Source organism: Alkanindiges illinoisensis DSM 15370 (genome assembly GCF_000619845.1).
Classification (GTDB): Bacteria; Pseudomonadota; Gammaproteobacteria; order Pseudomonadales; family Moraxellaceae; genus Alkanindiges; species Alkanindiges illinoisensis.
Window position 1 is genome coordinate 57,672 of sequence record NZ_KK211037.1, and the last position, 57,281, is coordinate 114,952.

Sequence of the window (57,281 nt, forward strand, 5' to 3'; positions counted from 1 at the left end):
TCTACATGCCACTGAATATCCGACTATACGGGCATGCCAACAACAAGAAAATTGGCTGGGGCGAAAATCTGCCCAAAGATGTGGCGCGCCAATGGGCGGACTGGTGCAGCAAGCCGGGTTATGTGGCTAATGCATTGGGCAAAAGTATTGACCAGCATTATCATGCCGACATTCGCTGTCCGGTAACGGCTATTCATGCTAGTGATGATGAAATTGCCACGCCGACCAATGTGGCAGACCTGTTGCGCCTGTATCCCAATGCCGTGCAGCGCACCATTTGCCTTGAGCCAGCCACAGAAGGCTTTCAGCAGATTGGCCACATGGATTTATTTAGAAGTTCGCACCAGCGCTTATGGCCTGTGGTGCTGGATGTAATTACTCATTCGCGTTCCGAATCTCAACAGCATGCTGACAGTCTTTAGAAGAAGCGTATGCAAAAACGGATAGCTGATCTGTTTCGAGAACGATAGCATTGAGTTCAGCACTAAATGCATTTTGTGACACTGAGCATTTAAACTGTTTTAAGTGAAAATCTCTAACTGGCTGGCAGCTTGCTTCAGCTGTACCCTCTGTAAAACCAGTGAGCGTTTTCAGGTCTAATCGTTCACAACTATTATTTAAAGTGCTGAGTGTATTGGAATGAACTGGTTCAGCTATTTCAGATTTCACTTTATTATCATCAGACAATTCGGCTTTCGCATCAGAACCAGTTTTGGTACAGCCACTCAATAGCAAACTGACCAGTATAACTGCCAGCACGATTAATTGTGTCATGAACGATCTCAGATTATTATTTTAGGTCGCGATTTAATTATTCCTCTAGCCGGGCAATCATTGCTTCGACATTTGCGCGCCAGTTGGGATATTCCACATTATTTTCCTGCCACAGTTCGTTCAGTTCTGACTGGTTAGACAGAACAATTTTAAGGCCTGCCAGTACTGCGGTCTTAAACTGATTCAAATCATTCCTGCTTTGCTGTTCCAGCCATTGTTCAAAGGCTTCGTCATTGTGGTCATACACTGTGCCATTGAGCAGGTAATCCAGTATCACCCCGGCAATAATGATTTGATGCGCGCGATCATATTCCAGATATTCTTCATCGTCCTCCGTGAGAATAACTTGTTGCAAAAAATCTACTGCCGTGCTGTCAATCGCTTCTTCCATGGCATCCAGTGCCGTGTCATCCTCAAAAATTCCAGTGCCCCATGCGCCCATATCATTCTCCTCTTATGAAATTTAAGTCCATAAAACCATAATAAATCATGTAATTGCATGAATTAACCCTATCTGGTTTTAATGTCTTCTACGTTAACCTGTGTTGCGCAGGCCTGCGGCAATGCCAGCAATGGTGACCATCAAGGCATGGTCATAGGTACTGTCGTCTTGCTCGCGGCGGCGCTGCATCAGTTCGGCCTGCAACAAATGCAGCGGCAAAATATATGGCGTGCGCACATTGATTGAGCGTTTGAGCATGGATTCATGCTGCAACAGGGCAGGCTGGTTAATGACTTCCAGCAGGGTTTGGGTGGCGCTGTCCAGCCTGCGCCGCAATTCCTTGCCTAGATCAATCAACTGCGCATCATGGGTTAAGCGCGATTCATAATAGGCCGCAATGGCCGGGTCTGCCTTGGCCAGCACCATTTCCAGCATGTCCAGCAGGGTCTGAAAATAGGGCCAGTGCTGCATCATGTCGTCAATAGTGGTGCGCTGGCCTTCTGCCAATGCCGTGCGCAAGGCTCGTCCAGTGCCAAGCCAGGCTGGCAGCATCAGGCGCACCTGGGTCCAGGCAAATACCCATGGAATGGCCCGTAGCGATTCGATGCCACCACTGACCTTGCGGCGTGCCGGACGTGAACCCAGCGGCAGCATTTGCAGTTCCAGCTCAGGCGTTACAGTGCGTAGGTATTGAATAAATACCGGATTTTCGCGCACGGTTTGCCGATAGGTGCCAACTGCCACTTCAGTCATGCTGTCCATCAGGGTGCGCCACTCCGGCTTGGGGGCTGGCGGCGGCAACAGGGTGGCTTCCAGTGTGGCACTGGCATACAGCTCCAGATTGCGCAGGGCAATACCTTGCATGCCAAACTTGAAGCGGATCATTTCGCCTTGTTCGGTCACGCGGATTTTGCCTTTCACCGAGCCCGGTGGTTGTGAGAGCAGGGCCTGATAGGTGGGCGCACCCCCACGGCTAATCGACCCGCCACGACCATGAAACAGGGTGAGCTGGATACCATGCTGCTCAGCCACCTGCGTGAGTTGTTCCTGCGCACGGTACTGTGCCCAGTTGGCAGCCAGAAACCCGGCATCCTTGGCCGAGTCGGAATAGCCAATCATGATCTCCTGTTTAGCCTGACCGTTACTGTCAGTAATGGCCTGCTTATACCAGTCAATTTCCAGCAATTGCTGTAAGCTGCTGGCGGCATTGTTCAGGTCTTTTAAGGTTTCAAACAACGGCACCACGCGCAAGGGCCTTGGCATTTCAGCTTCTTTTTGCAGCAGCATTACTGCCAGTACATCACTGGGATATTCCGCCATTGAAATTACGTAAGCCCCCAGTGAGTGATGCGGCTGACGGGCCAGCATGTCAAAGGTGGCCAGTACTTCCTGTACGTTATCCGACCAGCCACTATGCGATTGATCCACATGCAAACCATGCGGCAACAGCGGGCGCGGATTATTCAGTTCCTGCAACAAAAACTGCTGGCGTTTCGCTTCATCCCAGTCCAGATACGAGCCGAGTTTTAAATATTCGGTAATGGCATTGAGCGCTTCACGATGGCGGCCGGATTCCTGCCGCACATCCAGCTTAAGCAATTCAATGCCAAAGCAGGCCACCCGGCGGATCAAATCCAGCAGCTCGCCATTGGCGACATCCTGCATGTTGCAATCCACCAGCGACTGGTAGCACAGCAGCAGCGGCTGCATCAGTTCATCGGTATTATGGTAAACCGCGCTGCGATCAATGGCTGAGCTATTGCTGGACGGATCAGAAAAACTACTGTTTGTACCCTGATCTACACGCTGATCTGCACCGCGAATCTGGGCATGCAGCCAGTTGCGGGTATGTTCCAGCCGGGTGCGAACTGTGCGCAAAATATCACGGTAGGGTTCACGGGAACGTTCACCCACCACCTCACGTAAGGCTGCATTGCAGTCTTCCATTGATAAATCCCAGCGCAGGGCATCGACATCGCGCCAGTACAAATCAGCGGCCTGCCAACGTGCCAGTAGCAGGACTTCCTGCGTCACCTGATGGGTCACATTGGGGTTGCCATCGCGGTCACCACCCATCCATGAAGCAAACCGCACTGGGGCATGAGTGAGCGGCAAATGCCTGCCCGTGTGTTGCAATACCACTGCATCCAGTTCACGCATAAACTGCGGAATGCTAAACCACAGGGTTTGTTCAATCGCAGTAAAGCCCCATTTGGCTTCATCCACGGGGGTGGGTTTGTGACTGCGGATTTCATCAGTGTGCCACGCTGCAATAATCTGGCGCTTAAGCCGATCTAGCACCGCCTGTTTTTCCTGCACGGTTAACTGTTGCTGATCCAGAATTTGCAGGCATTCGGCAATCTCATCATATTTTTGAATCAGGGTACGGCGGCTGATTTCAGTGGGATGCGCGGTCAGCACCAGTTCAATATCCAGTTCCAGCACGGTTTGCCATAGCTGGTCGGGCGTACAATTGGCCGCCAGCAAACGTGGAATCAGCTCTTGTAGTGACCCGGCCTGCGGTGGTGTGCCTTCACGGCTTTGCCAGTCACGGCGGCGGCGCACCCGGTGATACTGCTCGGCAATGTTGGCAAAGTTTAAAAACTGGGTAAATGCCCGCGCCACTGGCAACAGTTCCTGTTCAGTTAAATTGGACAGCACGGCATCAAGCTGGTTTTTGGCTTGTTCATCACCATCGCGGGTTTGCTTGGCCAGATGCCGGATTTGTTCGACTTTTTCAAATAATGCCTGCCCAACCTGCTGCTTGAGGGTATCACCCAGCAAATTACCCAGCAGGCGCACATCATCACGCAGGGGCGCGTGCGGATCGGTTTGCTCACCAGATTGTGGGTTGGCGCTGATTTGACTAGCGTGGAAATCAGCAGGGTCATTGGCGTTAAACATAAGCACTCCGGCAATCAGAACTTTCAAACCACTTTGACGCATCTGGTTTGAATATATGCCAGTTTTAGGCCAGCTTAAGTTTTTAATTGCAAATTATTTTTACCAGCACGGCCACCTGTCACTATCCGGCATGATCAGTAGCCAGTTTTCCAACAGGCTTGTTTTTTAAAGCCCATAAGCCAAATTTAATTTTTAGAGTAATTACTCTAGATTTTAAGCATGAATTGGATTATTTTAAATTAGAGCAATTACTCTAATTAATGGATGACACATCGTGAATAACAACAAAGAAACTACCATGCACAATGCTGCGCCACTGGGCAGCTACTTATGGACAAGATCCAGCAATGGTCGCTTAAGCTTAAAGGAAAAACAGGCATTAATTCGTCGTGCCTTGCTCCCCAGCATGACGCATTTTTTAACAACAATGCTGCATCTGGATCAGCCCAAAGTTGACCTGACCCTACAAAACATTGAGGTGCCAGATAACCGTTTTATCAGGGAAGCCATCCGTGAGCTGGAAGGTTGTGCCACGCCCGCACTTATTGGTCATTCATGGCGTACTTATTATTGGGGTGCGGCGCTGGGCCAGATTGAACAGCTTGGCTTTGATCCTGAAAGCCTGCTGATTGGCTGCCTATTCCATGACTTGGGCCTGACTGATGCGCATGCCGGGCAAAACTGTGGTTGTTTTACTCTCGCCAGTGCGCAAGCTGCAAAAACATGGAGCCAGAACGTCAATTATCCGGCAGAAAAAGCTGATGCAGTGGCAGACATGATTTGCCTGCACATGAATGCACATCTGGATGAACATGACAGTGTAGAAAGCCGCTTACTGCAACAGGGTGCCGCTTGTGATGTGATTGGTGCGCGGTTTTATCAATTGAACAAAACGTATCGGCAAGATGTATTGAGCCACTATCCCCGGCAGGGCTTTAACCAGCAATTTAGCCAACTGATTGCACAGGAAGCAGCACGCAATCCGCATTCCCGTGCAGCATTGCTCAAGCAATTGGGCTTACCAGTGATGATCCGGCTTAATCCATTTAATGAATAAACGCTTAACAACTACAATAAGTGATGGCTAGCAACGATAAGCCCGCACAAAAAAGGCAATATTGTCCTGTGCCAGTCGTTGCTGCTGCTGTTCACTAGGTGCAGCTTCAATATCAAACAGCACACGCATGTGACGATGCCCACAAAACAGGCTTAAAAAATGCTCGGCGGCTTGCAGACTGTTGGCAATGCTTAGCTTGCGCTGCGCATGGGCCTGTTCCAGCAAGCGGGTCATGTGGCTGAGCACCCGCGTTGGCCCGGCGGCAAAAAACTTGTGCACCAGCTTGGGGTTATGCTGGGTCATGCTACACATCAGGCGATGCAGTTCCAGCCCTTCCTTGCTGTAAATAATGGACTGGAAACGCAGGGCAATGCGCTTGAGTGCTATTTCAATCGCCATGTCGGGTTTTAAATCAAAATCCAGTGCGGGCAACTGGTTTTCACAGTGATTTTCCACCGCAGCAATAAACAGGGTTTCCTTGTCATTAAAGTGGTTATACACCGTGAGCTTGGATACTCCGGCTGCCAAGGCAATGCTATCCATGCTGCTGCCTTCATAGCCCAGTTCCAGAAACAGGCATTTGGCAGCATCCAGAATGGATTGCCGTTTGGCCATATCCTTTGGCCGGCCCGGCGTGGCCGTGTGACGTAAATCGCTCATGCGCAACAGCTTGTCTAACCTGACGTAGATTGAATCAATTGTACCTGATTTATGCCCTAAAATTACTGTACTGATTGGTTTACTTTATTTTATAAACTCATTAGTATAAAAATTAGCAAAATTGACAAAAGAATACGAAAACATGAGTGACCACATCAAATTTGGGGCGATGAATCACACTGGGGAACGGCCGGTGCGCCGTTTGGGAGCACATCTGCTGATCATGTTGGCAATGGCTTTGGCTGCCGGGCTTAGTGCTTGCCAGAAAGCCGATCCACCACCAGCACCCTTACGTGCCGTGATGGTGGCGCAACCGTTGAGCAGCAATAGTAGCCAAAGCAGCTATTCCGGTGAAGTCCGGGCGCGGCAGGAAGCAGACTTGTCATTCCGTGTGGCTGGCAAGGTCACCCAGCGGCTGGTGGAAGTGGGTGACCGGGTGCGCAGCGGGCAGGCACTGGCCGTGCTCGACCCGACTGATGCCAACCTGCAACTGGGTGCGGCACGCGCGCAACTGGACAGCGCGTTATCTGTTGAGCGTACGGCCAAGGGCGAACTGGAACGCTATCGCCAGTTGCTGCCTGCCAATGCCATTAGCCGCTCGCAGTTTGACCAGATTGAAAACCAGTATAAAACCGCGCGCAGCAATGTGCAGCAGGCGCAGGCCAATTTAAATGTGGTGAGCAATCAGGCCAGTTATTCCACTTTATATGCCAATAAAAGCGGTGTGGTGGTGAGCCGCAGCATTGAAACTGGACAGGTGGTAAGTGCCGGGCAACCCGTCTACCGTCTGGCGCTGGATGGCGAACGTGAAGTACTGATTGGCGTGCCGGAACAAATGATTGAGCAGTTTAAGCCACGCCAGCCGGTGCAGGTGTCGTTATGGTCAAATCCACAGCAATTGCTCTCCGCCTATGTGCGTGAAATTTCCCCCGCTGCCGATGCCTCGCGTACCTTTGCGGTACGGGTGGCGTTTGCCAACGCAGGCGCACCCGTCAAAATTGGCCAGAGCGCACGCGTTTTTGTGACTACCAGCAGCAGTAGCCCGGCCTTGGCTGTACCACTGGCAGCAGTCACGGCCGAGCAGCAGCAAAGCTATGTGTTGGTGGTCAATCCCGCCAATTCGACCCTGATGAAAAAACCAGTACGCATTGATGCTTATGGCCGTGACAGTGTGCCGGTGCTGGCTGGTTTAAGCCCACAGGATTGGTTGGTAATTGGCGGCGTGCATTTGTTACAGCCGGGCCAGAAAGTTCGTGCCGTGAATCGCGACAACCAACCTGTGTTTCAACAAAATGCTCAGTCAATGCCTCAGACTGCATCATCAATTACGGCCAAAAAGGACTAGATCATGCGTTTTAATCTGTCCGAATGGGCCTTAAACAACCGGGCCTTAGTGCTGTTTTTTATGATCCTGCTGGCCCTAATTGGTTTTGCGTCGTACAGCAAGCTGGGGCAAAGTGAAGACCCGCCCTTTACCTTTAAGGTAATGGTGATCCAAACCTACTGGCCGGGTGCCACAGCCGAGCAAGTGTCCTTGCAGGTCACTGACCGCATTGAAAAAAAGCTGATGGAAACCGGTGAATACGACAAGATTATTGCCTATTCACGCCCCGGCGAGTCCATGATTACCTTTATGGCGCGTGATTCCATGCGCTCCAGGGACATTCCTGACCTGTGGTATAACGTGCGCAAAAAGGTGGGTGACATCAAGCAAACCCTGCCGGTGGGCGTGCAGGGGCCATTCTTTAACGATGAATTTGGCGATACCTTTGGCAATATTTATGTGCTCACCGGTAAGGATTTTGACTATGCCGTGCTTAAGGAATATGCCGACCGCGTGCAATTGCAACTGCAACGCGTTAAGGATGTCGGCAAGGTTGACCTGATTGGTTTGCAGGATGAAAAAATCTGGATTGAGCTGTCCAACACCAAGGCCGTCAGTCTGGGCTTGCCCTTAAGTGCGGTGCAGCAGGCACTGGAAGCCCAAAACGCAATTGTGCCCGCCGGGTATTTTGAAACGCCAACTGATCGAATTCAACTGCGGGTAAGTGGCCAGTTCAAGTCGCTCGATGACATTAAAAACATGCCAATTTATGTGGCAGGTCGCACTATTCGTCTGATTGACGTGGCCGATGTGTACCGCGGTTTTAGCGAACCGGCACAGCCACGCATGCGCTTTATGGGCGACAATGGTATTGGTATTGCAGTGGCCATGAAAAAGGGTGGCGATATTCTGGCACTGGGCCAAAATCTGGAAACTGAGTTTGCCCGCTTGCAGGACACCTTGCCGGCTGGCATGACCTTAAGCAAGGTATCCGACCAGCCTGCCGCGGTAAAGGAAAGCGTGGGCGAATTTGTGCGGGTGCTGGCCGAAGCAGTGATTATCGTTCTGATTGTCAGCTTTTTTTCCCTGGGATTTCGCACCGGACTGGTGGTGGCATTTTCCATTCCGCTGGTACTGGCCATGACCTTTGCCGTCATGAATTATTTTGATGTGGGCCTGCACAAGATCTCCCTGGGCGCGCTGGTACTGGCGCTGGGCCTGCTGGTAGATGATGCCATTATTGCAGTGGAAATGATGGCGATTAAAATGGAGCAGGGCTTTAGCCGTCTTAAGGCTGCCGGGTTTATGTGGCAAAGCACGGCGTTTCCCATGCTGACCGGAACGCTGATTACTGCGGCGGGTTTCCTGCCCATTGCAACGGCACAGTCTGGCACCGGAGAATATACCCGTTCGATTTTTGAAGTGGTAACCATTGCCTTGCTGGTCTCGTGGGTGGCTGCCGTGATGTTTGTGCCCTATTTAGGTGACAAGCTGCTGCCTGATTTGAGTCAAATGCAGCATCAGGCGCCGTGGTATCAGCGCTTATGGTTAAGGTTTAAACACAAAAAGCAGTCTTCTGTGTCTACCTCAATCCCAGCAGACCAAGTGATTAATCAATCGGCCACTGCGATAGAGCACGACCCGCATGACCCCTACGCTACCCGTTTTTACCAGCAGTTCCGCCGTCTGGTGCAATGGTGCGTGCGTTACCGTAAAACCGTCATTGGCATTACCGTAGCGGCCTTTATCGGCTCAATCATGCTGTTTGGGCTGGTGCAGCAGCAGTTTTTCCCGCCCTCCAACCGGCTGGAAATCATGGTGGATTTAAAGCTGGCCGAAGGGGCGTCTTTAAAAGCTACAGAAGCACAGGTGGCGCGTCTTGAAAAAATGCTCAAAAGCCATCCGGGTATTGAAAATTATGTGGCGTATGTCGGCACCGGTTCACCACGCTTTTATTTGCCGCTAGACCAGCAGTTGCCACAGGCCAGCTTTGCCCAGTTTGTGGTGCTGGCCAAAACCATTGAAGACCGCGATGCCTTGCGCCAGTGGCTGATCAAAACCTTAAATGAACAGTTCCCTGAAGTGCGCAATCGGGTGTCTTTGCTGGAAAATGGCCCACCTGTCGGCTATCCGGTACAGTTCCGCGTGTCCGGTGAAGACATGCAGCAGGTACGCCAGATTGCACGTCAGGTGGCGGCCAAAATTGGTGAAAATCCTAATGTTACTAATGTGCATCTGGACTGGCAGGAACCCAGCAAGATCATTTATTTGGACATTGATCAGGATCGCGCGCGGGCACTGGGCGTGGATAGCAGTACGCTGGCGCAGTTTTTACAAAGTTCCATTAGCGGCATGGACATTAGCCAATACCGCGAAAAACGCGAGCTAATTCAAATCCGCATCCGTGGTGCCGAAAGTGAGCGGGCGCAAGTGGAATCACTGGCCAGTCTGGCTGTGCCTAGTAGCAATGGCGGCAGCGTGCCACTGGCGCAAATTGCTAACCTGCGCTATGGCTTTGAGGAAGGCATTATCTGGCATCGCAACCGTTTGCCCACCGTGACCGTGCGTGCGGATATTCGCACCAATGAACAACCCGTGACACTGGTCAACCAGATTTCACCCACGCTGAATAGCATTCGCCAAAACTTGCCCAGTGGCTACCTGTTGGATGTTGGTGGAACGGTTGAAGACTCTGCACGTGGCCAGGCTTCAGTGAATGCTGGCATGCCATTATTTTTGGTGGTGGTGATGACCTTGCTGATGCTGCAATTGCGCAGTATGTCGCGCACGCTGATTGTGATGCTTACTGCGCCGCTGGGCCTGATTGGCGTGGTGCTGTTTTTGCTGTTACTGAACAAGCCGTTTGGCTTCGTGGCCATGCTGGGCACCATTGCACTGTCCGGCATGATCATGCGCAACTCGCTTATCCTGATTGATCAGATTGAGCAGGACATCAGCAGTGGTCTGAGTCCGTGGAAGGCCATTACCGAAGCAACCGTGCGCCGTTTTCGGCCCATTGTGCTCACGGCACTGGCAGCGGTGCTGGCCATGATTCCACTATCACGCAGCATTTTTTTTGGGCCAATGGCAGTGGCCATTATGGGCGGATTAATTGTCGCCACCGCATTAACCCTGTTGTTTTTACCTGCACTTTATGCCGCGTGGTTTAAGGTCAAACCGCCTCAAGTCAGCTGATCTGGCCACAGGATGAAGATCAGGCAATGGCCATAAACCAGTTGAAATAGAGGGCAAGCTTATGGCAAAACACCTGATCATACAGCACAGTGTAGGAAAAAACTGATGACAGACTCATTGAACCGGTTTGTGGAAGCGCAGGATGCCAGCTATGAAACGGCCCTGCGTGAAATCCAAAATGGGCGCAAGCAATCGCACTGGATGTGGTTTATCTTTCCGCAATTACGCGGCCTTGGCCACAGCCCCACGTCGGTTCACTTTGGCATTCGTGACCGCGCCGAGGCACAGGACTATCTTAACCACCCTGTACTCGGCCCCCGCTTGCAACAAATCACTAACGTCGTGCTTGATTCAGACCAGTCGGTACTTTCCCTGTTTGGCAGTATTGATGCATTAAAGTTTTCATCCTGTATGACCTTGTTTGCCGCCATCACAGATGAAAACTCAGTATTTGCCAAGGCACTGTCACGCATCACCCCCACCGATCAAAAAACCTTGAAAATGCTTAACCTTACAGACTAATTAAAGACAAGCCAAAGCACCGCAGGTTTATTTTTAAATGCCACCTGATGCAATAAGTAGTTTTGTTATACTCAGCTGCTGACATGGCCTACACATGGCTATCAGGGAAAAGTACGAAATAGCCAGTAGATAATTTTGCCCAGTTTACTATCTGGATTTTACGTTTTTTGTAATAATCAGATGTTGGGCTAAAAATACCGGGGTGGAAAAGGAACAGCATGGCAGCGCGACCAGCATTTTCACAGCAGCAGTGGGTAGGGATCAATTATGGCCTGATGTTACTGTCGCTACTTTTAGGGGTTGGCGTACTGATTGCGCTATGGAGCAGTCATCACTTTTTAAACCAGAGTCAGGATGTCTGGTTGCGCTCCCATCATTTGTGGATCATGCGCAGTTGTGTGGGCCTACTGGGTTTATTGCTCATCAATAGCCTGTTTTTTATTCCCTTGTTTTGGCTGCCCGTGACGCAGGGCATTGGCTATTATTGTTGGCTGGCTGGGGTAGGGTTTGCTGCCTTAATCTGGCTATGGTTTTTGTATCGTAGCGTTAAAGGATTACAGGCATTTATAAAAGCTAAATCGGTGTATTGATGGTGGAGCAAAGATGGGATTGAAATTTCAGTAAAATATTTGGATTTAGTTTGTACCACTGAATATTATAACTCCAATAAACTAATTCTTAAGAGTTTTTAGGGAAGTGTAATGAGTATAGAAAAATTTCAATTTCCATCACGAGGTTTTCACATAGTTGCGACGAAAGTTGGTGAAGCAGATTACTTTCTTGAAAAATTAAAAGAGGTACAAGGTCATTACGATGAATTTTCTTATATTTTGAGCGCTTTTGTTTCAGCCTCAAGAAGTATCACTTTTGCACTTCAATCTGTTATGACTAAATATCCTGAATTTGATGAGTGGTATATCACTCATCAAGAAAAACTCAAAGCCAATGGCCTTGCAAAGTATTTTGTAAGCCTTCGTAATTATATGCAAAAGGTTGGTCAAGTCCCAGTGGGTCATACTGGAACAATAAGAAATGGTAAGATTGAATATTTTTCCTTTTTTATAGATATAGATGACTTAAAAAATGCCCCAAATGGAGAGGTGATCAATCTAGCTGAAGATTATTTTGTTGAAGTTTTGAGAGTTGTCGAAAGTTGCTATAGGGATTTTTGGGTATATACTGATCCACGTGCGATCTTTACTGAGGACGGCCTAAAATTGCTTGGCTGGGTTATAGAGGATATTGAGGAGGCCGTTGGCCTCCCTAGAGGATATACTGATATTCCTTATGATAATGAAGACAAGAATTTACAAAGATTACGGCTTTTGGCTCGTGAGTTTCAAGGTGACGAGATGATGGAGCAGTACTTTATGAAATATGAATTACAGTTGAATCTTAATAAAAATTATAATTCCTAATTTAAATATACTTATATGTTTGTTGGTAAATATGATGACAAGCTATCTAAAATTTGGGAGTAGTTAAGAAACCAGTGAGTCAGGCCAAAGCTAATTTCAACTCCAGCCTGACTCAATACCATCAAAAAACTATAATGATGTTGTTTACCTTGGCGACACGCGCCACACCACATCACCCACATCATCGGCTACTAGGATCGCGCCCGCCTTGTCTACCGTAACGCCAACCGGACGACCCAGCGCATCACCGTTTTCATTGACAAAGCCACTAAGCACATCTTGCGGTTTACCCGCTGGTTGACCATTTTGAAATGGCACAAAAATCACCTTGTAGCCACTGCGCGGTTTGCGATTCCACGAGCCATGCTGGCCAATCAATACGCCATTTTTATATTGAGGCATTAAATCAGCCTTATAAAAGCTTAAGCCCAAGGATGCGGTATGGTTGCCCAGTGCATAATCCGGTTTAAGGGCCTTGGCAACCAGATCCGGATTTTGCGGTTTTACCCGGGCATCCACATGCTGGCCATAGTAGCTATAGGGCCAGCCATAAAACGCCCCATCCTTAACCGAGGTCATATAGTCCGGTACCAGATCGCTGCCAATTTCGTCACGTTCATTCACTGCAGTCCAGAGTGCCCCGGTTTGCGGTTGCCAGTCCATGCCATTGGGATTGCGCAATCCGGTGGCAAAAGGACGTACCTTGCCACTGGCAATATCAAATTCCGGAATGCGCGCGCGATCCTGTTCCTTGTCCAGCCCGTTTTCAGCGGCATTGCTGTTGGAACCCACCGTAATGTAGAGCTTGCTGCCATCGGCACTGGCAATCACATTTTTGGTCCAGTGATGGTTAATTGGCCCGGCCGGTAAATTCAGTACTTTGGTGCCCGCGGTCTGAATACTGGTTGCACCCGGGGTATAATCAAAGCGCATCAGGCTATCAGTATTGGCGATATAGAGTGCGTTACCGACCAGTGTCATGCCAAAGGGCGAGTTCAGGTTTTTCAAAAATACGGTGTGCTGGTCGGCAACTCCATCGCCATTGGTATCACGCAGCAGGCTAATCTGGTTGGCACTGGGATGGGATGAACCCGCGCGTTTCATCACCAGTGTCATGATTTTGCCTTTAATGCCCTTGCTGTCTTCCGGCTTGGGCGGTGCATCGGTTTCAGCCACCAGCACGTCACCATTAGGCAGTACATACAGCCAGCGCGGATGAATCAGGCCACCCGCAAATTTTTGTACTTTTAATCCACTGGCTGCAACGGGCATGGTATTGGCAGGCCAACCCTTGGCTGGTGCAATATGTACTGTGGGGAGCAGGCTTTTCTGCGGCGCGGGCAGTACCGGATTAGCGCCATAGCTGGCATCAATCGGTAGGTTGGCTTTGTGGCCGCAGCCGGTCAGGCACAGTAGCCCTGCACTGGCCAGTATGGAAAATTTCACGGAAATAGACATTGGGTGAACTCCAGTCAGCATCGGTTAAAAGGCCTAAGCGGCATGGTTTAAAACCTGTCAGCTTAAAAAACGGGTTTAGCCTGTCCAGGGCAGCAACATCCGTGGCCTGATGGTTTATTATGGATTTACTGTAGGCCAATGGACAAAAATCACTGTCATTGTCCTGTTGAAACAAGTTGCTGATTGGTTACAGCAAGCGCTTCATTTCACATTGGTTTTTATTTATGGGGTGGCAATTTTTTAGCCGGGAACGCATTCGCCGCATTTTTTGTGAAAAATAGTGCTTGCAAAAACACCACATTGCCCCAAGATTAGCCGCAATTGTTTAATTGATTTTGGTTAGGAGTTATGCCAGCCATGGCAAAGAGAGACTACTACGAGGTTTTAGGGTTATCCAAAGGTGCAGGCGAGGACGAAATTAAAAAGGCCTATCGCAAGCTGGCCATGAAATATCATCCGGACCGTAATCCTGATAACAAGGAAGCTGAGGAAAAATTCAAGGAAGCTTCAGAAGCCTATGAAGTCTTGTCCGATAGCGACAAGCGTTCTGCCTATGACCGCATGGGACACAGTGCCTTTGAAGGCATGGGTGGCTTTGGCGGTGGCGGCGGCTTTAACGCGCAGGATATCTTTAGCCAGTTTGGTGATATTTTTGGCGATATGTTTGGTGGCCGTGCGGGCGGTGGCCAACGTCAGCGCCGTGGGGCAGACCTGCGTTATGTGCTGGAATTGACCCTGGAAGAAGCAGTTAAGGGCGTGAAAAAAACCATCAGCTTTACGGCACCAGCGGCCTGTGAAGCCTGTAATGGCAAAGGTTCCAAAAATCCGGAAGATGTCACTACCTGCCAGACCTGTCATGGTTCGGGTCAGGTGCGCATGCAGCAGGGTTTCTTTTCAGTTCAGCAAACCTGTCATACCTGTCAGGGCCGTGGCAAGATTGTCAAAAATCCGTGTAATGTCTGCCATGGCGCGGGTGTGGCTGAACGCAAGCGCACACTGGAAGTCAGTATTCCAGCCGGGGTGGATAACGGTGACCGCGTTCGCCTGACCGGTGAAGGCGAAGCGGGTGGTGCTGGTGTTCAGCCTGGCGATTTGTATGTAGAAGTGGTGGTGCGCGAGCATGCCGTATTCCAGCGTGATGGTGCCGATTTGTACATGGATGTGCCCATTAGCTTTACCGATGCAGCACTGGGCAAGGAAGTGGAAATTCCAACGCTTGATGGTCGTGTGAGCCTGAAAATTCCTGAAGGCACCCAGACTGGCAAGCTGTTCCGTCTGCGCGGCAAGGGTGTAAAACCGGTACGTACCAGTATGGTGGGTGATTTACTGTGCCGTGTGGTGGTGGAAACTCCGGTGAATCTAACCAGCCGCCAGAAAGAACTGTTACAGGAACTGCAAGCCACACTGGATGGTGATGACAAGCAATCGCCCAAGAAAAAGTCATTTTTTGAGCGCCTGTTTGACTGACCAAGCCATGAAGCGATAGTCCTTATCGCGATTATTGTGACGTGTATAAATGCGAAAAGCCCATCTTACTAGATGGGCTTTTTGATATGTGGTCGGTTCAGGCAACAAATAACCTGAGCATGACTAATCTGGGGGCAGATTGAATCGTCAGACAATAAAAATTATGATAGGCCAAATAAAATTGATTTTATAAGAATATGTCACCACACATTCGCCTGAACATGATTGTCAAAAATGAAGCTGCGGTGATCCTGCGCTGTCTTGCTTCGGTCAAGCCGTGGATTAATTCCTGGGTTATTGTCGATACGGGTTCCAGTGATGGCACACAGGACATGATTCGGCAGTATATGCAGGATCTGCCGGGACAATTGTTTGAACGTTCCTGGAAAAATTTTGGCCATAACCGCAGCGAAGCCCTAGAACTGGCGCTCACTGATGAGTTGCCCCCTGCGGATTATTTATTGTTTATTGATGCAGACGAAACCCTGCTGGTGGCTGAGCAGTTTCGCTATCCTGAACTGGACGGCACAGCTTACTATTTTGAATGCCTGTACGATCACATATGCTATCAGCGCAATGCGCTGGTTTCTACGCGGCTGCCTTGGCGCTGGAAAGGAGTATTGCACGAATATCTGGATTCGCCCATGCCGCATCAGTGGCAAACGCTGGAAGGGCTCCGTATTTTTGTACAGCACGACAGCGCCCGTGGCAAGGACGCAACCACTTACCTTAAAGATATTGCCTTGCTACAGCAGGGAATTCAGGATGAGCCGGACAATTTGCGCTACCAGTTTTATCTGGCACAAAGCTATCAGGATGCGGGGATGCTGGACGCGGCCTTGCAGGCTTATCAGCAGCGTGCCAGTGCCGCTGGCTGGGAAGAGGAACGCTGGATGGCCCAGTTTCGTGCGGCCCAGTTAACCGAGCGCTTAAACTATCCCATTGAACAAGTGTATCTGGCTTATTTGCAGGCATGGATCAGTCGGCAGCAACGTGCTGAGCCTTTGTATGAACTGGCACGTTTTTATCGTGAACGGCAATTGTATGACACTGCCTGCTATTTTGCTCAGCAAGCGGTTAATATTACCCAGCCGGATGACCTGTTATTTGTCGACCATAGCGTGTATGCATGGCGGGCACTTGATGAACTCAGTGTATCGGCCACCTACTGCGCGCCTTATAAGCAAGCAGGCCAAGTTGCCATGTCACAACTCATTCAGCAACAAAAATTTCCTCCTAGTGAAAAAGCGAGAATTGAAGCCAATAGGATGTTCTATGATTTGGACGCGCATCTGGTTTAAGTTGAATGATTAATAGAATAGAGAATGATCCCAATAAACAACCTGATTTTTAACATCAGGCTGTTTGCATGGATGAGGCAGTAGATTAAGGACGTGATGGATAGATACCATTAATACAAATAATATAATTGAGTGCCAGATAGGGATTGCTGGCATCAAACGGCTGACTGCCGCCCACAATGCCTGTTGTACCTGAATTTAACTGCGCCGCAATATTGGCTTGTATCGGTTTCATGTTGGCAAGCTGGGTGGTATCTGGCGTGTAGCTATTTAAGGTATTGATGCCATCATTAACATTGGCCCATACCGCATTCGTGGGATCAGTGGTTGTACCGTTGCCCGAGCTACCTTGCGGCTGTATGGTGGCAGTCGCGGTAACTTGCTGTGCATCCAGTGAATGCGCGTGAGCAGGCAAATTGGCAAGCGTTAAACTAATATTTCGGCTACCGCCCTGACCACCCAGGGGAAACTGATTGTTGTCAACACCCACAATGGCGCGGCCATTTAAGTTGGGCAGGGCAAAGGTGGTTTGTCCATTGCCCCCATAAGTGGTGCCTAACAGTGAAAACAACGCGGTATATTGTGAAATGGAGAGGAGTTGTCCGTTGCATGACATCCATCCCTGTGGGGCGAAGTCAAAGGCCACCACGCTGATTTCTCCAACAAATGATTCCAGAGCCATATTATTTTTCCCTAATAGATTTGATTAAAATTAGAGTGGTATTTTGATCCACAGTCGAATTAAAGCGATTCTAGACAGGGTCGGCTATACCTAAAACATCGTATTTTTTGTGCAGTAGATTGAGCTTTTTATGAATGGTTTTGCGATGACTGTACACGGTTGCAATGCTGATATTCAATTGAAAGGCAATCTGTTGACTCCCTTGTCCTTCAGTCATCAGCAGCACAATGCTTTTTTCACGTTCGGTTAAACTGGCCAAAAATTCAGGGTAGTATGAGGCGTATTTCAGCAGGCAGGCTTTATGGTGGATATTGAGCTTTTTATAAATATTTTCTTGATGGGTAGTGACAGTTCGTTCGCTGATATATAGTTTTTCGGCAATTTGTTTGATTAAAAAACCATCAGCGCGCATTTAAAAAAATTTTTCGCTCACGTCGGGTTAACGTTGCTAGTATTGTCATGGCATTGTTCTCAACCTGATCAGTCCGCAGGCTGTAAAAGCCGGCGGACTGAGGCTTAACGGATGAATTAAACCGGCTGATCCTTATTTGATGCGGGTGATGGACAGATGGGTCGTGCCGTTGGTTGAGGTAAAGGCCGCAGTTGTGTTACTCCATGACTGTGCTCTGAAACGCACGGTATTACCGTTGTCCAGATACATCATACAGTTAATCTTGGTGCTATTTCTGAGGCCTGCATTTGCGCCATTGGTATATTGATCATAGGTGCTAATACAGATCGGCGTACCGGCCTGATTAACATCCAGATAATGCGCAATGCCGATAATGGTTTCTCCGCCGGTATTGGTAACACCCATCACTTGCGTAGAAAACTGATACCAGCCTGCACCTGTACCACCTACGGTAAAGGTCGTGCCATTCCAGCTATTGCCACCAGTCAGACTGGCGCGGATGTTATTTGAGCCACTAAAAAACAAGGTATCAAAATTTGCTGTGCCACTTAAGCTGCTGATCTGCTGACTGCTGTTGTTGGCAATGTTCAACTCTACATTGGGATAAGCACTAACGGCACTGCTGATGTTAACGCCGCTGCCCCAGCTCCCATTGGATTTGGTATAGATCAAGCCGGAACCCGTCTGGATATAAAGGTCACCATTACTACCGGTAGCGTTGGATGGTGCCGTTGATCCCGAAAATACGACTGTGCCACTGTTACCAGTTGCCCCGGTGGCGCCCGTTACACCTGTTGCGCCTGTAGCTCCGGTAACGCCTTGCGCACCTGTGGCTCCGGTTGCACCAGTAACACCTTGAGAACCTGTAGCGCCAGTTGCACCCGTTGCGCCGGTAACACCTTGTGCGCCCGTAGCTCCAGTTGCCCCTGTCAGCGCAATAGAAATAGACCAGCCTGCTGCAGACTTTGGTCCATACAGTCGGGCATTGGTGGTGTCAATATAAAAATCACCCACCGCGCCAACAGCCAGTGAAGGGGCGCCACTGCCATTTAAGATAGTATTACCATTGCTGCCAGCCGCCCCAGTGGCACCTGTAACACCTTGCGCCCCTGTAGCTCCGGTAACACCTTGTGCACCCGTTGCCCCTGTGATACCGCTAGCACCTTGCGCACCGGTAGCACCCGTAATGCCTGTGGCTCCGGTAGCACCCGTTGCACCATTAGCGCCAGCTGCGCCTTGTAAAGATACCCCTATGCTTGGCCAGCCTGTAACAGTTTTTGGCCCATAAAAGACTGAATTCACAGTATCGATATAAAAATCACCAACATTGCCCTGAGTGGTGGGTGCTCCGTTACCATTGAGAATAATATTACCATTGCTGCCGGCCAACCCGGTTGCCCCAGTGGCTCCCGTTGCACCCGTAACGCCTTGAGCACCCGTTGTCCCTGTCGCCCCAGTTATGCCAGTGGCTCCAGTTGCACCTTGTGACCCTGTGGCACCTGCCGCCCCTTGAGAACCTACCAGTGAAATGCCAAGGCTTGGCCATACCCCATTGGCTTTAGGGCCATAAAAACGGCTGGTTGTGGTATCAATATAAAAATCACCATCCAGTCCCAGAGTTGCGGCTGGAGCGCCTGAGCCATTAAGTACGGCATTACCACGCATACCCTGCTGGCCTGTAGCACCCGTCGCCCCTGTGGCGCCCGGTTGACCAGTTGCTCCGGTTGCACCCACCAGAGAAGTTGATGCGCCCCAGCCGTTGATGGTCTTGGCGGCATATAGTCGTCCGTTACTTATATCAATATAGGTATCGCCAACATTACCAAGGGTTGAGGAAGGTGCGCCTGACCCGCTAATGATAGAAAACCCTATAATACCTTGCTGGCCTGTTGCCCCGGTGGCGCCCGTTACACCCGTTGCGCCTGTCACTCCGGTTGCCCCTTGCGCACCTGTAGCTCCCGTTGCACCGGTAACGCCTTGAGAACCTGTAGCGCCTTGTGCGCCCGTGGCACCAGTCGCACCGGTAATGCCTTGAGAACCCGTTGCTCCTGTAGCTCCAGTTACACCGATTGCCCCAGTCGCACCCGTAACGCCTTGTGCGCCAGTGGCTCCGGTTACGCCTTGCGCACCAGTTGCACCCGTAATACCTGTGGCTCCGGTTGCACCAGTTACACCCTGTGCACCGGTTGCGCCAGTCGTACCGTTGGCGCCAGTTGCCCCAGCCGCGCCGCTAGCGCCTTGTTGGCCTGTAGCACCCGTTGCTCCTGTAGCGCCTTGTGCACCGGTAGCACCCGTTGCCCCTGTAGCACCGTGCTGGCCTGTGGCGCCTGCCGGGCCAATCAGTGAAATACCCGTATTTGGCCAACCTGCTGCTGTTTTTGGGCCATAAAGGACTACATTACTCACATCAATATAAAAATCGCCAGGCTTTCCAGCAGTTGCCAGCGGTGCGCCAGAACCATTGATTACACTATAGCCATCGCTGCCATTCAGGCCAGCTGTTCCCACCAGTGAAACCCCTATGGCAGGCCAGGTACGATTCTTTTTAGGGCCATATAAAACATAGGCATTGGTATCAATATAAAAGCTACCGTCTATACCATTTTGTGCAGTAGGCATGCCTGCCCCGCTGCTGACTGAGTTAACGAGCGTAGTGGTTACAATCGTTTCTGTGGTTTTATCCGATCCGCCACATGCTGACAATGCCAGCATTGTGCCCAGAATGACGACACTTAGAGTGTTTTTTTGCAGTTTTTTAGAGGATGTATACATCGCGGGATGGATCATATTCATTTTTTACTTCCAGCGTTATTTTTTAAAAATTTTAGCTATTTATTTAATACGAGGGATTCATAATTGTATACAGTTCTGTATATATAGTTACATATTTTTATATTTTGCATTACTGCTGTTACATTATTTGCTACAGTTCAGGCAATCGGCACCCGATAGAATAAGCAGTTATTGCGTAACCTGCTACGTTAAGCACATTGCAGGGTAAAAGGGTCTGATAGTCAGTGGACTGGCTTGGTTTTGGATTAATTAACGCTAAATATTGAGGAGCAGGCATGGCAACTTCACCACGCATTGGGATTTTGGGCGCAGGTGGCCGCATGGGCCGCATGTTGATTCAGGCAGTGCATCAGGCAGGCTATCCGCTTGCTGCGGCAGTCGAGCGCCCCGGCAGTTCACTGATTGGCACCGATGCGGGTGAACTGGCAGGCGTAGGCAAGCTGGACGTACAGGTGGCCGCCAGTCTGCAAGATATAATTAACCAGTGTGATGTGGTGATTGATTTTTCCACGCCACAAGCCACTGAAACCCACTTGCAGATTTGCCGTGATGCAAAGGTTGCTATTGTCATTGGCACCACGGGCTTATCTGAGGCACAAAAGCAGCTGGTCAGCGACACGGCACAGCATATTCCGGTGGTGTATTCCGGCAACTACTCGGTGGGCGTGAATGTCTCGCTTAAAATGCTGGAACTGGCGGCCAAAGCCTTTGGTGAAACGGTGGATATTGAAATCATTGAAGCCCATCACCGCCATAAAGTGGATGCACCATCCGGCACCGCCTACATGATGGGTGAAACCGTGGCTAATGCGCTGGGCCGTAACCTCAAAGACGTTGCGGTTTATGGACGTGAAGGTCATACTGGGCCGCGCGAGCGCCAGACCATTGGTTTTGAAACCATTCGGGGTGGCGATATTGTGGGTGAACACACGGTGATGTTTATTGGTGAAGGCGAGCGGGTTGAGGTCAAGCATCTGGCCACCAACCGCATGAACTTTGCCAGTGGTGCAGTGCGTGCCGCGGCATGGGTGATCCAGCAGCCAGTAGCCCGTTATGACATGCAGGATGTATTGTCATTAAAAAATTAATGGTAGAACAACTAAAATCTCAGCCGTATACGCTGATCAGGCAGGATATTAAGTCATGAACAACACCGTCAACCGGTTCTCTGCGCGCAAGCTGTGTTATGCCATTGGCTTAAGCCTGCTAACCTTAAGTACCGCCCATGCTGCTGCTGATCTGTCACGCGCCAAGCTGGCGATCAATAAACAGGGCATCAAGGTGTGGACGTATCAGCTACCGGATAATCCCGCCTTTAATTACCGTGCCACCACGGTACTCAATAGCAGTGTTACCAGTGTGGCTGCAGTGATTCTGGACACCGATGATCTGGTTCAGTGGGTGCCGTATGTCAGTGCTGTGAATGTGATTGAGCGTAATGATGCCACTGGCAGCTTTATCATTCGCATGCAACTGGATTTTCCGTTTCCCTTGCAGGATCGTGATGTGGTTATTCAGGGCAAAATCAGTCAGGCCAGCGACGGCACTGTGACCATTAAAAACAGGGCAGTTAGCGATAGCCGGGTTCCGGTACGCCATAATGTGGTACGCCTAACCCACTATGAAGGCGACTGGACCCTGAAGCCACTGGGGCCTGCCAAAACAGAAGTGTCCACCACAGGTTATGGTGATCCGGGTGGCGTGATTCCGCTGACCGTAGCCAATATGTTTGTGCAGCAGCAGCCGTACCAGATGCTGGGCCGCATGAAGGACTATGTAAAAAACAGCCGTTACCAGAATGCACAGCTCAGTATGATTAAAGACCCGTACGCCAAAAAATAACAAATCATCTACCCGGTATTAAAACTCCGGGTAGAGCTTGTCTTGATTGAGAGAAATTTTCAGGCCCATAATGCGTTGTCTTATGGTGCAGGCAGGCATTCCCTTGAAAAAACTTAATCCTTACTGGTCTGGCATTATCGCCAGCGTGTTTTTCAGCTTGCCTATGCCAGTACAGGCCAATACAGCCTTCAATACCGTGGCAACAGAAACCCAAAATACCATTATTGCCAAGCCGACTGTGGTCAATGGAACAACGGCCAGCAGTACACAAATGCCGTGGCAGGTTGCCCTGTTTGCGCAAAACGCTAGTGGACAGGCTGCCTATATTTGTTCCGGTACCCTGATTAATGCGCAGTGGGTAGTCACAGCTGCGCATTGCTTTAATCCGCAGAAGCTTGAGCAGCAGCCGATTACCGATCATTACGTGGTGGCAGGGACAGTAGACCTTGATCAGATTAACAGCCCGGCCACTCAGGTAATTCGGGTAAGTCGCCAGATTATTCATCCCGGTTATGACGCCGGGGTTAATCTGGACAATGACATTGCCCTGCTCAAGCTGTCAGAACCCGTTGATTTAAAGGCCTGTGGTCTGCGTTGTGACACAATTGACTGGTTAAAGCCCGCACAGGCCAGTCAGTATACGGCGCTGGGCAGCTTGGCTCAGGTGGCAGGCTGGGGTGAGACTGTGGTAACAGCCAGTAATGGCACACAGGAAACCCTGTATCCCTCGCGCTTACAGGTGGGGCAGCTTAAGATTGTCAACTGTGGTAGCAGTCGCTACCTTTACAATAACAAGAGCTGGCCAATCAGTGCCAATATGATGTGCGCCAGCGGGGTAGACCAGCAAAATCCTGCTGATACCTGCGTGGGTGACAGTGGCTCAGGCTTGGTGGTGAATATCCGTTCAGGTCAGCCTTTGCTGACGGGTATTACCAGCTGGGGTGAAGACACGCCTTGCGGTGAGCGCACCTTGCCCGGCGTGTATACCCGGGTTGCCAATTATGCCAGCTGGATTTTAAGTTATGTTGATCCGCTAGCGTATCAGCAGCAACAGGAACAGCAGCAGGCGCAACAGTCAGCCAGTACCTCAGGTTCAGGCGGCGGTGGCAGTGTTTCGGTGGGAATGTTGCTGGGCTTGGGTAGCTTAGTGTTGATTCGGCGCAAATGGCTTGCCAGAAAATAATAGGGCTTTAAGCGGAAACACAAATTAACCCAGACAAACCCGGGACATGAAAATCTGTATAAGCTCTAGAGTGTGAATAGTGATAAAGCGTCGATATTGACAGCAATGGCCTGCCTGAATGGATTTACAACTCAGGCAGGCCATTTCGTTTACTAAAGTTATAAATAAAAGATTTAGGCAAAATCCGCTTTAAGCACTACCCGGTAGCGGGCCTTGCCATCACGCAAATGCTGGATAGCCTCATTGATTTGTGACATCGGAAATACTTCAACCGTGGGTTCAACCTGCGTGCGGGCCGCAAAGCGCAGCAACTGACGGAGCGCGAGTGGTGAACCCGTCGGCGAACCAGTCACTACCTTGGCCCCCCCAATTAACACACCAGCAGGCACGGCTAAAGGCTCAAGTACCACGCCAACGGTATGAAACTTGCCTTCAGGTGCCAGTGCCGCAAAGTAAGGCATCCAGTCCAGACTGACATTGATGGTGTTGATAATCAGGTCAAACTGGCCACGCAGGGCTTTCAGCTGGTCTTTATCACGGCTATTGATCACCTGATGCGCACCCATGTCCAGAATTTCCTGGGTTTTATCCGGGCTGGAACTAAAGGCCGTCACTTCACAGCCCCATGCCTTGGCCAGCTTGATGGCAATATGTCCCAAGCCACCAATGCCAATCACCCCAACCTTATGCACACCCTGAATATTGTGGCGCAGCAAGGGATCAAACACGGTAATGCCGCCGCATAATAGCGGGCCAGCCACTTCCGGATTTAAGTCATCCGGCACCGGAATCACCCATTGCCAGCCTGCGCGTACGGTTTCGGCAAAGCCCCCGGCATGACCTACAATGGTGGCTGTGGTGCCATTCTGGCACAGCACCTGTTTGCCGCCAATACAGCAATCGCAATGCTGGCAGCTATCGGCAGTCCAGCCAATGCCAACACGCTGGCCGACCTGCAGGCCACGGGCTTCACTGCCAAGCTGGGTGATCGTACCAATCACTTCATGCCCGGCAATCAGCGGATATTTGGCACCGCCCCATTCATTGTCAATCATGGATAAATCCGAATGGCATACCCCGCAATATTCTACCTTGACTTCAACTTCGTGGGCTTTGAGTTCGCCGGCATCGTAGTCATAAGGTTGTAGGGGCTGGCCCGGTTCGAGAGCGGCATAGCTACGGATAATACTCATGCTGTGTTCCTTGCGTGAATAAAAAATTAATGGGTAGCCAGCAAACGGCTACTGCATCCGGCGTCATGGTCATTCACCAAACCTGCAGCCTGCATAAAGGCATAGCAGGTGGTTGACCCGACAAACTTGAAACCGGCTTTTTTGAGTGCTTTTGACATTGCCAGACTGGCCGCGATTTGAACAGGGTTTTGTGTGTAATTCTGAAGAGCCTGTGGTTGTAGTTTTGCATTGACAAATGACCACAGCCATTCAACCATATCAATGCCATTCTGCTCCATTGCCAGCCACGCCTGCGCATTCGCCACAATGGCATTGAGCTTGCCGGCATGGCGGATCAGACCGGGGTTTTGCAGATACTGATTAATCTCAGCCTCACTGAGCTGTGCCACTTTTTCAGGCAAAAAATCAAAAAAGCACTGCCGATAACAGTCCCGTTTTTTAAGCACGGTAATCCATGACAAGCCCGCCTGCTGGCCTTCCAGACACAGCATTTCAAACAACTGCTGGCGGTCATGGCTGGGCTTGCCCCATTCATGGTCATGGTAGTGCTGGTAGAGCGGGTCATTGCTGCACCAGCTACAGCGCTGAATGGCTGATTCGCTGGCTTGAGTAGCTGTTGTGGTCATGGTGTTGTATTCATCCACTTATTAATCATTCAAAATCAGGTTTTCTTTTTCTTGCGTTTTTTAAACGGATACACCAATTGGTCGACAAAGCCTTCCGGTACTTTGGTGCTGGGCGTGGTGCCATAACGCTGTGGCAAATGGGAAGGCATGTGAGCAGTTTTAAAAATCACATCATAAATCGGCAAAAAGGCCGCAAAATTCTTGTCCAGTGCTTCATCTTCTGAAGAGTGATGCCAATGATGAAACTCGGGTGTAGCAATCATCCAGCGCAGGTATGGAAAGCGAAAGCGTACATTGGCATGGATAAAAATGGCATGAAAGGAAATAAAAATCAGGTAGGCATAGGTGGCTGCCGGGGAAAATCCTAAAAATAGCAAAGGAATATAACCCACAAAACGATTCATGATCAGTTCAGCCACGTGCACGCGACTGGACGCCAGCCAGTCCATTTGCAGTGAAGAGTGGTGTACGGCATGAATGCGCCAAAGCCGTGGCACCTTATGCATGCTGCGATGAATCCAGTAACTGAAAAAATCCACCACCAGCAGGATTTCAAGGAACTGCAATGCCAGTGGCTGACTGCTGACCAGTTGATGCAGGCGCGGATTGATCCACTGGTTAAACAGCACCTGTGCCGGGATAATGGTAAAAAATGCCAGCAGTTGAATCCCCAGATGGCTAAACATAAAATACTTGAGGTCAGTCACCCAGCCTTTACGTAGGATTTTTTGCTGCTGATACTTGGCAAACATGCGTTCCATGGGAATAAACACCAGTGCCAGCACCAGCAGGGTTAAAATGAAATAATCCAGCCCGGCATACACATTGCGTGCTTCATAAGGACTTCCTTCAATTTGCCCGCTGGCCAATAAGGCCGCACAGGTATTTAAGAAAATGCCGCTCAGGCCCCACAGGCGATTAGGATTGCGAAATACCGAACACAGCCCTGCGATAAAGCCCACCCCGATGCCGCTAAACAGCAAAATCTTGATGAGCAACGGGTCATAAACGGAACGTAATTCCGGCATGGTCAGCAGTTTGGGAAATAAAAAACAAAATGCAGTCAGGCAAGCCAGCAGCCCAAAACTAATGGCAATAAAAGCCGAGATTTTGCCATGGCCATAATTGAGTGGCTGGTCTTCCAGATGTTTGCGCAGCAGGTTGGTCATTATTATTCCAACTATTGGGTTTCTTGTATCGCCGTTATTCTATAAGGCTATTGGGTTGGTGCAATTTAAAGTTTAGGTAGAGATTGTGGGGTAATAACTTAATTTATAAGTGAAAACAGGCTATAAATCCAGCGAAAACCAGCCTAATCGCGGGTCAGATAAGGGTAAGGATTAATAGCACCTTCACCATTACGATAAATGCCGTAATGTAGGTGTGGCGGCGTGGTGCGGGCATTGCCGCTATTGCCCACATAACCAACCACATCACCTACCTTGATCCAGTCCCCCTGACTAAACTGGCCATAGGATTCAAGATGCGCATAATAATGGCGGCTCATGTCCGGCCCCAGCACCCAGACTACATTACCACCCAGCGTATTGATCCCAACGGACAGGATCAGGCCTTCTGTAGTACTCAGTACTGGCGTACCACGTTTGGCAAAAATATCCACACCTTCGTGACGACGACCTTGACTGCGGGCTGCCCCCCAGGTATCAACAATTTGCTGCGGCTTAACCCCTTGTACCGGTACTGGCAACTGCGCTGGCAGCGGTGTTTGCATCAGGTGCAGATATTCCATCGGCAACTGGAACAGACCCGGTTGCTGGCCTGATTCCGGACGCTGGCATCCGGCAAGGCTGGCTATCAATAGAATAATAATGAACCGGGCAGCCCTATTAGCCTGAGGCCTGGCATAACGCTGCCATACAGAAAACTGCATTAATCCGGCATCACCCAAGTCATCCAGTACTGTTCCCGGATATCCCAGAACTCAAGGCGGCTTAGATCAATCTCATCAAAATTTATCCAGTTATCCTGTCCGGATTTTTCATTAAAACCTGTGCTAATCAGCAAGGCATCTTCATTAATTTCCATAATCCAGCCTTGCAGCATTTGGCCGTTTTTAAGAATAATGCGCTGCTGGTTACCGCATTCGGCAAAATTTGCCATGTGTTCTGCCAGTTGAATGGACATGCTAAACCCTAATATGAAGTGTTTTAAAACCAGAACCTGTTTCAGGACCTGAATAAATACAAAAACGGATTAACCGCACCACGACCCTTGCCACTCAGGTAAATTCCGTAATGCAAATGCGGTGAGCCCCCGCGCGCATTGCCGGTATTGCCGACATAGCCAATCACCTGGCCCTTCTTGACCCGGTCACCAACATTCAGGCCACGCTTGTGCTTGTCGAGATGCGCATAATAATGATAGCTACCTGCCGGGCCTGCGATCCAGATCACTTTTCCACCTAAATTGTTATTGCGCATGTCCACCACAATTCCAGTGGTGGCACTCAACACCTTGGTGCCGCGCTCCGCCATGATATCAATGCCTTCATGGCGACGTCCCTGACTGCGGGCTGCGCCCCAGGTATCCTTCAACTGATAGGCTTTGATGCCTTTAACAGGGATGGGCAAACGCTCGGGCAACGGAATGGTACGCAGCTCATTAATTTGTGCTTGCGCAGCAGGTGGCAAGGGTTTTTTCTTGGGAGTAGAGGCACAGCCTGCCAGTATGATCAGTCCAGCAATCATCAACCAGCGTGATAAGGTGGTTAGAAAACTTGCCTTAGTAAAACTATAAATAGCAGGAGTAGCGGTTAAAACATGATCCTTCATTGATCACTAAATTCCATGCAGCAAATTCATGTAAAGATCATAACGTGCTGCACTACGGAATCCCACTTAAAAAGCTAGTCGGCAGGCTAAATAGTCAATCATTCCTGTTGTTCCAGTACTTTCAGCATGGCTTTTGGAATTCCCTTATCCACTGCTTGTTGTTTATCCAGCCATTGGTTCTGTCCACAAAAATCTTGTATAGCAGTACATTGATCTAATGGAACACTGAACTTTTTGACATTTAAAAACCATGTAAAATGAGTAAAAGAATGTTTAATGATTAGATTACTCTGCTGAGTTTCTTCAAGCGCAAAATACTGAGTGATTCTTGATAGTTGATTTTGGCTTTCAAGAATAGGCAGGCAATACAGACCACCCCACAAGCCTTCATTTGGACGCTGTTGCCACAACCATTGCCCTGTTTCTCTATTTTCCAGAATAATCACAAACGCCTGTTTTTCTGGTGTAGCTTTGGCCGCCTTTTTTTGCGGAAAATCCAGTACCCGGTTTTGCTGATAAGCCTTGCAATCCTCACGCACCGGGCAATACAGGCACAAGGGTTTTTTACTGGTGCAAATGGTCGCACCCAGATCCATAATCGCTTGCGTATAATCAGCATTACGCTGTTGGGGGGTAAGCTGTGTGGCCAGTTGCCAAAGCTGTGCTATAACAGGTGTAGACATACTGTCGCCTGCAATCGCCTGATGCCGACTCAGCACCCGCTTGACATTGCCATCCATAATTACGCCATATTGCTGTAAGCCCAAAGACATCAGCGCCCCTGCGGTAGAGCGGCCAATACCCGATAGCGCCATCCAGCCATCTAATGTCGTTGGAAAGCCGCCTTGAGCCACCACCTGTTGAGCCGCCTTGTGCAGGTTACGCGCCCGTGCATAATAGCCAAGTCCTGCCCAATACGGCGCAACGTCGTCCCAACTGGCCTGTGCCAGTGCTTCAACGGTGGGGAAACGCTGCATGAAGCGGTCAAAGTAATTCAGCACCGTTTTGACCTGAGTTTGTTGCAGCATGATTTCCGACACCCAGACCTTGTAGGGATGTTTGTATGGATAATCGCGAACCTGCCATGGCAAATCGTGGCGACCATGCTGGTCAAACCAGTCCAGCAGGCGTGTGGCAAAATCAGCAGATTGTTCGGTCAGAGTCGGGTTCAAGCGGGTAGTACCTGTTTTAAACTTAATTATAAAATGCAGGCTATTAATGGGGGCGAACCAGAAACCCTCAAGGACAATTACCAGATAATAAGATAGCTATTATGAATATGCTTTTAACCAATTTAAGCACGAGTCCCCAGCACTTTAAAAAGCCTTATGATACTGATTATAGAGAGCTTTTAATGGATATTTGTGATCAATTAGCAGAAACAGCACAATTTAAATTATGTGTTTGTGATGATATAGCGTGGAATGTTGATGTAAGAACTGACTTGGCCGTTTTTCTGGAGCACGTCCCAAGTGCTATTAATTCTTTAAAATTAGGTGAAAAAACGATCATCAGTCTTTATGAACAAGGGGTAGAAACGAATATTATCCTTATTCCCCATCATAAAAATTGCTATATCACCTGTGAGCCTTTAATTGAGTGGGCCAGAACGCAGTGGGTTCCAAAATTTTGTGAAATTGAAGACTTGGAACACCTCATCTTAAAATTAGAAGTTTTTTTAAAGCAGTTTTTAGCGCTTTCACCATTCTTACTGGAATATAAGGAAATTAATGAGTGGTTGCAGGCTAAGCTTTAAGTGACGCATTACTAGAGAAGATTAGAGTTTGATTTATTTAAATTTAATATAAATGGAGAAGATGATTGCATTAAAAGTGACCCTGATATTGCCCAGAGTCACGGTCTTTGCATCAATGGCTTAGATAGGTTACACCCACACTGGATTATTTAAAAATTCGCTCAAAAAATGCCAGCATGGCCTGACCGGATTTCTCGGCAGCCTGCGCGTTAAAGCCCAGATCAATGCCATTCAGACGCGCACGGTCATCAGCCACCGGATTGGTAAAGCCATGCTTGGCACCCGGATACACATCCACATGATAGCGCACTTGTGCTGCATCCATTTCCTGCCTGAACTGCTCCAGACTTTCCATGGAAACCATGCTGTCTTCTGCGCCATGTTCAATTAACAACTCGGCTTTTACCTGACCGACTTTGGCAGGTAATTTAGGGCTTAAGTTGCCATGAAAGCTCACCACGCCCTTTAAGTCATAACCTTCGCGTGCCATGTCCAGGGCAATCTTGCCGCCAAAGCAAAAGCCAATGGCTGCCATGCGGCTTTCATCCACTTCAGCTTGTGCCGCCAGAAAATCAAGGCCTGCCTTGGCGCGTTGCATCAGCAAGTCCTGATTGGCCAGCAGGTCACTCATCCATTCATTGGCCTGACTGGCCTGATCGGTCACCTTGCCATCGCCGTACACATCAATAGCCAGTGCCGCGTAACCCTGTGCTGCCAGTTCCTCAGCACGTTGCTTGGGATATGCGGTCAGTCCCCACCATTCCGGGCAAACAATAATGCCGGGAACAGCGCCGTTGGTTTCTTTCGGTAGCGCTAGATGTCCAACCAGCGTCGTCCCTTCAGGGGATGTATAACGGATTTCACGTGATTCAATTGCAGGCTGTGCCATGGATCATTCTCCAGTAAGCTGTTTTTATTAAATAAAACGCCCAACAGTCTACCCAAAAACCTGTGCCTGCAAGTACAGTTTGCACGGCCTTTTTGAGTTGAAAATGTTACCTTTACATGATAAGTGCCGTCTGGTTAGCCTTCAGCCACTTCACCGGCATGTTGATCCAGCAGGTATTCATTTAAGTTAAAATGGCTAAGCTGCTGGCGCATTTTAAAGGTTGTCCATGGCCATACGGTGCTGTTACGGCCATTACGGTCAATAAAATAGCTGCTGCATCCACCACTGTTCCAGACGGTATTTTTTAAGGCGTCCTGCACGCGACTGTTAAAAGCAGCAATACGTTCCGGGTCTGGCTCAATACTACGAATGTCATGCTGGCGGGCCTGCCGGATCGCATCCATGATATAGGCCAGTTGCGCTTCAATAATAATAAATGCTGAGGAACTCACGGCAATATTGGGGCCAAACATCAAAAAGCCGTTAGGACAGTCAGCCACCATGGTACCCATGTAACCTTGCGGACTGCCTTGCCAGACATCAGCCATGTTTTGCCCGTGCCGGTTATAAATACGCTGGGCAATCGGTGGCTCGGCAATTTCAAAGCCGGTTCCCAGAATAATTACATCTGCTTCAGTACTGCTGCCATCTGCTGCAATCAGGGTATTACCGCGGATTTCCTGCAAGCCACTGGCAATGACCTCAACATTGGGCTGTGCCAGTGCCGGATACCAGTCATTGGATTGCAGCACGCGCTTGCAGCCAATCACATAATTGGGCGTTAGCTTGCGGCGCAAGGTTGGGTCTTTAATGGCATAGTGAAGGTTAAAACGAGCCAGACGCTGGAACTGTCGCATGGCAGCGGGGCTTTGCATGCCGCCGTTTAGGCTTTCAAAAATCGCATAGACCGTGCTGCGCATGGCTTGCTGGGTTAAGGGCAGGAAGCGGAATAACTGCTGTACGGGTTTGGGCAGGCTGCTGTCCATCTTGGGCAATACCCAGTGTGGCGTGCGCTGAAAAACGCTGAGCTGTTTTACCCTGGGCTGGATCTGTGGCACAAACTGAATGGCCGACGCCCCAGTGCCAATGACTGCCACCCGCTTGCCACTTAAGTCAATGTCATGGCGCCAGCGTGAGGAGTGAAAAATCTCGCCACCAAAGCTGTCAATGCCTTTTACCTTGGGAAACACTGGCTCATGCATGGGGCCACAGGCCATGATCACAAAGCGCGCACAAAATTCACCCTGATTGGTAGCAACCGTCCAGCAATCTGTGGTATCCGACCAGTGTGCCGACAGCACTTCATGGCCAAAGCGCACATGCGGCATGACCGCGTAGTGCTCGGCAGTATCTTGCAGGTATTGCTTGATTTCTGCCTGCCCGGCAAATACCCGGCTCCAGTGCGGATTAGGTGCAAAGGAATAGGAATACAGGCTGGAGGGCACATCACAGGCACAGCCCGGATAGGTGTTTTCACGCCATACACCGCCCAGTTCAGCGGCTTTTTCCAGCAAAATAAAATTTTTAATTCCGGCCTGCTTAAGCTGAATGGCTGCGCCAAGCCCGGCAAAACCGCCGCCCATCACAATGACTTCATAGCAGGGACTGGCCGACAATTTAGTAAAATTATTCATCATGTCTCTCAGGATTTATTATTCAGGTTCAGTGCAACAGATATTAAAACCCCAGCAGCAAAAAATATAGTGACATGGCTGCTGGTAATATTCAAAATCCGGAAGCATCGTTTTTAGGCCATAGGCGGCATTCTTTGCCAATTACATGCAGTATTATTGATAAATGCGTCTTTTAGCTGCAAAGTTTCAATATAGGAATTTAATAATAAAAATAACCGCACTTAGATTCGATGTTAGAAAATGAGAAAAAGAGGCGCTTAAAAAGTACAAATAGCAAAAAAGCGACCTAGGCCGCTTCTTTGTCTGGTTCACTTGATCATGTAAGACATAATCACAAAAACCTTTTGTTTTTACAGGGAATCTGCGGGTTAAGGCATTCTGCCACGGCTAACAAAGGCCACCACAGCCAGAATAATAGCCACAACCAGGAAGATGATAGCAAAGTCTTGAGACAGACCGGCTACACCACCGAAACCTAACAAGCTTGCAATTAAGGCGATAACTGCAAAAATGATTGCCCAACGAAACATGATGAATTCTCCATTTATAAAATTTGTTTTTTTAATATAAGCGCTTAAAAAAATTGGGCTGTTTATTTTGTGTTCGGTTTTACACGCTTATGTTGCGCTTTGAAATAAACAGAAACATCCTGAATTTCTAAATAATTATTTTTATTATCAATGAATTAATTAAAATAATGGTTGAGCTAACCGTGAAACAAAGCTTACAGGAGGTGAACACTTTGGGACAGCCGTTTGCACAGCTTAACCCAACTAAAATAGTCCACCCACTGATATACTGCTGAGCTTATCAGTTTTGTATCTAAATATGACTAATTCTTTGCGTTAGGCTTATGGTTTGGCCAGTACTGGCGCAGCATTTCCAGCACCGCAGGCAACATGCTAATGCCAATAATGGCAAAAATGACGTAGGTAAAGTTATCCTTGATTACCGGCAAATTGCCAAAAAAGTAACCCAGCCACACAAATGACAGAATCCATGCAGCACCGCCAATCACGTTAAACATTAAAAAACGTGAATACTGCATGTGGCTAACCCCGGCAATAAAAGGGGCAAAGGTGCGGATAATTGGCAGGAAGCGGGCAAAAATAATGGTCTTGCCGCCATGTTTTTCAAAAAATGACTGGGTTTTTAGCAAATGGTCGCGCTTGATAAAACGCAGGTTCATGCTAAACACACGCGGGCCAATGTAGCGGCCAATCTGGTAATTAAGAGAGTCCCCCATCACCGCAGCAACAAATAACAGGATGCTGAGCAGTACCGGGTCCATTGCACCAGTAGCAGCAATTGCACCAGCTGCAAACAGCAGGCTGTCACCGGGAAGAAGTGGCATAACCACCAGGCCGGTTTCCACAAAAATAATCAAAAACAGGATGGCATACACCCAGGTGCCGTAATCACGAACAAATTCAAGCAGGTGCTGGTCAACATGCAGGATAAAATCAATCAGTTCCATTCAGGCGGCATCAGGTAAAATTTGCATCAGATGCTAGCAATAGTCTGCCGGACTGTCATTAACTTGTCTGGGGGAATACAAAATAAATAAGACTGGCTTAATCCTGAGCACAGTTAAGATTTAAGCCGGACAGGAAAATCAGTGATTAGTAAATGTTTTAAGAGTCTGATTATTGAGTAAAGATAAATCGAATCAACTAGCTATAAATCACGATTGGCCATGTGGCGTGAACCGGCAATGATCATGTGAATCATGTCCACGGTCTGGGTCAGGATGCGGTTCTGGCTGTCGCTATCTTGTTCCATGGCATTGGCACCCATGGCAAACACCAGCCGGGTAATGGCCTTGGCCACCAGCTCGGGCGCATACAACTGGTTGCCATGCAATTGTTCCAGCCGTACCAAATCTTCTTTAAGCTCAGTTTCAAAAAAGCAGAGCTGCTGTTCCACGGCCTGCTTGAAGGCTGCCGAGCCAACTTTTCCCTCACGCAATAACAGCGGCAGGTTGCCTTGTTCTAGCCGCAACTGTTCCATGAATACTTCCATGGAGCTTTGCACCACGCTGCGCTCACGCGAAGCACGTTGCCGTGCTGTGCCAATAATGCTGCGTAAGGCACTGCCAGCCTGTTCAATCAGGGCAATGGCCAGTTCATCAATATCCCGAAAATGCCGGTAAAAACTGTTGGGCGCAATGCCTGCTTCCCGTGCCACTTCGCGCAGGCTTAGGGTCGATACGCTGCGATGCGGACCTAGCAGTTTTAAGGCCGCCTCAATGATTTCTGCCCGGCTGATCGTCACCCGCCGCCCTTGTGGAGCACGGTTTTCCAGATCAGCACCAGTAGTTGCAGCAGCAGGCAATGGCATAAATGACGGGTTATTTAACAAGACGGTTTCATTATAAAGACAAAAAACCGGAAAAGATAATATACAAGTGTCTATACATCTGTATAATAACTAGCCTGCATTCAATTGATCAAGGTTTTGCCATGCTTAACAGCCAGCCTGCTTCACCAGATATCTTGCCGTCAAGTTCCGGTGACTCAAGGGCCGGGTTAGCGCTATGGCAACGCTTGCGTGGCTTTGCTGATATTGCCATGGATCCTAATGTGGTGAATTTCTGGGTCAGCAAGCTTAATCCATTGTGGTCGCTGGATCAGCCCATGGCCAGAATTGTGGGTCGTGAGGAAGCTGCCAGTAAGAGTGTGACATTGATCCTAAAACCCAACCGTCATGTGGTGATACCGCAGGCTGGCCAGCATATTAGTGTAGCTACCGAAATTAATGGGGTGCGTGTTGCACGCAGTTATAGTACCAGTCTGGTGCCTGAGCAGCCCGGCTTGCTGGCCATTACTGTCAAGCAGGTAGAAGGCGGACGCTTGAGTAACTGGCTATGCTTGCAAGCGCGTGAAGGCGATGTGTTGTATCTGGGCCAGCCGTTTGGCGATTTTCAATGGCCTGCATTACAACAGCCTGTATTACTGCTGGCAGCGGGCAGCGGCATTACCCCCATGATTAGCCTGCTGCGCCAATATGCCCGGCAAGCGGCCAAAGGCGGGCTATTTCCCAGCAAACAGACCGTACAACTGCATTACTGGGTGCGCCGCCGTGAAGAAGCCTGCTTTATTGAGGAATTACTGGCCCTGCCCAAAATTCAGCCCAATTTTTCCCTGCATTTGTATTTGACCCAGCAAGATCATACCCAGCAAGAGCCAACCCAATCGTATGAGCGTAGTGGCCGGATTGAGGCCAGCCAGTTTGCCCAGCAGGAAGACCTGAAAAATAGCCATGTGCTGGCTTGTGGCCCGGCAGGGTTTGTTCGTAGCGCGCAGGAAATCCTGCAAGCCCAGGTGGCGTCGTTTCAGGCCGAAGCCTTTTCGCCGCCGCAAATCTCTACGGATGCGGAGGCCACAGGTTGCAGCACCGTACAAATTACCCTGCAACAGCAACAACGCATTTTAACCGTGCCTGTCGGCCAATCCATTCTGGCCGCGCTGGAAGCAGAAGGCATCAATCATCCCAGCGGTTGTCGTATGGGTCTGTGCAACACCTGTGCCTGCCATAAGGTTTCTGGCAGCACCCAGCACCTGATTTCTGGTGAATCCCAGCATGATGAAAATCCGGCCTTGCGCGTGTGTGTGAGTAGGGCAAGCAGTGATCTGGTACTGGACATTTAAGCTATTGCTGTACCTTGGCCAAAAAGATTGCAACACATTAAACCGAATAGAAAAGAGGACACCGTGCCATGTTATTAAAAAAGCCCAAGTTCAAGTTACCTAAGGGCCAAAAGAGCCGTTCTTTAAATGCAGCCGAGCTGGACATGCTGGCAGCGGAACTGGATGTCTTGCGCGCGCAAACTCTGACTGATCTGGGCGAGGGCGATGCCAAATATATCCGCAAGATTGTGGCTTCTGTGCGTTATACCGCCATGGCCGGGCGTGGCTTGTTATTTCTGGGCTGGTTTCCACCGGCATGGCTGGCTGGCACCACCCTGCTGGGTATTGCCAAGATTCTGGAAAATATGGAATTGGCGCATAACGTGATGCATGGTCAGTATGACTGGATGAATGATCCGGCCTTGCAGGGCAAAAGCTACGAGTGGGATACCGTGGGCACCAGCGACAACTGGCGTAAAACCCATAATTTCAAGCATCACACCTATACCAATGTCAAAGGCATGGATGACGATGTGGGCTATGGCTTGCTGCGTATTTTTCCCGAGCAGCGCTGGCACCCGTTTTATCTGGGACAGCCACTGTATGCAATGACGCTGGCCATGCTGTTTCAGTGGGGCGTTGCGATTCAGGACCTTGAAATTGGTAAATACCTGCAAGGCCGCATGAGCAAGCAGGAGTTTATGGCGCGCTGGCAGCCCACCCGGCAAAAGATTACCCGACAACTGTTGAAGGACTATGTCTTTTTTCCAGTAATTGCTGGGCCGTCATTTTTACCGGTATTTCTGGGTAACCTCGCGGCCAATGGCATGCGTAACCTGTGGACATTCAGTATTATTTTTTGTGGTCACTTTACTGAAGATGCAGAGATTTTCCCTAAGTCCGTGCTGGAAAATGAAAGCCGGGGTCACTGGTATTATCGCCAGATTCGTGGCTCAAGCAATTTAAGCGGCGGCAAACTGCTGCATTTGCTGTCCGGTAATTTAAGCCACCAGATTGAGCATCACCTGTTTCCGGACATTCCGGCACATCGTTATGCTGAGCTTGCGCCTAAAGTTCAGGAAATTTGTGAGCGCTATGGCATTCATTACAATACCGGCAGCTTTCGCAAGCAGTTTGGTCAGGTGCTGTGGCGGATTGTGCGACACAGCTTGCCCAGCCAGCCGAAAATGGCACAGGTGGTGAAGGCGGTTTAAGAAAATAATAAGAAATAAAAAGGGCAAGAAACTATCTTGCCCTTTTCTTTCTTTTTTATGACAGCTCAAGGGCTTTGTTTCTGCTGACTCAGTTCATTGAGAACATAGCCATCGACCATTGCAATTAATCCATTGACCAATTCATCAAAGCTAAAACCTACCGGGACGTTTTCTGTTAAATACTTGAGCACTGTAAATATTCCTGCATTGGCAAAAATATACAACATCACTGGCATATTTCTTAGTTGCATCAGTTCAGGATGATTCACCACATAATTAAAAGTGAGCTGGCTTAATACCATAATAATCTGGTTAATTTCAGGCTGGGTCGACTGATCAAAAATCACATTTTCCTTGAGCCATTTAATATACATCCCATCTTTTAGCTCAAATAGTTCCTTGAGTGAATTCAGGATTTGGCGAATGACCTCAGCCCGCGACATACTTTTAAAATCATAGTTGGGCTGGTTTAAAACCCGGATGACATCCTGGGTAAAGTGCGTTCGCATGGCATTAAAAATATCGTCTTTATTATTAAAATAATCATAAATCGAACTGGTACTGACCCCACTGATTTCCGCAATTTTCTGAATCGTGGTGGCTGCTGCACCATAACGACTTACACAGATAAATCCTGCTTCAATCACGGCATTCACCGTATTTTTGGCGCGTTGCTGAACAGGCTGCTTCATAGTCACGATTCCAATATGATCCAAAATAGTTACGACTAAAATCCGACTTTTAACCGATAATTTTATCGGATAAATATAGGTTGTATGCACTATTCGTGCAAGGGCTTAAAGCGCTGATTTGCGCTATTGGGAGGATATAAGATGACAACGCACCTGAAAAATCAGCCTATTGGCAGTACGTTTAAAAACAGCAGACTCGGTTCAAACCAGATTCCGGTACGTCATATGCAATTTGTGTTTGCTGACGATTTTCCTGTGAACTTTGCTTTTAACAATGCACTGACGACCTCGGTTTTTGTGGCGCTATCTGCGGTATTTCCATCGGGTGAGCGCTTTTTTATGGATTCAATTCGCTATTTTAGGGATCACATCACGGATGACGCACTGAAACAGCAGATTGCCGGTTTTATTGGCCAAGAAGCCATGCATGGCAGGGAGCATGACCGGTTTAACAAGGCATTAATCAAAAAAGGGTTTGATGTTGAAATTGGTGTGAAAAGTATTACCAGAGGATTAGGGCTGCTTAGAAAATTAACGCCTGTTCAGCAACTGGCCTGTACCGTGGTCATGGAACATGCTACGGCGCATCTGGCAATCCAGTGGTTGAGTCATGCTGACCTAAACCGGCTCAGTGATCCTAAAACCCTGGCCATGTGGCAGTGGCATGCGCTCGAAGAACTGGAGCATAAAACGGTTAGTTATGATGTGTATAAAATACTGGATGAAGATAAATGGATTACCCGTTTTATTGCCGTATGTGCGGTCATGGGTGTGGTAATTCCTGTCAGCATCTATGCAGCCATAGTGATTGCCTATAAACATGGCAGTCACAAGAACCGTAAGGAATTTATTCAGGGATTAAAACTGCTTTTTGGGCAGGATGGTTTTTTACGGCCCTTAATCACCAAGGCACCTGATTTCCTTAAAAAAGACTTTAATCCGAGAAATGACGATACAGAACAGTTAGAGCAAGTTTGGAAAGAAAAACTTTTGGGGCCAAATGGCATCATCAATGAGTTTTACATGAATAAGCTGGCAAGCTAACAATAATAAACTGGCCTGTAGCGCATGAAGTGATATGCGCTACAGGATTTTTTAAAACCCCGTAAACGCAAAATCCACACCGGGTTTTTGCCCAGCCATAATATCAGCCAATGCCCGGCCAGAACCGCAGGCATGCGTCCAGCCCAGCGTGCCGTGGCCTGTATCCAGAAACAGGTTAGCAATTTTTGAGCGGCCAATATACGGTACATTGGATGGTGTGGCAGGGCGCAAACCCGTCCAGTATTGCACCCGGTTTATATCGACTGCATCGGGAAATAGCTGTAATACCCGGCGGGTTATGGCTTTGCAGCGCACTTCATTGAGCTCGGTACTATAGCCGTTAAGTTCCGCAGTGCCTGCCACCCGTAAGCGATCACCCAGCCGTGAAAACACCAGCTTGAATTCATCATCGGTCAGGCTAACACTAGGTGCTTTGTCTGCTTGAAGAATGGGGAAGGTGGCTGAATATCCCTTGGCTGGATAGATCAGTAAATCCACGCCCAGCGGTTTAACCAGTTGCGGGCTATAACTGCCCAGCGCCAGCACATAATTGTCAGCCGTTAAGATTTGTTCACCCTGTGCATCCTGCACCCTAACGCCAGTAACCTGCTGGCCATCCGTCATAAGACCCAGAATGGTGGTGTTATACAAAAACTGCACGCCTTGTTCAGCGCATAGATGTGCCAGATTCTGGGTAAACTGATGCGCATCGCCAGATTCATCGGCAGCGGTATAGGTGGCACCAGCAATCTGATGCTGAATGGAAACTAAAGCAGGCTCTAGAGCAATCGCTTCCTGTGCACTAATCACATGGCGGTCACAGCCAAATTCACGCATGATTTTAGCGGGTTCGAGAGCTGCTTCAAATTCCTGTTCACTGGTATAAAAATGCAAAATGCCTTTGCTTAACTCATCATAATGAAGGCCGGTATCACGCCGTAACTGTTGCAGACTGGCCCGTGAATAGGTGCCCAGATTAACAATTTGAATAATATTATGCCGGGTTCGCTCCGGTGTACATTCCCTTAAAAACTGCATGCCCCAGCGCCATTGCAACAGGTCAGCGCGCAGGCGGAATAATAACGGTGCGTCCTCTTTCATGAGCCATTGAAGTACTTTTTTGGGTGCACCCGGATTGGCCCACGGTTCGGCATGCGACACTGAGATCTGGCCGCCATTGGCAAACGAGGTTTCAAGGCCAGCCCCGGCTTGTCGCTCAATCACCACAACCTCAAAGCCTTTTTGCCTTAAAAACCAGGCTGCTGTTATGCCAATAACACCCGCGCCCAACACAATGATTTTCATCAGTTTGCCCTCTTATCAATAATGTATGGCAGGCATAAATCATTATTCAGACATCAATTAGATGTAGCATGAAACAGGCCAATACAATGCTGTGGGACTGCTGCTTTTGGTAATGCTTTGTGCGTGGTGCGCAAATGATGTACCAAGCCTTCGCGTCATCCAATAAAAATGCTAGAATAACGCGCTAAATTTTTCCTTTTATTTGAAGCCGCCTGCCATGACTGCTAATCAGCCCAATGCTCAAATTAATGCGCAAATCAACACGTCCATCACTGGCGACCGTATCCTTATTCTGGATTTTGGCTCGCAATACAGCCAGCTGATTGCCCGTCGTGTGCGCGAAGCCGGCGTGTATTCAGAAATGTACGCCTATGACATGTCTGAGGCCGACATTCGTGCCTTTGCGCCAAGCGGCATTATCCTGTCTGGCGGGCCGGAAAGTACCACAGTTGAGGGCAGCCCGCGTGCGCCAGAGGTGGTGTTTAATCTGGGCGTGCCGGTACTGGGGATTTGCTATGGCATGCAAACCATGGCCATGCAACTGGGCGGTGATGTGCAGTCCAGCGACTTTCAGGAATTTGGCCGTGCCGATGTGATCCATGAGTTCCCGGATCGCCTGTTTGCCGGAATTGAAGATGCACCCAAGCAACTGCGCGTGTGGATGAGCCACGGTGACAAGGTAGTTGCGTTGCCAGAAGGCTTTAAGATCAGTGCCAGCACGCCAAGCTGCCCGATTGCCGCCATGAGTGATGAAACCCGCAATTTTTATGGCGTACAGTTCCATCCGGAAGTGACCCATACCCTGCAGGGTGAGGCGCTGATTTCACGCTTTGTGCATGGCATTTGTGGCTGCGGTAATTTATGGACACCGGAACACATTATTGACTTGCGTGTCGAGCAGCTACGTGAACAAATTGGTGAGGAAAAAGTCCTGCTGGGCCTGTCGGGTGGCGTGGATTCCTCAGTCGTGGCGGCGCTGCTGCATAAGGCGATTGGTGACCAGCTCACCTGTGTGTTTGTGGATAATGGCTTGCTGCGCCTGCATGAAGGTGATCAGGTCATGCAGATGTTTGCCGAAAATATGGGTATTCGCGTCATCCGTGCTGATGCCGAACAACGCTTCCTGTCTGCACTGGCAGGTGAAGTAGACCCAGAGAAAAAGCGCAAGATTATTGGCCGCGAGTTTATTGAGGTGTTTACCGAAGAAGCGCGCAAGCTGGAAGGCGTCAAGTTTCTGGCCCAAGGCACCATTTATCCTGACGTGATTGAATCAGCAGCCAGTAAGCAGGGCAAGGCGCATGTGATCAAGTCGCATCATAATGTGGGCGGCTTGCCGGATGATCTGGCCTTTGATCTGGTTGAGCCATTGCGCGACCTGTTTAAGGATGAGGTACGCAAGCTGGGCACGACATTAGGCTTGCCACACAGCATGATCTACCGTCATCCGTTCCCGGGCCCGGGCCTTGGCGTGCGTATTTTGGGGGAAGTGAAAAAGGAATATGCCGACATCCTGCGCCGTGCCGATGACATCTTTATGCAGGAGCTACGCACCAGTGGCTGGTATGACAAAACTGCACAGGCCTTTGCGGTTTTCCAGCCGGTAAAATCGGTGGGTGTGGTGGGTGATGGCCGTCGTTATGCGTGGGTGATTGCGCTGCGTGCGGTAGAAACCGTGGACTTTATGACTGCGCGTTTTGCCCATTTACCGTATGATCTGGTGGAAACCATTTCTAATCGTATTATGAATGAAATCAAGGAAGTATCGCGCGTGGTATATGACGTAAGCAGTAAGCCACCAGCAACAATTGAATGGGAGTGAGCTAGGGATTTCAAAATACATCGTATTTTGCCTAGCGAACGCCAAAGGCTATGCCTGCGGCAGTGGGATTTCACGGAGCACTGCTCCGTGCCAGTTTTACGCCAAGAGCTATGCTCGCGGCAGTAGGATTTCAAAATGCAATTCATTTTGCTGATTTTACGCCCTTGCGGTGCAATGCACCTCATATGTCCGCGGCAGCACTGGGATTTCAAGACGCACCGCGTCTTGCCTAGCGAACGCGCGCCCTATGTGATGAGGGCATAATTGGTTTCTGGAATTCTCTCAAATAAAGAAGGATGCGTATGCGCCCTTCTTTATGATTTTAGAGTATTGGGTAGCTGAGCTTATTTTCAGCTCTTATTAGATAGAAGAGCTCAGATGATTGATATTTCTAATATAAATTACAATTTGTTGGCCGCAGTTTATAAGATTACAGCAAATAACCTTCAAATTTTTTCAGCAGAGGGATGGAAAAGTCAATTCCGTAGTGAATTACTACTTGCCTCTGATCAATTGCAACTTGGCTTCTGGAGTGATGTTGATTTAATAGTCATATCGCAAGAGAATTATCTTTTTGCTTATCAAGCTTTTGCTCGTTCACAGGCTCTTATTTTATCTATGAAAGCTGTAGAGGATTTATCGGCATGGAAATACATGGGCTTAGAGTGGTCTGAGTCTTATGACACGCATGTTCTAAAAGAAGCAAGCTCTTTAATTACTAAACATTTTGAAAGAGTTAATAAATTTCCTTATAAGCGTGATAGTTGGATAAAGATAATTAATATTCTTATAGATAAAAACAGAGGTTTTAATATTCAGTCAATTTGGGGAGAACGTTTATATTATAATGCTGAAGATCAGTTTTTTTATAATTCAAAGGCAATTAAAATGCCTTGGTATGATATTGAATATATGGAATTAAGTTTAGATGCTTTAACAGATAAAGAGTTAAAAGAAATTGATCTGGAAGTTATTATTCCAAGTTATGCAGTACATCTCCGAACTCAAAATTGAACATTTATCTATTAGCCAGCGTATTAAGCTTTGTTAAACCTACTTGTGTAATGATTTATCACATACCCGACATTCCAATATCATCCCAAGCATCTTTGCACGCCCTTCAGCAGTGATCACCCACGGACGATTTTGCCACGGTGGATTATGCCGAACATGCTGCTGATGCCCACAGGCTAGTTCTACCACCCAATGGAGTTCGTCATCCTGATGAAAACCGGTAATTGCTTGTTGCATCCTATTCCTTTTATTTATGTGATATAAAATAAACATCCCATTATAAAACTTCACTAATTGTCATGCCCGCTATCGTCCGTCATATTCTGGTCAAAACCCGTGAACAGGCTGAACAGCTTAAAGTCCAACTGGCGAATGGCGCCGATTTTGCCAAACTGGCCAAGCAGCACTCGACTTGCAATTCTGCAAAAAAAGGTGGTGAGCTGGGTGAAATTAAAAAAGGCCAGTTGGTAAAACCTATTGATACAGTGGTGTTTTCCAAGCCTGAAAAAGTAATCCATGGCCCGATTAAAAGCCAGTTTGGTTTTCATCTGGTCGAAATCAAGTTTCGTTATTAATCTTCTTATTTTAATCATTCAAAACAAAAAGCATGGGCTAAAACCCATGCTTTTTGTGTCTTGCAAAAATTCACTATCGACGTGATTGCTGATAGTTATTGTGGTTGGTTTGACCGCCTTCTGGCCCCTGACCTTTATTACGCTGGTCACGCGTACTTTGATTGCGGTTGTCCTGGTCATTACCACCATGATCCTGTACCAGCTGGCCGTTCACTTGTTTTACATTATGACCGCCTGCAGGCTGGTTTTGCTTGTGAGACATCGTGTTCCTCCATATGCTGAGTTGATGATTTCACCCTAAAGCAAACTGGCGCTGCTGGCTGTTAAGAAATGCTGTGTTTTTAATGTTTATGTAATTGCAGGCGGTACGGTGGGTAAAACCCGCTACACTTTAGGCAGATTTTTTTAGTCCTAAATTCCTGTTTGGGATTTATCTGCGCTTATGAGGAACCTCTATGTCGGTTTTGTCATCCTGCAAATATTCGATTCTGGATCTGGCACCTATCCGTGATGATAGTAATGCAGTCACAGCCCTTAAAAACTCACTGGCGCTGGCACAGCATGCTGAACAACTGGGCTATACCCGTTTTTGGGTGGCCGAGCACCACAACATGGATGGCATTGCCAGTTCGGCCACAGCAGTATTGATTGGTTATCTGGCGGCCAATACTCACAGCATTCGCGTGGGCTCCGGTGGCGTGATGCTACCCAATCATTCACCGCTGGTGGTGGCTGAGCAATTTGGCACGCTGGCCACGTTGTATCCCAACCGGATTGATCTGGGGCTGGGCCGCGCGCCGGGCGCTGATCAATATACGGCGCGGGCCTTGCGTCGTAATCATCTGGAAACTGCTGAAGAATTTCCAGAGGATGTCAGCATGATTCAGTCCCTGCTGGGCGAGCCACAACCCGACCAGCGCATTAAGGCAGTGCCGGGGCAGGGTACGCATGTGCCACTCTGGCTATTGGGTTCCAGCCTGTTTAGTGCGCAACTGGCAGCCGCTAAAGGTTTGCCGTATGCCTTTGCCTCGCACTTTGCACCACGCTTTATGATGGATGCCATCAAGCTATACCGGGAAAATTTTCAGCCGTCTGCGGTACTGGACAAGCCATATGTGATGCTAGGCGTACCATTGATTGCAGCCGATACCGATGCACAGGCCGATTATCTAGCCACCAGTTTGTACCAGCGCATTTTAAACCTGATGCAGGGCAAGAGTATTAAAAGCCAGCCGCCAACCCGGCAGATGCGTGAATTAAATCCGCACGAACAAGCCAGCTTAAATAGTTTTTTAGGCATGGCCGCCATTGGTGGGCCAGAGAAAATCAGGCAGCGACTTACAGATATTGTGCAGCAAACCAAGGCTGACGAATTGATTTTTACTGGTGATTTATATGATTTTGAGGATCGCTTAAGAAGTTTTGAAATCGTGGCTGAGTTGTTTCAGCAATAAAATTTCAGGGCGATGAAAAAGCCACGCCTGATTGAAACCGGCGTGGCTTTTTTATTGCTGTAGCATGGCAGTTTTTGATGCCAGTGTTTAAATCATCTTCTTAAAGATTTTGGAGTTGCGCTGATAGTTATACAGCGCTTGCCGGGCATTGGGCAGTGCTTCAACGGGTACTGGCTCAAAGCCCTGTTCAATAAACCAGTGTGCGGTGCGCGTGGTGAGCACAAATAAATCATGGATGCCTTTGCTGCGTGCCTTGGCTTCCAGATAATCCAGTAACTCGGCACCCCGGTTGCCACTACGGTAGTTGGGATGCACTGCGACACAGGCAATTTCTGCAGCATGCACTTCATCACCCGTGGTTGGAATCGGATACATGGCGGCACAACCCACAATCATGCCGTCGCGTTCAATCACGGCAAACTTGTCAATCTCGGTTTCCAGCCGTTCCCGCGAGCGATACACCAGAATGCCTTCTTCTTCCAGTGGGCGCAGCAGTTCAATCAGGCCTACCACATCGTCAATATCAGCCGTGCGGATTTCTTCATACGGATCATGGCTAATCAGTGTGCCAGAACCATCACGGGTAAACAGTTCCTGTAACAGCGCGCCATCACGCGCATAGGAAATGATATGCACGCGGCGCACACCACCGCGGCAGGCATCCGCAGCGCCTTTCATATGCAGTAGCAGTTCGCTGTCCAGTGGCTTATTGCGCAGGTATTGTTCCACTTCATTAGGGATTAATTCACGCAGCAGGCGGTCATCATCATCGCTAATGCCTTCTTTTTCACCCAGAAAAATTAGCTTGTCGGCTTTGAGCGCAATGGCAGTTTTAACCGCTACTTCTTCCCCGAGCAGGTTGAATACTTCACCGGTGGTGGAGTAACCAGTTGGCCCAAGCACAATAATATTGCGGTTGGCCAGACTTTTTTGCAGCGCATCCACATCCACCGAACGCACTTCACCGGTGAGCTGGTAATCCACACCATCGCGCACGCCATACGGACGCGCCGTGACAAAATTACCGGACACCGCATCAATACGCGCGCCATACATAGGAGAATTCGCCAGTCCCATCGACAGCAGCGCTTCAATTTCCAGACGAATAGAACCCACGGCATCCAGCACGCAGCGCAGGGCTTCACGGGTGGTAATGCGCAAGTCATTATGAAATGGGGTTTCCAGATTGTATTCAATCAGGTTTTCATTGATTTGCGGACGCGCACCATGTACCAGAATCAGGCGAATGCCCAGTGAGTGCAGCAGGGCAATATCATGGATAATGTTGCGAAAGTTCTCATGGTTTACTGCTTCGCCACCAAACATCAGCACAAAGGTTTTATCACGATGGGCATTGATATAGGGCGCAGAGTTACGGAACCAGTGAACGTATTGTTCTGTCATGGTGTCTGGACACAAAAATTCGTCTGTCATGGTTAAAACAAAGCTCAAAGGGAACTGTTAGTTGCTTTTTATAGTAGCATAAACATAACGCATAATTCGTGAGCGGGAATGACTTTAAAAATTACATGCTATAAGTCAAAAACCTGTTGATGACGGAAATTACTGCTTCCACAATTTCAATTTGTTTTTTGCTTGAGTTACTCCTTGTAAGGCAGCTCTTTCACACCAATAACGCACCTGTTGCTGGTCTTGGGTCAGTCCATCATCAAATAGCAAGCATAATTTTTCTTGAGAGTAGGCATCGCCTTGTGCTGCGGCTTTCTCATACCAGAATGCTGCCTGCTGGTGGTTTTGCGCCACGCCGTATCCGTGAAAGTAAGAATGGGCAACTTCAGCTTGAGCTGTTGCGCTACCTTGCTCTGCCGCTGCCATATACAATGGAAATGCCAGTTCATATAGCCCTACGTTATGAAGCTCCCATGCTTCTCTTTCTAATTGTTCGACTTGATCTTTGACGATTGGTGAAAGTTGTTGTACTGGCAGATCTGCGTAAAGAACTTTACCGGTTAATAGCTCTGTATCATTGAAAGAGAGGTTCAATTTGGGGAGTACTGCTCTGGATGGATCATTGTCGACAATTAAATGATTTCTTTGTAGATTTAGTTCTTCAGCATAGGCTGAGCTAAACCAGCTAAATAGCAATATAATAAAAAAGTGCAGTATGGCTAGCCTGTTTTTCAAGCGTACTGTTTTATCAAATCTTTGCATGACCCTGAACGCAATAGTAATGAATCAACTGGTTTAATAATAACAGCATGGGTGAGATATTTTTAATCTCAAGATATTCATCCGGCTGGTGTGCCTGTTCAATATTACCCGGCCCCAGAATCACGGTATCCATATTCTGCGCCCGAAAATACGGCGCTTCTGTACCAAATGATACCGCCCCGGCAGTTTCTCCCAGCAGGCCTTCAATTTTTTGTACAAACGGTGAGTTGGCCGGGGTTTCAGCCGCACCGGAACCTGCGGTGGCGGGTTCATACAGCATGCTAACGCCAAACTGCTGTTCAATCCCTTTAAGCAGGTGACGAATATCAGCGCGAATATTTTCAATTTCCATGCCGGGCAGTGGCCGCACATCAAACTGCAATTCACACAGGCCACAAATGCGGTTGGGATTGTCACCGCCATGAATACAACCCAGATTCAGGGTGGGATAAGGTACTGGAAACAGCGGCTGTTGGATTTTTTTTAGGCTGGTACGAAACTGTTGCAGGCGGTTGACCACTTCATGCATGGCATCAATGGCATTGCGGCCCAGTTCGGGATCGCTGGAATGACCGGACTTGCCGGTAATTACCACACGTTCCAGCATCACCCCCTTGTGCAGGCGCGCAGGCTTTAGGTTGGTGGGTTCACCAATTAGCACAAAACGTCCCTGTCCTTTGGATTGTTCCATCAGGGCGCGGGCACCAGCCATTGAGGTTTCTTCATCACAGGTGGCAATCACAATCAGCGGTGCCCGAAAGGGCGTCTTGGCATAATTGGCCACCGCATCCAGAATCAGGGCAAAAAAGCCTTTCATGTCGGCCATGCCCAGTCCATACAGCTTGCCATCACGTTCTGTCATTTTAAATGGGTCGTTATGCCACAGGTTTTGATCAAACGGCACCGTGTCCGAATGGCCAGCCAGCACCAGCCCGCCGCGTGCTTGCGGATCAGTTCCGGCACGAACGGCAATCAGGTTGGCCTTGCCGGGCGCAACCGGCATGATTTCGCAACCGAAACCGGCACTTTCAAACCAGTTTGCCAGTGTTTCAATCACCGGCACATTCGACATGTCCTGCTCCGGCATGGTGCAGGCAATACTGGGAATGGCGGTTAGCTCGGCAAGCTGCTGGCGTAAGCGCGGTTTTATCATAGGAGCAGGGTTTCCTTGCAAATACAGATTATTTAAGCATTACAAATTAATGGGTGCGCTCATCAAAGCGTTATTTCATGAGCAGCTTGCAACAGACTGGTTAGCCAACAAGGCTAAAAGCAAGATTAAGGTTTTATCATGTTTTACAGGCCTTGTGAAAACACAGCCTGAAAAAAACTGAATTCACCTATCTGTACTGGCCCGTTTTTTACTGGCTGGCTTAAGGTTGCTGGGCATCGACTGATTCACCGCTCACACCACGGCTGTCCGGTCCCATCAGGTACAGGTAAGCCGACATAATACTGTCTGGTGTGGCCACCATTTGCGGATTTTCCTGCGGGTAAGCATCAGCGCGCATACTGGTACGGGTAGCACCGGGGTTTATACAGTTAAAGCGGATGGCCGGGTTACTGGCGAATTCGGCAGCAAAAATGGTGCTTAAGGCTTCCACCCCAAATTTAGACACGCTATAGGCACCCCATTCGGCGCGTGCAGTACGACCGACGCCGCTACTGGTGAATATGACGCTGGCATCCTGCGATTGTTTCAGGAGTGGCAGCAGCGACTGGGTCAGTAAAAACGGCGCTCGCAGGTTCACATTCATTACTTCATCCCAGGTTTGTACATCGTATTGCTCCAGTGCAATGCGATGCCCCAGAATGCCAGCATTGTGCAAAATGCCATCCAGACGGCCAAACTGGTTTTGCAGGGTGGTCACCAGTTGTGAATATTCCAGCTCCGAAGTGCTGGCCAAATGTAGTGGCAAAATAGCGGGTTTGGCGCCACCAGCCTGTTCTATCTGGTCATAAACGGCTTCGAGTTTGGAAATGGTACGGCCATGTAGCACCACGGTTGCGCCGTGGCGGGCATAGGTGAGAGCAGCACTTTTGCCAATGCCATCCCCGGCTCCCGTAACCAGAATAACCCGGTTTTTAAGCAGGTCGGTACGGGGCTGATAATGTTTTAGGTCAATCATAGCTTCCTCTTATTTATTCATTAATAATTATGAAAGGGATCAACAGTCTATGCGCTAGCAGTACAAGAGCAATGGTTTATTCGCCTTGCGGTTAAATTCTATAATGCAGATTAGCCCTGTTCTGTGAGTAAATGGTGAGCCGATTGATGGATTAATTCAATTAATTCATCAACATTGTAGACAATATGATTGGCATGCCATGCGTCAAGATCATCCCTGTGATCAGGTGGTAAATAGCCATATGCTGCTAATACAGTCGGCATTCCTGCTGCACGTCCGGCCTCAATATCGCGCGGGTGGTCGCCCACATAAATAATTTGTTCCGGTGCTAAGCCAAGCTGACTGGCGGCCAGTAACATGGGTTCAGGATCAGGTTTGGTGCGGCTCACATCATCAGGACACACCAGCACCTGACAGCGTTCAGTTAAATTCAGGGCAGCCAGTAATGATTCACTCAGGCTGCGGGGCTTGTTGGTGACAATACCCCACGGCAGACCCAGTTCATCCAGTGCGCTTAATAATGCTTCCATTTGTGGGAATAGGCAGGTATCCACCGCAATATTCTGGGCATAAATGTCCAGAAACTGCTGGCGTATCTTTAGCAGCTGCGGGCTATTTAGCTCAAGATCAGGATAAATCAGGTTGACCATTGCCCGTGCCCCTTCAGACACTTGCGCACGGATCAGGTCATCTGTTGGAACCTGAATTTGTGCCTGTTCACACATCAGGCGAATAATGCGGATAAAATCCGGGGCAGTGTCAATTAGGGTGCCATCAAGGTCAAACAGGACGGCACGTAGCGGCTGTTGCAAGCTCATTTAAGCAGGCCTCCGCGTATGCACCATATAATTGACATCCACATTGGGCGCCAGCCAGTAATATTTGGTCAGCGGGTTGTAGTGCAGGCCAATGATGTGGTCGTAGCTTAAGCCTGCCTGACGGATATAGGATGCCAGCTCGGATGGGCGAATAAACTTTTTAAAGTCATGCGTGCCACGCGGTAGCAAACGCAGCACGTATTCAGCGCCAATGATGGCAAATAAATAAGCCTTGGGGTTGCGGTTGATGGTGGAAAAAAACACGTGACCACCTGGCTTGACCAGATCAAAGCAGGCCTGCACCACGGCGGCTGGATCAGGCACATGCTCCAGCATTTCCATGCAGGTCACAATGTCGTATTGTCCGGCTTGCTCGGCAGCCAGTTGCTCTACGGGGACGCGGCGATAAGTAATATTGGTGACATTTTCCTGTTCGGCATGCAGCTTGGCCACCGCTAGAGGGGCTTCTGCCATGTCAACACCCAGCACCTCTGCACCACGGCGTGCCATGGACTCAGCCAGAATGCCGCCGCCACAGCCCACATCAACAATTTTCTTGCCGCTAATGCCATTGCCGTGTTCACTAATCCAGTTCAGGCGCAATGGATTAATCTGGTGCAGGGGATAGAACTCGGAGTTTGGTGTGGTATCCCACCATTTTGCAGCCAGTGCATCAAATTTGGCAATTTCCTGTGTATCCACATTGGCAGCTGGCCCGTTTGTAGGGGACCCATTTGTAGAGGCCATAGTCACAACATTCCAAAAGTTAATTTAAAGTATTTTTGCAACATGATTCATTGCAGGCGCTATCACGCTGGTAGGCCTTGCATGTGCTGATTGTAAACCAGCATAATCGCTAACATTGAATAAAAACAGTGACCTTGTGCAAAAGTTCACAGAATCCACATATACTATCCCACAAGATGTTTTACCATTTACTAAAATTTTTATACACGCACAGGACGTATGATCAAGATGAAACATTTGGTTTTAAGTGCAATGACCGTATCTGTAATGGCTATGTCTGGTTTGGCTAATGCTGCTGAACCGTTTGTAGCAGGCAAGGATTACACCGTACTGTCTAATCCGGGCAAAGTGGAAAAACCCGGCATGATTGAGGTACGTGAGTTCTTCTGGTATGGGTGCCCGCATTGCTACCGTCTGGAACCTTATGTGGCATCATGGCTGGCCAGTAAGCCTGCCAACATTAACTTTGTGCGCAGCCCGGCGGCCATGAATCCGGTATGGGAACAAAATGCCCGTGGCTATTATGCAGTTGACCTGATGGGCCTGACCAATAAAGTCCATAAACCCCTGTTTGATGCCATTCACCAGAAAAACCAGCGCCTGTTTGACCAGAAATCACTAGCGAATTTCTATCAGGGCTATGGCGTTGACAGCAACAAGTTTAATGCCATGTTTAACTCGTTTGCAGTTTCTGGCAAGATTGCCCAGTCCAAGCAACTGGCTCAGGCCTACCAGCTGGATGGTGTTCCCGCCTTGGTTGTCAACGGCAAGTATGTGGTGAAAGGTGAAGACCAGAAAGTGATTCAGGTGGTGAATTACCTGATCAATAAAGAACGTGCACTGGTGAAAAAGCCAGCACCTGCCAAAAAATAAGCTGTTTTCAACGCATAAAAAAGCCTCAACTGTTTGAGGCTTTTTTTACGGCTGTTTGTTTTAACTATACAAAGGCTAGACTCAGGACTTGTCGCCAGCTTCACTATTCCAGTTGGAAATGCCACGGAACATCAGTTGCGCCTGCTTGGTGGTGTTTTGAATCAGTTGTTCACGCTGTTCTGCTAACGTGGCTGGGTTATTTTTTTCTGGCAAATTCAGCCAGGTCATGGCCCAGGAAAACGACATATTAATCAAAATCGACGACATGATCTGCAAGTCCTGCGTGGCACCAACATGCTCAAAGGCAGGCAGTTTTTTCAGGTCTTCAGCCAGATCATCCACAAAAAAATGAATTTCACGCGCAATGGCATCACGCACGACCGATGAGCCACCCCAGCGCTCGCCAATCAGGAATAGCCAGTGCCGTGCGGACTGGTCAACGGCAGTAAAAAACCGTTCAATACTGAGCCGGGTTTTGGAACCTGCCTTAACGGTATATCCCTCACGCAGGCTGCGCAACAGATGATGCAGGCTAATCGACACCTGATCCACCAGATCATTGCCCAGCTCATCCATATCCTGAAAATGCCGGTAAAACGCGGTGGGAACAAGGCCAGCCTCACGCGCCACTTCGCGCAGACTGATCGTGCTAAAGGAACGTCCAGAGGTGCTTAAGGTCAGGGCCGCTTCCAGCAGGGCTTGACGGCTTTGTTGCTTGCGTTCGTCTCTGATCGACATTCAGACAGACCAAAAAAACTGATGAGGCAACAAGTTTAACAAAAAAAATAAACTTCTTTATAAAAATTCAGTGTACAGGTGTTGACTCAAATCTAAAAAACGCTATATTAGTGTACAAGTGTTCACAATACTAACAAGTGTTCACTAACGTAGCAAACTGCCAAATACGTGAATACATCCAGAACACCAACATCAGAAGATAAGCAAGAGGGCCGCATCATGTTACAGACCAGCAATTACAAGCCACACTGGATTCGCGAAGACTTTGTTGATTTTGTACTGGCCAAGGTGAATCCGATGTGGACCCTGCGTCGTACCATGGCACGCATTGAAAGCATTGAACCGATTGCTGATGGCATGATCAAGCTGACCTTGCGTACCAATAACAAATTTAATCAGTACCAGCCCGGCCAGTTTGTCATGGTAACTGTGCGGATTGACGGAGTGCAGCATCAACGTGCCTATAGTCTGGTGAGCCATCCTGGCGATTCAACCATTGTGCTGGGGATTAAAAAGCAGGGCCGTGTGTCCAACTATCTGGCCAATGATGCGCGTGCGGGTGATGTGCTGGAAATTACCCCTGCCATGGGTGAATTTACCTTAAAAAAACATGATCATCCGGTGTTGCTGATTTCTGCGGGCAGTGGCATTACTCCCATGATTCCATTGGCGAGACAAGCGCTTGAACGCTCTAAACTGCCGGTTACCCTGATTTATTATTCCCGTGATCCGGCATTCCGTGCCGAGCTGGAAGCACTGGCGGCCAAGCATTCCCATTTCAATTTGCACATTATTGTGGACAGTGCCGACAAGCCAGCCTTTTTTGATGAAGACACGCTGGATCAGCTGTGTGTTGATGCCAAATACCGCGAAACCTATGTCTGTGCCGCACCCGGCCTGATGAAAGCCACCCGCCAGATCTGGCAAAAACGTGGCTGGAGTGCGCAACTGACTCAGGAAAGCTTTTTACCCGTTACCGTGAGTGATGATGCACAAGCGGTTCCGGTGAATTTCCGCCGCAGCATGCAGGAATTTGAGGGCCGTGGCAACCTGCTGGCCAGTGCCGAAGCAGCAGGTTTAAAACCATCATTTGGCTGCCGCATGGGCATTTGCAATACCTGCGTGTGTACCAAAGTCAGTGGTGCCGTAAAGAATCAGCTGACTGGCGAAATTAATGACCAGAACAATGTGCAAATTAAGTTATGTGTGAGCGAAGCGGTCAGCCCTGTTGAAATTGACCTGTAAGCCAGCCCTTTAAAACGCAAACCAATATATTGAGTAAAAGATCATGAATAGCATTAATTATGACGCTGTAAAAGCCGCAAAAAGCAAAAGCCGTGCATTAAGCTTTGATGAGATTCAGGAATTTGGCCGTAAGATCGATGCCATTCGTGCCGAGACCATGGCCAAGATTGGCAAGGAAGATTCCGACTATATCTACAAGGTGCGTAACTTTGTACGCTACACCGAAATTGCCTCACGCGGCATGCTGATGTTTGGTGGCTGGATTCCACCGGTCTGGTTGCTGGGTACAGCCATGCTGGGTGTGTCTAAAATTGTTGAAAATATGGAACTGGGTCATAACGTGATGCACGGCCAGTTTGACTGGCTCAATGATCCCACCTTAAACGGTGCCAACTATGACTGGGATACCGTGTGTACTGGTGAAGATTGGAAATACACTCATAATTATATGCACCACACTTATACCAATGTACTGGGCAAGGATCATGATATTGGTTATGGCGTGATGCGCATGACCCGTGAGCAGGAATGGGAGCCGCGTTTCCTGTTTAATGTGCCCATGGGTATTTTCTTATCAACCGGTTTTGAATGGTTACTAGCCTTGCAACGTCTGGAACTGGAACAGGTGCTGTTTAAGGGTACTAAAACCTGGAAAGAAGTGTATGTACAATCTAAAAACCTGCGCAAAAAAATGTTGCGTCAGTTTGGCAAGGATTATGTATTGTTCCCGCTGATTGCTGGACCCATGTTCCTGCCGGTCATTGCAGGTAATTTTGTCGCCAACCTGATTCGTAATTACTGGGCATCTGCGGTGATTTACTGTGGACACTTCACTGAAGATGCCGAAATGCTTGAAGATAATACCGCCAATGAAACCAAGGCCGAATGGTATTTGCGCCAGATTCGTGGCTCAAGCAACTTTACCGGCGGCAAGATCATTCACTTCATGAGCGGTAACTTAAGCCACCAGATTGAACACCATCTGTTCCCGGATGTGCCTGCCAACCGTTATCAGGAAATGGCACCTAAAGTCCGTGCCGTGTGTGAAGAGTATGGCCAGAACTACAACTCAGCCAGCTTTGCCAAGCAGTTTGCCAGCGTGTGGGTACGTTTGGCTGAGCATTCACTGCCTGACCAGATGGTTGATAAAATCAAGGCTACTCGTGCCAAGCTGTCACTGAAGAACCTGTTTGCCCGCGCTGCTTAAATTGATTTAAACATTCGCGTCAAACCTGCAAGAAACCCTGTACCAGTTCATGGTTGCAGGGTTTTTTAACATCTGGCTGATTAGATAAGATAATTAAATAATAACTAAGTTAGCTGAGTAGGCTGGTAATGAATTAAAGAAATCAAACCCGATGAATAAAACAAAATTATAAAAAATGAATAAACCGGATTATTACTGTAGTGTCATCTTGGGTTGATACCATAGAGCAGTAAGCGCATTAGATCACGTTTGAGATTATCATCTTGTTTTGATGTGCTGTTATAATGCCTCTTAAAATTTAACGCCAGCCAAGGAAATCCTATGCGCTTTGACCAACGCAGTAACGATCAATTAAGACCTGTAACGTTTACCCGTCAATATACACGTTATGCTGAAGGCGCTGTGCTGGTTGAGTTTGGCAACACCAAGGTGCTGTGTACGGCCAGTGTAGAAAGCAGCGTTCCACGTTTCCTAAAAGGTACTGGCCAAGGCTGGATTACTGCCGAATACGGCATGTTGCCGCGCTCTACCCATACCCGCAATGACCGGGAAGCTGCGCGTGGCAAGCAATCTGGCCGCACACAGGAAATTCAGCGCCTGATTGGCCGTAGCCTGCGCGCGATGGTTGACCTCAAAAAACTGGGTGAAAATACCATTACCATTGATTGTGATGTATTGCAGGCTGATGGCGGCACCCGTACAGCAGCCATTACGGGTGGCGCGGTAGCACTGGTTGATGCATTGACTGCATTGCAGGCACAAAAAAAACTGAAAAGTGACCCGCTAAAAGGTCTGGTGGCAGCGATTTCTGTGGGCATGTATCAGGGTGAAGCCTTGCTGGACTTGTGCTACGAAGAAGATTCCAAGTGTGAAACCGATCTAAACGTGGTGATGACCCAATCTGGTGAATTTATTGAATTGCAGGGCACTGCCGAGAGCAAGCCCTTTAACCGCGCGCAATGCAACCAGATGCTGGAACTGGCTGAAAAAGGAATTGCCGAGCTGATTCTGGCGCAGCAAAAAGCACTGGGCTGGTAAGTCTGGTAAGTGCTGTCCTGGTGAACCTTGTCTTGATGAGCACTGTTTTGATAAATATGGCGCTAGCTTAAAGCTTAACCGGAAATTAAAAAAGGCGAGAATTATCTCGTCTTTTTTTATGTTGCAAAACTTTCAGGGTAGACCGTCACAAAACTCATGCACAGGTGGGTAAAAACTGTTTTATGGTCAATTTATGAGATGCTGATCTTCAATTGTTAATATGAAGCGACCCTATAAAAACGGGTGGACTGGCCGTATGGCTTTAAGCCACCTGACGGAGAAATCCATGCTTAAGCGTACAACCTTAACCCTGCTCATGGCTGGCCTGATGGCGAGTTTGGCGGCCTGCAATAATTCGTCCAATAGTGTGGCTGCGGAAGCTGCCCCTGTCGTGGACAGCAAAACCAGCTTTAGCAGCCGCAAAGTGGCTCAGTTTAATGAACCGTGGGCCATGAGCTTTTTGCCGGACGGCCGCTTACTGGTCACTGAAAAAAAAGGCCAGTTAAAGCTTTATGATATAAAAACTGGAAAAACCGGCAGCATTACTGGCGTCCCGCAAGTGGCTTATGGCGGACAAGGTGGTCTTGGCGACATAGTGCTACATCCGGATTTTGCCAAAAACGGACTGGTATATTTAAGTTATGCTGAAAGTGGTACAGGCGGCAAAGGCGCAGTAGTAGCACGCGGTAAGCTAGCACTGAACAACACGGGTGGCGGCCAGTTATCCGAGCTGCAAGTCATCTGGCGGCAAGTGCCCAAGGTCTCAGGCGATGGACATTTTGGCCACCGCATTGCTTTTGATCAAAGCGGCCTGCTGTGGATTTCCTCTGGCGAACGGCAAAAGTTTGATCCCGCGCAGGATATGCGCAGCAATCTGGGCAAAATCATCCGGCTTAAGGATGATGGCAGCATCCCGGCAGATAACCCATTTGCCAGTCAGGGCGGCGTGGCGGCGCAGGTCTGGAGCCTTGGCCATCGTAATCCACTGGGACTGGCCTTTAATGCCAAAGGTGAACTGTGGGAAATTGAAATGGGTCCCAAGGGCGGTGATGAACTCAACCTGATTGAAAAAGCCCAGAATTATGGCTATCCGCTGGTTTCTAACGGCGATCATTATGATGGCACGCCCATTCCTGACCACGACACCCGGCCTGAATTCAAGGCACCTGCCGTGAGCTGGTCTCCGGTGATTTCACCCTCCAGCCTGATGTTTTACAGCGGTAACCAGTTTCCAGCCTGGAAAA

Annotated in this window: 56 protein-coding genes (2 of these 56 cut by a window edge); 25 read left to right on the top strand and 31 right to left on the bottom strand. The window is 48.8% G+C overall.

What is annotated here, in order from left to right; all coding sequences use genetic code 11:
* Positions 1–422 carry the end of an alpha/beta hydrolase family protein gene (locus Q337_RS17955; protein ID WP_051526918.1) on the top strand. The gene continues 481 nt to the left of window position 1, outside the view, so the window shows 422 of its 903 coding nt (coding positions 482–903); the start codon falls outside the window, past its left edge; its stop codon occupies positions 420–422.
* Here the strand turns inward: Q337_RS17955 and Q337_RS18880 are convergent.
* The 3 genes from Q337_RS18880 to ppc all read right to left on the bottom strand — a co-directional run bounded on the left by Q337_RS18880 (position 376) and on the right by ppc (position 4,120).
* Entirely contained in the window at positions 376–774 is a 399-nt protein-coding gene (locus tag Q337_RS18880) for a hypothetical protein (RefSeq protein ID WP_156935821.1), read from the bottom strand. The genes Q337_RS17955 and Q337_RS18880 overlap by 47 nt on opposite strands.
* A 37-nt stretch (positions 775–811) precedes the next feature.
* Positions 812–1,216, bottom strand: a complete 405-nt coding sequence (locus tag Q337_RS0114485) for a DUF4259 domain-containing protein (protein ID WP_026472193.1) — start codon at positions 1,214–1,216, stop codon at positions 812–814.
* A gap of 93 nt (positions 1,217–1,309) precedes the next feature.
* Entirely contained in the window at positions 1,310–4,120 is a 2,811-nt protein-coding gene (gene ppc / locus Q337_RS0114490; RefSeq protein ID WP_084494906.1) for a phosphoenolpyruvate carboxylase, read from the bottom strand.
* 274 nt (positions 4,121–4,394) lie between these two features.
* Between ppc and Q337_RS0114500 the strand changes: the two genes are divergently transcribed.
* A complete protein-coding gene (locus Q337_RS0114500; protein ID WP_051526919.1) occupies positions 4,395–5,177 on the top strand; it encodes an HD domain-containing protein in 783 nt (260 codons plus the stop codon).
* Between the two features lie 27 nt (positions 5,178–5,204).
* Here Q337_RS0114500 and Q337_RS0114505 read toward each other — a convergent pair whose 3' ends face one another.
* A complete protein-coding gene (locus Q337_RS0114505) occupies positions 5,205–5,837 on the bottom strand; it encodes a TetR/AcrR family transcriptional regulator (protein WP_026472196.1) in 633 nt (210 codons plus the stop codon).
* 169 nt (positions 5,838–6,006) lie between these two features.
* Between Q337_RS0114505 and Q337_RS17960 the strand changes: the two genes are divergently transcribed.
* The 5 genes from Q337_RS17960 (at position 6,007) to Q337_RS18470 (ending at position 12,296) form a co-directional block, all read left to right on the top strand.
* Positions 6,007–7,182: an efflux RND transporter periplasmic adaptor subunit gene (locus Q337_RS17960; RefSeq protein WP_084494907.1), complete on the top strand. Its 1,176-nt coding sequence runs from the start codon at positions 6,007–6,009 to the stop codon at positions 7,180–7,182.
* A 3-nt stretch (positions 7,183–7,185) separates the two neighbouring features.
* Positions 7,186–10,356 (top strand): efflux RND transporter permease subunit, encoded by a 3,171-nt coding sequence (locus Q337_RS0114515; RefSeq protein ID WP_026472197.1) that lies wholly within the window; start codon positions 7,186–7,188, stop codon positions 10,354–10,356.
* A 105-nt stretch (positions 10,357–10,461) separates the two neighbouring features.
* Positions 10,462–10,878 (top strand): DUF1810 domain-containing protein, encoded by a 417-nt coding sequence (locus Q337_RS0114520; protein WP_026472198.1) that lies wholly within the window; start codon positions 10,462–10,464, stop codon positions 10,876–10,878.
* Positions 10,879–11,096: 218 nt separating this feature from the next.
* Positions 11,097–11,468 (top strand): hypothetical protein, encoded by a 372-nt coding sequence (locus tag Q337_RS0114525; RefSeq protein WP_026472199.1) that lies wholly within the window; start codon positions 11,097–11,099, stop codon positions 11,466–11,468.
* A 111-nt stretch (positions 11,469–11,579) separates the two neighbouring features.
* Entirely contained in the window at positions 11,580–12,296 is a 717-nt protein-coding gene (locus Q337_RS18470) for a hypothetical protein (RefSeq protein ID WP_051526920.1), read from the top strand.
* Positions 12,297–12,440: 144 nt separating this feature from the next.
* On the opposite strand, the gene Q337_RS0114535 is transcribed toward Q337_RS18470, so the two are convergent.
* Entirely contained in the window at positions 12,441–13,754 is a 1,314-nt protein-coding gene (locus Q337_RS0114535; protein ID WP_034280598.1) for a PQQ-dependent sugar dehydrogenase, read from the bottom strand.
* Between the two features lie 357 nt (positions 13,755–14,111).
* Between Q337_RS0114535 and dnaJ the strand changes: the two genes are divergently transcribed.
* Complete coding sequence (gene dnaJ / locus Q337_RS0114545) at positions 14,112–15,221, top strand: molecular chaperone DnaJ (protein WP_026472201.1); 1,110 nt, start codon at positions 14,112–14,114, stop codon at positions 15,219–15,221.
* A 197-nt stretch (positions 15,222–15,418) separates the two neighbouring features.
* Entirely contained in the window at positions 15,419–16,522 is a 1,104-nt protein-coding gene (locus Q337_RS0114550) for a glycosyltransferase (RefSeq protein ID WP_026472202.1), read from the top strand.
* Positions 16,523–16,607: 85 nt separating this feature from the next.
* Here Q337_RS0114550 and Q337_RS0114555 read toward each other — a convergent pair whose 3' ends face one another.
* The 3 genes from Q337_RS0114555 to Q337_RS19345 all read right to left on the bottom strand — a co-directional run bounded on the left by Q337_RS0114555 (position 16,608) and on the right by Q337_RS19345 (position 20,409).
* On the bottom strand, positions 16,608–17,204 hold the full coding sequence (locus tag Q337_RS0114555) for a phage tail protein (protein WP_026472203.1): 597 nt from the start codon (positions 17,202–17,204) through the stop codon (positions 16,608–16,610).
* A gap of 70 nt (positions 17,205–17,274) precedes the next feature.
* Positions 17,275–17,616, bottom strand: a complete 342-nt coding sequence (locus Q337_RS0114560) for a response regulator transcription factor (RefSeq protein WP_026472204.1) — start codon at positions 17,614–17,616, stop codon at positions 17,275–17,277.
* 132 nt (positions 17,617–17,748) lie between these two features.
* Complete coding sequence (locus Q337_RS19345; RefSeq protein ID WP_084494876.1) at positions 17,749–20,409, bottom strand: beta strand repeat-containing protein; 2,661 nt, start codon at positions 20,407–20,409, stop codon at positions 17,749–17,751.
* Between the two features lie 275 nt (positions 20,410–20,684).
* On the opposite strand from Q337_RS19345, the gene dapB reads away from it, so the two are divergent.
* From dapB to Q337_RS0114580, 3 genes are all read left to right on the top strand, one after another.
* Positions 20,685–21,497, top strand: coding sequence for a 4-hydroxy-tetrahydrodipicolinate reductase (gene dapB / locus Q337_RS0114570; RefSeq protein ID WP_026472205.1), 813 nt, complete (start codon positions 20,685–20,687; stop codon positions 21,495–21,497).
* Positions 21,498–21,552: 55 nt separating this feature from the next.
* On the top strand, positions 21,553–22,251 hold the full coding sequence (locus Q337_RS0114575; protein WP_084494877.1) for an START domain-containing protein: 699 nt from the start codon (positions 21,553–21,555) through the stop codon (positions 22,249–22,251).
* Between the two features lie 70 nt (positions 22,252–22,321).
* A complete protein-coding gene (locus Q337_RS0114580) occupies positions 22,322–23,434 on the top strand; it encodes a S1 family serine peptidase (RefSeq protein ID WP_084494878.1) in 1,113 nt (370 codons plus the stop codon).
* Positions 23,435–23,607: 173 nt separating this feature from the next.
* Here Q337_RS0114580 and ahr read toward each other — a convergent pair whose 3' ends face one another.
* From ahr to mutY, 7 genes are all read right to left on the bottom strand, one after another.
* Positions 23,608–24,627 (bottom strand): NADPH-dependent aldehyde reductase Ahr, encoded by a 1,020-nt coding sequence (ahr, locus tag Q337_RS0114585; RefSeq protein WP_026472208.1) that lies wholly within the window; start codon positions 24,625–24,627, stop codon positions 23,608–23,610.
* 26 nt (positions 24,628–24,653) lie between these two features.
* On the bottom strand, positions 24,654–25,253 hold the full coding sequence (locus Q337_RS0114590; RefSeq protein ID WP_051526923.1) for a DNA-3-methyladenine glycosylase I: 600 nt from the start codon (positions 25,251–25,253) through the stop codon (positions 24,654–24,656).
* A gap of 35 nt (positions 25,254–25,288) precedes the next feature.
* Positions 25,289–26,422, bottom strand: a complete 1,134-nt coding sequence (locus Q337_RS0114595; RefSeq protein ID WP_026472210.1) for a sterol desaturase family protein — start codon at positions 26,420–26,422, stop codon at positions 25,289–25,291.
* 143 nt (positions 26,423–26,565) lie between these two features.
* A complete protein-coding gene (locus tag Q337_RS0114600) occupies positions 26,566–27,144 on the bottom strand; it encodes a M23 family metallopeptidase (RefSeq protein ID WP_051526924.1) in 579 nt (192 codons plus the stop codon).
* Entirely contained in the window at positions 27,144–27,398 is a 255-nt protein-coding gene (locus tag Q337_RS0114605; protein ID WP_026472212.1) for a hypothetical protein, read from the bottom strand. Before Q337_RS0114605 ends, Q337_RS0114600 begins: the two co-directional genes overlap by 1 nt.
* 41 nt (positions 27,399–27,439) lie before the next feature.
* Positions 27,440–27,961 carry a M23 family metallopeptidase gene (locus Q337_RS0114610; RefSeq protein WP_034280694.1) on the bottom strand — a complete coding sequence of 174 codons (522 nt, stop codon included), beginning with the start codon at positions 27,959–27,961 and terminating at the stop codon, positions 27,440–27,442.
* Positions 27,962–28,143: 182 nt separating this feature from the next.
* Entirely contained in the window at positions 28,144–29,217 is a 1,074-nt protein-coding gene (mutY, locus tag Q337_RS0114615; protein WP_228133145.1) for an A/G-specific adenine glycosylase, read from the bottom strand.
* Positions 29,218–29,318: 101 nt separating this feature from the next.
* Here mutY and Q337_RS18475 point away from each other — a divergent pair, with 101 nt between their 5' ends.
* Positions 29,319–29,801 carry a hypothetical protein gene (locus Q337_RS18475; protein WP_051526925.1) on the top strand — a complete coding sequence of 161 codons (483 nt, stop codon included), beginning with the start codon at positions 29,319–29,321 and terminating at the stop codon, positions 29,799–29,801.
* A gap of 145 nt (positions 29,802–29,946) precedes the next feature.
* Here Q337_RS18475 and Q337_RS0114625 read toward each other — a convergent pair whose 3' ends face one another.
* The 5 genes from Q337_RS0114625 to fabR form a co-directional block, all read right to left on the bottom strand.
* On the bottom strand, positions 29,947–30,690 hold the full coding sequence (locus tag Q337_RS0114625; RefSeq protein WP_026472215.1) for a dienelactone hydrolase family protein: 744 nt from the start codon (positions 30,688–30,690) through the stop codon (positions 29,947–29,949).
* A 134-nt stretch (positions 30,691–30,824) separates the two neighbouring features.
* Positions 30,825–32,324, bottom strand: a complete 1,500-nt coding sequence (locus Q337_RS0114630) for a flavin-containing monooxygenase (protein WP_026472216.1) — start codon at positions 32,322–32,324, stop codon at positions 30,825–30,827.
* A 368-nt stretch (positions 32,325–32,692) separates the two neighbouring features.
* Entirely contained in the window at positions 32,693–32,854 is a 162-nt protein-coding gene (locus Q337_RS18695; RefSeq protein WP_026472217.1) for a DUF1328 domain-containing protein, read from the bottom strand.
* A 302-nt stretch (positions 32,855–33,156) separates the two neighbouring features.
* Positions 33,157–33,801, bottom strand: coding sequence for a DedA family protein (locus Q337_RS0114640; protein WP_026472218.1), 645 nt, complete (start codon positions 33,799–33,801; stop codon positions 33,157–33,159).
* Between the two features lie 200 nt (positions 33,802–34,001).
* Positions 34,002–34,685 carry an HTH-type transcriptional repressor FabR gene (gene fabR / locus Q337_RS0114645; protein WP_084494880.1) on the bottom strand — a complete coding sequence of 228 codons (684 nt, stop codon included), beginning with the start codon at positions 34,683–34,685 and terminating at the stop codon, positions 34,002–34,004.
* Between the two features lie 101 nt (positions 34,686–34,786).
* Here fabR and Q337_RS0114650 point away from each other — a divergent pair, with 101 nt between their 5' ends.
* Complete coding sequence (locus Q337_RS0114650) at positions 34,787–35,974, top strand: ferredoxin reductase (RefSeq protein WP_051526926.1); 1,188 nt, start codon at positions 34,787–34,789, stop codon at positions 35,972–35,974.
* A 68-nt stretch (positions 35,975–36,042) separates the two neighbouring features.
* On the top strand, positions 36,043–37,167 hold the full coding sequence (locus Q337_RS0114655; protein WP_026472221.1) for a fatty acid desaturase family protein: 1,125 nt from the start codon (positions 36,043–36,045) through the stop codon (positions 37,165–37,167).
* Positions 37,168–37,232: 65 nt separating this feature from the next.
* Here Q337_RS0114655 and Q337_RS0114660 read toward each other — a convergent pair whose 3' ends face one another.
* Positions 37,233–37,859 (bottom strand): TetR/AcrR family transcriptional regulator, encoded by a 627-nt coding sequence (locus tag Q337_RS0114660; protein WP_026472222.1) that lies wholly within the window; start codon positions 37,857–37,859, stop codon positions 37,233–37,235.
* Positions 37,860–38,000: 141 nt separating this feature from the next.
* Between Q337_RS0114660 and Q337_RS17980 the strand changes: the two genes are divergently transcribed.
* Positions 38,001–38,903: a metal-dependent hydrolase gene (locus tag Q337_RS17980; RefSeq protein WP_051526927.1), complete on the top strand. Its 903-nt coding sequence runs from the start codon at positions 38,001–38,003 to the stop codon at positions 38,901–38,903.
* Positions 38,904–38,954: 51 nt separating this feature from the next.
* Here the strand turns inward: Q337_RS17980 and Q337_RS0114670 are convergent, their stop codons facing one another.
* Complete coding sequence (locus tag Q337_RS0114670; RefSeq protein ID WP_026472223.1) at positions 38,955–40,208, bottom strand: D-amino acid dehydrogenase; 1,254 nt, start codon at positions 40,206–40,208, stop codon at positions 38,955–38,957.
* Positions 40,209–40,425: 217 nt separating this feature from the next.
* Between Q337_RS0114670 and guaA the strand changes: the two genes are divergently transcribed.
* Entirely contained in the window at positions 40,426–42,027 is a 1,602-nt protein-coding gene (gene guaA, locus Q337_RS0114675; protein ID WP_051526928.1) for a glutamine-hydrolyzing GMP synthase, read from the top strand.
* 378 nt (positions 42,028–42,405) lie between these two features.
* Positions 42,406–43,041, top strand: a complete 636-nt coding sequence (locus Q337_RS0114685; RefSeq protein WP_026472226.1) for a hypothetical protein — start codon at positions 42,406–42,408, stop codon at positions 43,039–43,041.
* Positions 43,042–43,080: 39 nt separating this feature from the next.
* Here Q337_RS0114685 and Q337_RS0114690 read toward each other — a convergent pair whose 3' ends face one another.
* A complete protein-coding gene (locus Q337_RS0114690) occupies positions 43,081–43,278 on the bottom strand; it encodes a DUF3565 domain-containing protein (RefSeq protein ID WP_026472227.1) in 198 nt (65 codons plus the stop codon).
* Between the two features lie 62 nt (positions 43,279–43,340).
* Between Q337_RS0114690 and Q337_RS0114695 the strand changes: the two genes are divergently transcribed.
* On the top strand, positions 43,341–43,616 hold the full coding sequence (locus Q337_RS0114695; RefSeq protein WP_034280604.1) for a peptidylprolyl isomerase: 276 nt from the start codon (positions 43,341–43,343) through the stop codon (positions 43,614–43,616).
* A gap of 73 nt (positions 43,617–43,689) precedes the next feature.
* Here the strand turns inward: Q337_RS0114695 and Q337_RS0114700 are convergent, their stop codons facing one another.
* On the bottom strand, positions 43,690–43,878 hold the full coding sequence (locus tag Q337_RS0114700) for a hypothetical protein (protein WP_026472229.1): 189 nt from the start codon (positions 43,876–43,878) through the stop codon (positions 43,690–43,692).
* Positions 43,879–44,071: 193 nt separating this feature from the next.
* Between Q337_RS0114700 and Q337_RS0114705 the strand changes: the two genes are divergently transcribed.
* Complete coding sequence (locus Q337_RS0114705) at positions 44,072–45,070, top strand: LLM class flavin-dependent oxidoreductase (protein WP_026472230.1); 999 nt, start codon at positions 44,072–44,074, stop codon at positions 45,068–45,070.
* Positions 45,071–45,157: 87 nt separating this feature from the next.
* Here Q337_RS0114705 and argA read toward each other — a convergent pair whose 3' ends face one another.
* From argA to ubiG, 6 genes are all read right to left on the bottom strand, one after another.
* Complete coding sequence (gene argA / locus Q337_RS0114710) at positions 45,158–46,504, bottom strand: amino-acid N-acetyltransferase (protein WP_026472231.1); 1,347 nt, start codon at positions 46,502–46,504, stop codon at positions 45,158–45,160.
* 129 nt (positions 46,505–46,633) lie between these two features.
* Positions 46,634–47,242 (bottom strand): tetratricopeptide repeat protein, encoded by a 609-nt coding sequence (locus Q337_RS18480; protein WP_051526929.1) that lies wholly within the window; start codon positions 47,240–47,242, stop codon positions 46,634–46,636.
* Positions 47,229–48,395 (bottom strand): acetylornithine deacetylase, encoded by a 1,167-nt coding sequence (argE, locus tag Q337_RS0114720; protein ID WP_026472232.1) that lies wholly within the window; start codon positions 48,393–48,395, stop codon positions 47,229–47,231. The genes Q337_RS18480 and argE overlap by 14 nt, the downstream gene beginning before the upstream one ends.
* A 220-nt stretch (positions 48,396–48,615) precedes the next feature.
* Positions 48,616–49,368 carry a YciK family oxidoreductase gene (locus Q337_RS0114730; protein ID WP_026472233.1) on the bottom strand — a complete coding sequence of 251 codons (753 nt, stop codon included), beginning with the start codon at positions 49,366–49,368 and terminating at the stop codon, positions 48,616–48,618.
* Positions 49,369–49,481: 113 nt separating this feature from the next.
* Positions 49,482–50,189, bottom strand: a complete 708-nt coding sequence (locus Q337_RS0114735; protein ID WP_026472234.1) for an HAD family hydrolase — start codon at positions 50,187–50,189, stop codon at positions 49,482–49,484.
* Complete coding sequence (gene ubiG / locus Q337_RS0114740) at positions 50,190–50,936, bottom strand: bifunctional 2-polyprenyl-6-hydroxyphenol methylase/3-demethylubiquinol 3-O-methyltransferase UbiG (RefSeq protein WP_051526930.1); 747 nt, start codon at positions 50,934–50,936, stop codon at positions 50,190–50,192.
* A 228-nt stretch (positions 50,937–51,164) separates the two neighbouring features.
* Between ubiG and Q337_RS0114745 the strand changes: the two genes are divergently transcribed.
* Positions 51,165–51,809 (top strand): thiol:disulfide interchange protein DsbA/DsbL, encoded by a 645-nt coding sequence (locus Q337_RS0114745; RefSeq protein WP_026472236.1) that lies wholly within the window; start codon positions 51,165–51,167, stop codon positions 51,807–51,809.
* Positions 51,810–51,890: 81 nt separating this feature from the next.
* Here the strand turns inward: Q337_RS0114745 and Q337_RS0114750 are convergent, their stop codons facing one another.
* A complete protein-coding gene (locus Q337_RS0114750) occupies positions 51,891–52,547 on the bottom strand; it encodes a TetR family transcriptional regulator (protein ID WP_026472237.1) in 657 nt (218 codons plus the stop codon).
* Between the two features lie 219 nt (positions 52,548–52,766).
* On the opposite strand from Q337_RS0114750, the gene Q337_RS0114755 reads away from it, so the two are divergent.
* The 4 genes from Q337_RS0114755 to Q337_RS0114770 form a co-directional block, all read left to right on the top strand.
* Positions 52,767–53,792 (top strand): ferredoxin reductase, encoded by a 1,026-nt coding sequence (locus tag Q337_RS0114755; protein WP_026472238.1) that lies wholly within the window; start codon positions 52,767–52,769, stop codon positions 53,790–53,792.
* 43 nt (positions 53,793–53,835) lie between these two features.
* Entirely contained in the window at positions 53,836–54,999 is a 1,164-nt protein-coding gene (locus Q337_RS0114760; RefSeq protein ID WP_034280610.1) for a fatty acid desaturase family protein, read from the top strand.
* A gap of 321 nt (positions 55,000–55,320) precedes the next feature.
* Positions 55,321–56,037, top strand: a complete 717-nt coding sequence (gene rph, locus Q337_RS0114765) for a ribonuclease PH (RefSeq protein WP_026472240.1) — start codon at positions 55,321–55,323, stop codon at positions 56,035–56,037.
* 286 nt (positions 56,038–56,323) lie between these two features.
* A protein-coding gene (locus Q337_RS0114770; RefSeq protein WP_026472241.1) for a PQQ-dependent sugar dehydrogenase crosses the window boundary here: on the top strand, positions 56,324–57,281 show its 5' portion. 194 nt of this gene lie beyond the right edge of the window; only the first 958 of its 1,152 coding nucleotides appear in the window; the start codon lies at positions 56,324–56,326; its stop codon lies beyond the right edge, outside the window.

Bases quoted from the DNA above. Each gene is read 5' to 3' on its own strand.
- Q337_RS0114640 (WP_026472218.1), bottom strand. From the start codon at position 33,801: ATGGAACTGATTGATTTTATCCTGCATGTTGACCAGCACCTGCTTGAA.
- dapB (WP_026472205.1), top strand. From the start codon at position 20,685: ATGGCAACTTCACCACGCATTGGGATTTTGGGCGCAGGTGGCCGCATG.
- Q337_RS0114655 (WP_026472221.1), top strand. From the start codon at position 36,043: ATGTTATTAAAAAAGCCCAAGTTCAAGTTACCTAAGGGCCAAAAGAGC.
- dnaJ (WP_026472201.1), top strand. From the start codon at position 14,112: ATGGCAAAGAGAGACTACTACGAGGTTTTAGGGTTATCCAAAGGTGCA.
- Q337_RS0114525 (WP_026472199.1), top strand. From the start codon at position 11,097: ATGGCAGCGCGACCAGCATTTTCACAGCAGCAGTGGGTAGGGATCAAT.
- Q337_RS0114590 (WP_051526923.1), bottom strand. From the start codon at position 25,253: ATGACCACAACAGCTACTCAAGCCAGCGAATCAGCCATTCAGCGCTGT.
- Q337_RS0114555 (WP_026472203.1), bottom strand. From the start codon at position 17,204: ATGGCTCTGGAATCATTTGTTGGAGAAATCAGCGTGGTGGCCTTTGAC.
- ahr (WP_026472208.1), bottom strand. From the start codon at position 24,627: ATGAGTATTATCCGTAGCTATGCCGCTCTCGAACCGGGCCAGCCCCTA.
- Q337_RS0114660 (WP_026472222.1), bottom strand. From the start codon at position 37,859: ATGAAGCAGCCTGTTCAGCAACGCGCCAAAAATACGGTGAATGCCGTG.
- Q337_RS0114625 (WP_026472215.1), bottom strand. From the start codon at position 30,690: ATGGCACAGCCTGCAATTGAATCACGTGAAATCCGTTATACATCCCCT.
- Q337_RS0114670 (WP_026472223.1), bottom strand. From the start codon at position 40,208: ATGAAAATCATTGTGTTGGGCGCGGGTGTTATTGGCATAACAGCAGCC.
- Q337_RS18475 (WP_051526925.1), top strand. From the start codon at position 29,319: ATGAATATGCTTTTAACCAATTTAAGCACGAGTCCCCAGCACTTTAAA.
- Q337_RS0114520 (WP_026472198.1), top strand. From the start codon at position 10,462: ATGACAGACTCATTGAACCGGTTTGTGGAAGCGCAGGATGCCAGCTAT.
- rph (WP_026472240.1), top strand. From the start codon at position 55,321: ATGCGCTTTGACCAACGCAGTAACGATCAATTAAGACCTGTAACGTTT.
- Q337_RS18470 (WP_051526920.1), top strand. From the start codon at position 11,580: ATGAGTATAGAAAAATTTCAATTTCCATCACGAGGTTTTCACATAGTT.
- Q337_RS0114690 (WP_026472227.1), bottom strand. From the start codon at position 43,278: ATGCAACAAGCAATTACCGGTTTTCATCAGGATGACGAACTCCATTGG.
- Q337_RS0114485 (WP_026472193.1), bottom strand. From the start codon at position 1,216: ATGGGCGCATGGGGCACTGGAATTTTTGAGGATGACACGGCACTGGAT.
- Q337_RS0114705 (WP_026472230.1), top strand. From the start codon at position 44,072: ATGTCGGTTTTGTCATCCTGCAAATATTCGATTCTGGATCTGGCACCT.
- guaA (WP_051526928.1), top strand. From the start codon at position 40,426: ATGACTGCTAATCAGCCCAATGCTCAAATTAATGCGCAAATCAACACG.
- Q337_RS0114515 (WP_026472197.1), top strand. From the start codon at position 7,186: ATGCGTTTTAATCTGTCCGAATGGGCCTTAAACAACCGGGCCTTAGTG.
- Q337_RS0114560 (WP_026472204.1), bottom strand. From the start codon at position 17,616: ATGCGCGCTGATGGTTTTTTAATCAAACAAATTGCCGAAAAACTATAT.
- Q337_RS0114550 (WP_026472202.1), top strand. From the start codon at position 15,419: ATGTCACCACACATTCGCCTGAACATGATTGTCAAAAATGAAGCTGCG.
- Q337_RS0114605 (WP_026472212.1), bottom strand. From the start codon at position 27,398: ATGTCCATTCAACTGGCAGAACACATGGCAAATTTTGCCGAATGCGGT.
- Q337_RS0114695 (WP_034280604.1), top strand. From the start codon at position 43,341: ATGCCCGCTATCGTCCGTCATATTCTGGTCAAAACCCGTGAACAGGCT.
- Q337_RS0114650 (WP_051526926.1), top strand. From the start codon at position 34,787: ATGCTTAACAGCCAGCCTGCTTCACCAGATATCTTGCCGTCAAGTTCC.
- Q337_RS0114575 (WP_084494877.1), top strand. From the start codon at position 21,553: ATGAACAACACCGTCAACCGGTTCTCTGCGCGCAAGCTGTGTTATGCC.
- argA (WP_026472231.1), bottom strand. From the start codon at position 46,504: ATGACAGACGAATTTTTGTGTCCAGACACCATGACAGAACAATACGTT.
- Q337_RS0114745 (WP_026472236.1), top strand. From the start codon at position 51,165: ATGAAACATTTGGTTTTAAGTGCAATGACCGTATCTGTAATGGCTATG.
- Q337_RS0114610 (WP_034280694.1), bottom strand. From the start codon at position 27,961: ATGATTGCTGGACTGATCATACTGGCAGGCTGTGCCTCTACTCCCAAG.
- Q337_RS0114735 (WP_026472234.1), bottom strand. From the start codon at position 50,189: ATGAGCTTGCAACAGCCGCTACGTGCCGTCCTGTTTGACCTTGATGGC.
- Q337_RS18695 (WP_026472217.1), bottom strand. From the start codon at position 32,854: ATGTTTCGTTGGGCAATCATTTTTGCAGTTATCGCCTTAATTGCAAGC.
- Q337_RS0114755 (WP_026472238.1), top strand. From the start codon at position 52,767: ATGTTACAGACCAGCAATTACAAGCCACACTGGATTCGCGAAGACTTT.
- Q337_RS0114580 (WP_084494878.1), top strand. From the start codon at position 22,322: ATGCGTTGTCTTATGGTGCAGGCAGGCATTCCCTTGAAAAAACTTAAT.
- Q337_RS0114685 (WP_026472226.1), top strand. From the start codon at position 42,406: ATGATTGATATTTCTAATATAAATTACAATTTGTTGGCCGCAGTTTAT.
- Q337_RS19345 (WP_084494876.1), bottom strand. From the start codon at position 20,409: ATGAATATGATCCATCCCGCGATGTATACATCCTCTAAAAAACTGCAA.
- argE (WP_026472232.1), bottom strand. From the start codon at position 48,395: ATGATAAAACCGCGCTTACGCCAGCAGCTTGCCGAGCTAACCGCCATT.
- Q337_RS17980 (WP_051526927.1), top strand. From the start codon at position 38,001: ATGACAACGCACCTGAAAAATCAGCCTATTGGCAGTACGTTTAAAAAC.
- Q337_RS17960 (WP_084494907.1), top strand. From the start codon at position 6,007: ATGAATCACACTGGGGAACGGCCGGTGCGCCGTTTGGGAGCACATCTG.
- Q337_RS0114700 (WP_026472229.1), bottom strand. From the start codon at position 43,878: ATGTCTCACAAGCAAAACCAGCCTGCAGGCGGTCATAATGTAAAACAA.
- Q337_RS0114630 (WP_026472216.1), bottom strand. From the start codon at position 32,324: ATGAATAATTTTACTAAATTGTCGGCCAGTCCCTGCTATGAAGTCATT.
- Q337_RS0114750 (WP_026472237.1), bottom strand. From the start codon at position 52,547: ATGTCGATCAGAGACGAACGCAAGCAACAAAGCCGTCAAGCCCTGCTG.
- Q337_RS0114760 (WP_034280610.1), top strand. From the start codon at position 53,836: ATGAATAGCATTAATTATGACGCTGTAAAAGCCGCAAAAAGCAAAAGC.
- Q337_RS0114600 (WP_051526924.1), bottom strand. From the start codon at position 27,144: ATGCAGTTTTCTGTATGGCAGCGTTATGCCAGGCCTCAGGCTAATAGG.
- Q337_RS0114595 (WP_026472210.1), bottom strand. From the start codon at position 26,422: ATGACCAACCTGCTGCGCAAACATCTGGAAGACCAGCCACTCAATTAT.
- ubiG (WP_051526930.1), bottom strand. From the start codon at position 50,936: ATGGCCTCTACAAATGGGTCCCCTACAAACGGGCCAGCTGCCAATGTG.
- Q337_RS0114535 (WP_034280598.1), bottom strand. From the start codon at position 13,754: ATGTCTATTTCCGTGAAATTTTCCATACTGGCCAGTGCAGGGCTACTG.
- ppc (WP_084494906.1), bottom strand. From the start codon at position 4,120: ATGTTTAACGCCAATGACCCTGCTGATTTCCACGCTAGTCAAATCAGC.
- Q337_RS18880 (WP_156935821.1), bottom strand. From the start codon at position 774: ATGACACAATTAATCGTGCTGGCAGTTATACTGGTCAGTTTGCTATTG.
- Q337_RS18480 (WP_051526929.1), bottom strand. From the start codon at position 47,242: ATGCAAAGATTTGATAAAACAGTACGCTTGAAAAACAGGCTAGCCATA.
- Q337_RS0114505 (WP_026472196.1), bottom strand. From the start codon at position 5,837: ATGAGCGATTTACGTCACACGGCCACGCCGGGCCGGCCAAAGGATATG.